Annotated in this window: 44 protein-coding genes and 1 tRNA gene (2 of these 45 cut by a window edge); 21 read left to right on the top strand and 24 right to left on the bottom strand. The window is 73.2% G+C overall.

The window, feature by feature from the left end; genetic code table 11:
* The 4 genes from FB457_RS13830 to FB457_RS13815 all read right to left on the bottom strand — a co-directional run.
* A protein-coding gene (locus FB457_RS13830; protein WP_047015921.1) for a GH1 family beta-glucosidase crosses the window boundary here: on the bottom strand, positions 1-711 show its 5' portion. The gene continues 708 nt to the left of window position 1, outside the view; 711 of the gene's 1,419 nt are visible here — the first part of the coding sequence; its start codon is at positions 709-711; its stop codon lies off the left edge, out of view.
* Positions 712-832: 121 nt separating this feature from the next.
* Positions 833-1,738, bottom strand: coding sequence for a carbohydrate ABC transporter permease (locus FB457_RS13825; protein ID WP_145782058.1), 906 nt, complete (start codon positions 1,736-1,738; stop codon positions 833-835).
* Between the two features lie 10 nt (positions 1,739-1,748).
* Entirely contained in the window at positions 1,749-2,744 is a 996-nt protein-coding gene (locus tag FB457_RS13820; protein WP_047015919.1) for a carbohydrate ABC transporter permease, read from the bottom strand.
* A gap of 11 nt (positions 2,745-2,755) precedes the next feature.
* Positions 2,756-3,928 (bottom strand): ABC transporter substrate-binding protein, encoded by a 1,173-nt coding sequence (locus FB457_RS13815; RefSeq protein ID WP_078898642.1) that lies wholly within the window; start codon positions 3,926-3,928, stop codon positions 2,756-2,758.
* 443 nt (positions 3,929-4,371) lie between these two features.
* On the opposite strand from FB457_RS13815, the gene FB457_RS13810 reads away from it, so the two are divergent.
* The 3 genes from FB457_RS13810 (at position 4,372) to FB457_RS13800 (ending at position 11,375) form a co-directional block, all read left to right on the top strand.
* Positions 4,372-5,427, top strand: coding sequence for a LacI family DNA-binding transcriptional regulator (locus FB457_RS13810; RefSeq protein ID WP_145782057.1), 1,056 nt, complete (start codon positions 4,372-4,374; stop codon positions 5,425-5,427).
* A gap of 372 nt (positions 5,428-5,799) precedes the next feature.
* Positions 5,800-8,628, top strand: a complete 2,829-nt coding sequence (locus FB457_RS13805; RefSeq protein WP_347612300.1) for a glycoside hydrolase family 48 protein — start codon at positions 5,800-5,802, stop codon at positions 8,626-8,628.
* A gap of 161 nt (positions 8,629-8,789) precedes the next feature.
* Positions 8,790-11,375, top strand: coding sequence for a glycoside hydrolase family 9 protein (locus FB457_RS13800; RefSeq protein WP_145782054.1), 2,586 nt, complete (start codon positions 8,790-8,792; stop codon positions 11,373-11,375).
* 357 nt (positions 11,376-11,732) lie between these two features.
* Here the strand turns inward: FB457_RS13800 and FB457_RS13795 are convergent, their stop codons facing one another.
* Complete coding sequence (locus tag FB457_RS13795; protein WP_145782052.1) at positions 11,733-13,373, bottom strand: beta-N-acetylhexosaminidase; 1,641 nt, start codon at positions 13,371-13,373, stop codon at positions 11,733-11,735.
* A gap of 173 nt (positions 13,374-13,546) precedes the next feature.
* Between FB457_RS13795 and FB457_RS13790 the strand changes: the two genes are divergently transcribed.
* Together FB457_RS13790 and glmS are read left to right on the top strand one after the other, a co-directional pair.
* Complete coding sequence (locus FB457_RS13790; RefSeq protein ID WP_047019935.1) at positions 13,547-13,804, top strand: hypothetical protein; 258 nt, start codon at positions 13,547-13,549, stop codon at positions 13,802-13,804.
* 38 nt (positions 13,805-13,842) lie between these two features.
* Positions 13,843-15,657: a glutamine--fructose-6-phosphate transaminase (isomerizing) gene (gene glmS, locus FB457_RS13785; RefSeq protein ID WP_047015915.1), complete on the top strand. Its 1,815-nt coding sequence runs from the start codon at positions 13,843-13,845 to the stop codon at positions 15,655-15,657.
* Between the two features lie 52 nt (positions 15,658-15,709).
* Here glmS and FB457_RS13780 read toward each other — a convergent pair whose 3' ends face one another.
* Positions 15,710-16,837 carry a ThiF family adenylyltransferase gene (locus FB457_RS13780; RefSeq protein ID WP_145782051.1) on the bottom strand — a complete coding sequence of 376 codons (1,128 nt, stop codon included), beginning with the start codon at positions 16,835-16,837 and terminating at the stop codon, positions 15,710-15,712.
* Positions 16,838-17,017: 180 nt separating this feature from the next.
* On the opposite strand from FB457_RS13780, the gene FB457_RS13775 reads away from it, so the two are divergent.
* Positions 17,018-18,364, top strand: a complete 1,347-nt coding sequence (locus tag FB457_RS13775) for a M14 family zinc carboxypeptidase (protein WP_047015913.1) — start codon at positions 17,018-17,020, stop codon at positions 18,362-18,364.
* A 494-nt stretch (positions 18,365-18,858) separates the two neighbouring features.
* Here the strand turns inward: FB457_RS13775 and FB457_RS13770 are convergent, their stop codons facing one another.
* Complete coding sequence (locus FB457_RS13770; RefSeq protein ID WP_047015912.1) at positions 18,859-19,380, bottom strand: universal stress protein; 522 nt, start codon at positions 19,378-19,380, stop codon at positions 18,859-18,861.
* Positions 19,381-20,336: 956 nt separating this feature from the next.
* Between FB457_RS13770 and FB457_RS13765 the strand changes: the two genes are divergently transcribed.
* The 3 genes from FB457_RS13765 (at position 20,337) to FB457_RS13755 (ending at position 22,348) form a co-directional block, all read left to right on the top strand.
* Positions 20,337-21,569 carry a helix-turn-helix domain-containing protein gene (locus FB457_RS13765; protein ID WP_486589031.1) on the top strand — a complete coding sequence of 411 codons (1,233 nt, stop codon included), beginning with the start codon at positions 20,337-20,339 and terminating at the stop codon, positions 21,567-21,569.
* A gap of 5 nt (positions 21,570-21,574) precedes the next feature.
* Positions 21,575-22,183, top strand: coding sequence for an oligoribonuclease (gene orn, locus FB457_RS13760; RefSeq protein WP_047015911.1), 609 nt, complete (start codon positions 21,575-21,577; stop codon positions 22,181-22,183).
* A gap of 92 nt (positions 22,184-22,275) precedes the next feature.
* Positions 22,276-22,348: transfer RNA gene (locus FB457_RS13755), tRNA-His, on the top strand.
* A 75-nt stretch (positions 22,349-22,423) separates the two neighbouring features.
* On the opposite strand, the gene FB457_RS13750 is transcribed toward FB457_RS13755, so the two are convergent.
* Complete coding sequence (locus FB457_RS13750; protein WP_047015910.1) at positions 22,424-22,963, bottom strand: CGNR zinc finger domain-containing protein; 540 nt, start codon at positions 22,961-22,963, stop codon at positions 22,424-22,426.
* 81 nt (positions 22,964-23,044) lie between these two features.
* On the opposite strand from FB457_RS13750, the gene FB457_RS13745 reads away from it, so the two are divergent.
* The 3 genes from FB457_RS13745 to FB457_RS13735 all read left to right on the top strand — a co-directional run bounded on the left by FB457_RS13745 (position 23,045) and on the right by FB457_RS13735 (position 26,020).
* Entirely contained in the window at positions 23,045-24,310 is a 1,266-nt protein-coding gene (locus FB457_RS13745) for an MFS transporter (protein ID WP_145782049.1), read from the top strand.
* Between the two features lie 106 nt (positions 24,311-24,416).
* Positions 24,417-24,824, top strand: a complete 408-nt coding sequence (locus FB457_RS13740; RefSeq protein WP_047019933.1) for a YciI family protein — start codon at positions 24,417-24,419, stop codon at positions 24,822-24,824.
* On the top strand, positions 24,821-26,020 hold the full coding sequence (locus FB457_RS13735; protein ID WP_047015908.1) for an RNA polymerase sigma factor: 1,200 nt from the start codon (positions 24,821-24,823) through the stop codon (positions 26,018-26,020). Before FB457_RS13740 ends, FB457_RS13735 begins: the two co-directional genes overlap by 4 nt.
* Before the next feature lie 80 nt (positions 26,021-26,100).
* Here FB457_RS13735 and FB457_RS13730 read toward each other — a convergent pair whose 3' ends face one another.
* From FB457_RS13730 to FB457_RS13715, 4 genes are all read right to left on the bottom strand, one after another.
* Positions 26,101-28,572 (bottom strand): GNAT family N-acetyltransferase, encoded by a 2,472-nt coding sequence (locus tag FB457_RS13730; RefSeq protein ID WP_486589028.1) that lies wholly within the window; start codon positions 28,570-28,572, stop codon positions 26,101-26,103.
* A complete protein-coding gene (locus FB457_RS13725) occupies positions 28,572-29,945 on the bottom strand; it encodes a lysine N(6)-hydroxylase/L-ornithine N(5)-oxygenase family protein (protein WP_047015906.1) in 1,374 nt (457 codons plus the stop codon). Before FB457_RS13725 ends, FB457_RS13730 begins: the two co-directional genes overlap by 1 nt.
* Positions 29,836-31,416 carry a pyridoxal phosphate-dependent decarboxylase family protein gene (locus FB457_RS13720; protein ID WP_047015905.1) on the bottom strand — a complete coding sequence of 527 codons (1,581 nt, stop codon included), beginning with the start codon at positions 31,414-31,416 and terminating at the stop codon, positions 29,836-29,838. The genes FB457_RS13725 and FB457_RS13720 overlap by 110 nt, the downstream gene beginning before the upstream one ends.
* Positions 31,417-31,518: 102 nt before the next feature.
* Entirely contained in the window at positions 31,519-32,409 is an 891-nt protein-coding gene (locus FB457_RS13715) for a siderophore-interacting protein (RefSeq protein WP_047015904.1), read from the bottom strand.
* A 290-nt stretch (positions 32,410-32,699) separates the two neighbouring features.
* Here FB457_RS13715 and FB457_RS36135 point away from each other — a divergent pair, with 290 nt between their 5' ends.
* Positions 32,700-33,383 carry a hypothetical protein gene (locus FB457_RS36135; protein ID WP_047015903.1) on the top strand — a complete coding sequence of 228 codons (684 nt, stop codon included), beginning with the start codon at positions 32,700-32,702 and terminating at the stop codon, positions 33,381-33,383.
* A 53-nt stretch (positions 33,384-33,436) separates the two neighbouring features.
* Here the strand turns inward: FB457_RS36135 and FB457_RS13700 are convergent, their stop codons facing one another.
* Genes FB457_RS13700 through FB457_RS13685 form a run of 4 tightly spaced genes read right to left on the bottom strand, consistent with a single transcriptional unit; the run spans position 33,437 to position 39,502 of the window.
* The gene (locus FB457_RS13700) at positions 33,437-34,615 is read right to left on the bottom strand and encodes an acyl-CoA dehydrogenase family protein (protein WP_047015902.1); all 1,179 of its coding nucleotides are present in this window, start codon (positions 34,613-34,615) and stop codon (positions 33,437-33,439) included.
* A 5-nt stretch (positions 34,616-34,620) separates the two neighbouring features.
* The gene (locus FB457_RS13695) at positions 34,621-35,571 is read right to left on the bottom strand and encodes a hydroxymethylglutaryl-CoA lyase (protein ID WP_047015901.1); all 951 of its coding nucleotides are present in this window, start codon (positions 35,569-35,571) and stop codon (positions 34,621-34,623) included.
* Complete coding sequence (locus tag FB457_RS13690; RefSeq protein ID WP_047015900.1) at positions 35,568-37,847, bottom strand: acetyl/propionyl/methylcrotonyl-CoA carboxylase subunit alpha; 2,280 nt, start codon at positions 37,845-37,847, stop codon at positions 35,568-35,570. Before FB457_RS13690 ends, FB457_RS13695 begins: the two co-directional genes overlap by 4 nt.
* Positions 37,848-37,861: 14 nt before the next feature.
* Positions 37,862-39,502: a carboxyl transferase domain-containing protein gene (locus FB457_RS13685; RefSeq protein WP_047015899.1), complete on the bottom strand. Its 1,641-nt coding sequence runs from the start codon at positions 39,500-39,502 to the stop codon at positions 37,862-37,864.
* A 122-nt stretch (positions 39,503-39,624) separates the two neighbouring features.
* On the opposite strand from FB457_RS13685, the gene FB457_RS13680 reads away from it, so the two are divergent.
* The 3 genes from FB457_RS13680 (at position 39,625) to FB457_RS13670 (ending at position 42,431) form a co-directional block, all read left to right on the top strand.
* Positions 39,625-40,218 carry an SACE_7040 family transcriptional regulator gene (locus FB457_RS13680; RefSeq protein ID WP_047019932.1) on the top strand — a complete coding sequence of 198 codons (594 nt, stop codon included), beginning with the start codon at positions 39,625-39,627 and terminating at the stop codon, positions 40,216-40,218.
* Between the two features lie 137 nt (positions 40,219-40,355).
* Entirely contained in the window at positions 40,356-41,513 is a 1,158-nt protein-coding gene (locus FB457_RS13675) for an acyl-CoA dehydrogenase family protein (protein WP_047019931.1), read from the top strand.
* A gap of 27 nt (positions 41,514-41,540) precedes the next feature.
* Positions 41,541-42,431 (top strand): acyl-CoA thioesterase, encoded by an 891-nt coding sequence (locus FB457_RS13670; RefSeq protein WP_047015898.1) that lies wholly within the window; start codon positions 41,541-41,543, stop codon positions 42,429-42,431.
* 85 nt (positions 42,432-42,516) lie between these two features.
* Here the strand turns inward: FB457_RS13670 and FB457_RS13665 are convergent, their stop codons facing one another.
* Positions 42,517-43,338, bottom strand: a complete 822-nt coding sequence (locus FB457_RS13665) for a phosphatase (RefSeq protein WP_047015897.1) — start codon at positions 43,336-43,338, stop codon at positions 42,517-42,519.
* A 91-nt stretch (positions 43,339-43,429) separates the two neighbouring features.
* Between FB457_RS13665 and speB the strand changes: the two genes are divergently transcribed.
* On the top strand, positions 43,430-44,401 hold the full coding sequence (gene speB / locus FB457_RS13660) for an agmatinase (RefSeq protein WP_047015896.1): 972 nt from the start codon (positions 43,430-43,432) through the stop codon (positions 44,399-44,401).
* 146 nt (positions 44,402-44,547) lie between these two features.
* Here the strand turns inward: speB and FB457_RS13655 are convergent, their stop codons facing one another.
* Together FB457_RS13655 and FB457_RS13650 are read right to left on the bottom strand one after the other, a co-directional pair.
* Positions 44,548-45,450 (bottom strand): helix-turn-helix domain-containing protein, encoded by a 903-nt coding sequence (locus FB457_RS13655; RefSeq protein WP_047015895.1) that lies wholly within the window; start codon positions 45,448-45,450, stop codon positions 44,548-44,550.
* 84 nt (positions 45,451-45,534) lie between these two features.
* The gene (locus tag FB457_RS13650) at positions 45,535-45,795 is read right to left on the bottom strand and encodes a DUF397 domain-containing protein (RefSeq protein ID WP_047015894.1); all 261 of its coding nucleotides are present in this window, start codon (positions 45,793-45,795) and stop codon (positions 45,535-45,537) included.
* Between the two features lie 150 nt (positions 45,796-45,945).
* Here FB457_RS13650 and FB457_RS13645 point away from each other — a divergent pair, with 150 nt between their 5' ends.
* The 3 genes from FB457_RS13645 (at position 45,946) to FB457_RS13635 (ending at position 52,150) form a co-directional block, all read left to right on the top strand.
* Complete coding sequence (locus FB457_RS13645; RefSeq protein WP_253911216.1) at positions 45,946-46,494, top strand: ATP-binding protein; 549 nt, start codon at positions 45,946-45,948, stop codon at positions 46,492-46,494.
* Between the two features lie 277 nt (positions 46,495-46,771).
* On the top strand, positions 46,772-50,533 hold the full coding sequence (locus FB457_RS13640) for an ABC transporter ATP-binding protein (protein ID WP_253911215.1): 3,762 nt from the start codon (positions 46,772-46,774) through the stop codon (positions 50,531-50,533).
* Positions 50,534-50,731: 198 nt separating this feature from the next.
* Positions 50,732-52,150 (top strand): S28 family serine protease, encoded by a 1,419-nt coding sequence (locus FB457_RS13635; protein WP_145782048.1) that lies wholly within the window; start codon positions 50,732-50,734, stop codon positions 52,148-52,150.
* A 98-nt stretch (positions 52,151-52,248) separates the two neighbouring features.
* Here FB457_RS13635 and FB457_RS13630 read toward each other — a convergent pair whose 3' ends face one another.
* The gene (locus FB457_RS13630; RefSeq protein ID WP_047015891.1) at positions 52,249-53,154 is read right to left on the bottom strand and encodes a LysR family transcriptional regulator; all 906 of its coding nucleotides are present in this window, start codon (positions 53,152-53,154) and stop codon (positions 52,249-52,251) included.
* A gap of 88 nt (positions 53,155-53,242) precedes the next feature.
* Between FB457_RS13630 and FB457_RS13625 the strand changes: the two genes are divergently transcribed.
* Entirely contained in the window at positions 53,243-54,199 is a 957-nt protein-coding gene (locus FB457_RS13625; protein WP_145782046.1) for an EamA family transporter, read from the top strand.
* Here the strand turns inward: FB457_RS13625 and FB457_RS13620 are convergent.
* The 4 genes from FB457_RS13620 to FB457_RS13605 all read right to left on the bottom strand — a co-directional run.
* Positions 54,171-55,151, bottom strand: a complete 981-nt coding sequence (locus FB457_RS13620) for a hypothetical protein (RefSeq protein WP_145782043.1) — start codon at positions 55,149-55,151, stop codon at positions 54,171-54,173. The two genes, FB457_RS13625 and FB457_RS13620, sit on opposite strands and share 29 nt — an antisense overlap.
* Positions 55,136-55,795 (bottom strand): hypothetical protein, encoded by a 660-nt coding sequence (locus FB457_RS13615; protein WP_145782042.1) that lies wholly within the window; start codon positions 55,793-55,795, stop codon positions 55,136-55,138. Before FB457_RS13615 ends, FB457_RS13620 begins: the two co-directional genes overlap by 16 nt.
* Before the next feature lie 226 nt (positions 55,796-56,021).
* Positions 56,022-56,819 carry a sugar phosphate isomerase/epimerase family protein gene (locus FB457_RS13610; RefSeq protein ID WP_047015888.1) on the bottom strand — a complete coding sequence of 266 codons (798 nt, stop codon included), beginning with the start codon at positions 56,817-56,819 and terminating at the stop codon, positions 56,022-56,024.
* Positions 56,820-57,100: 281 nt separating this feature from the next.
* Positions 57,101-57,671, bottom strand: partial view of a bifunctional helix-turn-helix transcriptional regulator/GNAT family N-acetyltransferase gene (locus tag FB457_RS13605; protein ID WP_047015887.1) — the 3' portion only. The gene runs 350 nt beyond the window's last position; 571 of the gene's 921 nt are visible here — the last part of the coding sequence; its start codon lies beyond the right edge, outside the window — the gene reads right to left on this strand; the stop codon is at positions 57,101-57,103.

Genomic DNA, 57,671 nt, shown 5'->3' with positions numbered 1-57,671 from the left:
CGCCTCGGAGTCCGTACGCGGCCGGACGACCGCCGGGTTGAGGCTGACGGAGACCTGGGCGCGGGCGGGAAGCACGGTGCGCAGCACGTCGGTGGCGAGGCCGTGCGCGAGGTTGAGGTGGTGCGCGGCGCGCAGGGCGGCGACCGGGTCGGTGCGGCCGGGGGCGTGCACCCCGGCGGCGTAGCCGAGGAACGCGCTGCACCAGGGCTCGTTGAGCGTGGTCCACAGCTCGACACGGTCGCCGAGGGCCTCGCCGACGAGGCGGGCGTAGTCGGCGAACCGGTGCGCCGTGTCGCGCTCCGGCCAGCCGCCCGCGGTCTCCAGCTCCTGCGGCAGGTCCCAGTGGTAGAGCGTGAGCACCGGCTTGATGCCGGCCGCCAGCAGCTCGTCGGCGAGCTGCCGGTAGAAGTCGAGCCCGCGCTGCACGGCGGGCCCGCGGCCGGTGGGCTGGACGCGCGGCCAGGAGACGGAGAAGCGGTACGCCCCGATGCCGAGCCCGGCCATCAGCTCGACGTCCTCGGTGCGCCGGTGATAGTGGTCGACGGCGACGTCCCCGGTGTCGCCGCCCGCGGTCTTCCCCGGGGTGTGCGAGAAGGTGTCCCAGATGGAGGGGGTGCGGCCGTGCTCCCGCGCGGCGCCTTCGATCTGGTACGCGGCGGTGGCCGTGCCCCACAGGAAGTCCTCGGGGAAGGTGGCGGTGGTGTCGGACATCTGGGAGCGCTCCCAATCTCGGCAGTGACGAACGTCGTGGACAACAAGGTGCGGTCGGTGCTCAACGGCCCCCGGGCGGTGCGCGGGTCGTACCGTCACAGGGCGAGCGGGGCACGGCCGGTCAGCCCTTGACCGCGCCGTGCATGATGCCGCCGACGATCTGCCTGCCGAAGAGCAGCAGGAGCAGCAGCAGCGGCAGCGTACCGAGCAGCGCGCCCGCCATGATCACCGACTGGTCGGGGATATAGCCGCGGCCCAGGCTGGTGAGCGCCACCTGCACCGTCGGGTTCTCCTGGGTGAGTGCGATGATCGGCCAGAAGAACTCGTTCCAGGCCATCACGAACGTCAGCATCCCCAGCACGGCCATCGCGGGCCGGGCCGCGGGGAAGACCACGTGCCAGATGACGCGCACGCTGCTCGCGCCGTCCACCCGCGCGGCCTCGATCAGCTCGCTGGGCAGCGCCTGGATCAGGTACTGCCGCATGAAGAACACGCCGAACGCGCTCACGATGAACGGCAGGATCACCGACTGCAGTTGGTCGATCCACTCCAGCTTCGCGATCGCCATGTACAGCGGCACGACGCTGAGCTGGGGCGGGACCATCATCGTGCCGATCACCAGCAGCATCAGCAGGTTCTTGAAGCGGAACCGCAGCTTGGCGAAGGCGAAGCCGGCCAGCGTGCCGAAGAGCACGGTTCCCGTGGCGATGGCCCCGGCCACGAGGGTGGTGTTGAAGAGCGCCAGCCCCATGTTCGCGTCGGACCAGGCGGTCTCCATGTTCGCGAACAGGTTGCCGCCGAACCACAGCGGCGGCGGCGTCTCCGCCAGCCGCTCGTTGGTGCGGGAAGCGGCGATCGCGGTCCAGATCAACGGGAAGAGCGAGATCGCGGTGAAGAGCAGCAGGACGGCGTACGTGAGCTTGCCCGCCCGGTGCTGGCCGCCGGCCTCCCCGGCCTTCGGTGCGCGCCGCCGCCGGCGGCGGCGCGGGGCCGTGGTCTCGGGGGCGGTCTCTGTCAGCGTTGCCATGAGCTTCCCTTCAGCTCTTCCGCAGCCGGCGCGAGATCAGGCCGAAGACGATGCCGATCACCACGAGGATGAGGAACATCACCCAGGCGATGGCCGCGGCGCGGCCGAGGTGCAGGTTGCGCCAGCCCTGCTCGTACAGGTAGAGGCCCAGGGTCTGGAACTGGTGGTCGGGGCCGCCGGACGCGCCCGCGCCCTCCTCGAAGAGCAGCGGCTCGCCGAAGAGCTGGACCGAACCGATCGTGGAGACGACGACGGTGAAGAGGATCGTGGGCCGCAGGGAGGGGATGGTGACGTACCGGAACTGCTTCCAGCGCGACGCACCGTCCAGCGCCGCGGACTCGTAGAGGTCGTGCGGCACGGCCTGCATGGCGGCCAGGTAGATCAGGGTGTTGTAGCCGGTCCAGCGCCAGATCACGATCGTGGAGATGGCGATCTTCGAGGTCCAGTCGCCGCTCTTCCAGTCGATCTCGTCCACGCCGAAGAGGCCGAGGAACCAGTTGATGAGTCCGTAGTCGCGGCCGTAGAGCATCGCGAACACCAGGGTCGCCGCCGCCACGCTGGTGGCGTACGGCGCGAGCATCGCCACCCGGAAGAAGGAGGAGCCGCGCATCTTGTAGTTGAGCAGGTGCGCGAGGCCCATCGCCATGAGCAGCTGCGGGACCGTGGAGAGCACCGCGAGGGTGAAGGTGACCCACAGCGAGTTCCAGAAGAAGTGGTCCTCGAAGAGCCGCGTGTAGTTGTGCAGCCCGGCCCACTCCATGTCGGTGGGCGCGGTCAGCTCCACCCGGTGCAGCGAGGCCCACGCGGTGTAGAGCAGCGGGAAGAGACCGAAAGCGGCGAAGAACAGGAAGAAGGGCGAGATGAAGGCGTACGGGCTGAACTTGGCGTCCCACCGGTAGCGGCGGCTGCGCCACTTCTGCCGCCGGTCCTCGGTCGCGGGCCGTTTCGGGGCCGCGCCCCCCTCGGCGGAGGGGGGCGCGTCCACGGCCGTACCAGTCTGCGTCATGGCCGGTGGCCTCACTGATCCAGCGCGTTGTCCACGGCCTTGACGGCTTCGTCCCAGGCGCCGTCGGGGTCCTGCTTGCCCTGCTCGATCAGCTGCAGGCCGTTGCCGATGTTGTCGTCGATGACCTGGTCCTTCGGGCCGATCGTCTGGACCGGGATCTCCTGGGCGGAGGCGGAGAACAGCTCACCGATCGGGGCGTCGCCGAAGTACGGGTTGGTCGCGGTCTTGACCGCCTCCATGTCGTACGCGGGCGGGGCGCTGGGGAAGTTGCCGCGCTCGGCGAAGAGCTTGGCCTGCTGCTCGGGCGCGGTCAGCCAGGCGACGAGCTTGGCGGCCTCGTCCTTGTTCGGGCCGGACTCGGGGACGCCGAGGAAGGCGCCGCCCCAGTTGCCGGGCTTCGGCGACTGGGCCACGTCCCACTTGCCCTCGGCCTTGGTGCCGCCCTTCTCCTGGATGTAGCCGAGCATCCACGCGGGGCAGGAGATGGTGGCGAAGTCACCGTTGCTCATCGCCTGGTCCCACTGCTTGGTGAACTGCTCCAGGTTGCCGGTGAGCTTCTCCTCGGCGGCGGTGGCGGCGATGCCCCAGGCGTCCTTGACGTCCTGGCTGTCCTTGTAGATGACCTCGCCGGACTCGTCGTAGTACTTGCCCTCGCTGGAGGCGATGGCGCCGTCGTACACGGCGTCGGCGGAGTCCACCCAGGCGACGCCCTCGGGGCCGTTCTCCTTGAAGTCGCGGCCTGCGTCGAGGAACTTCTCCCAGTCGCCCGCCCACAGCTTGGCGACCTCGTCGCGGTCGGTGGGCAGGCCGGCGGCCTTGAAGTGGTCCTTGCGGTAGCAGACGGCCATGGGGCCGACGTCGGTGCCGAGCCCGATGGTCTTGCCGTCGTCGGCGGTGGCCTGCTGCCACTTCCAGTCCAGGAAGGCGTCCTTGGAGGCGCCGTCGACCTTGCCGAGGTCCACGAACCGGTCGGACTGGGTGTCGACGACCTCGGCGATGTTGGCGACCTCGATGGCCTGGACGTCCGCCAGGCCGCTGTTGCTGGTGAGGTGGTTCAGCAACTGCGGGTAATAGTTCTCGTTCCGCTCGATCACCGTTTCCTTGATGGTGATGTCCGGATTGAGCTTCTCGTACTCGTCGTAGAGCCCGGCCTCCTTGAAGCCGAAGGTGCCGAAGAGTCCCATCGTGATGGTGGTCTTCCCGCCGCCTCCGTCCTCGGAGCCGGCCTTCGAGCCGCCGTCTTCGTCATCGCTCGCGCACGCGCTGAGCAACCCGGTGCCCAGAGCGGCTGCGGCCAAAAGGCCCACGGCCCGTCGGGTCGTGCGGTAACTGCGCACTGCATCCTCCTAGCGCCCTGACGCGTGCCGCTCCTGCCGGAGGTCTACGAGGGGGGATCGGGAGTGGCGGCTCGGGCGGGCTTTCGTGCGGGTTCTCTATGGGTCGAGTAGAGTGGGAGCGCTCCCAGAAGTGATTGGTTGAAGGGTGGCCTGTCGGCGAGGGGGTGTCAAGGGACCGGACATCTCGACTGGCTCCCGTTACGCGGCTGTTAGCTTCTGCGCGGTCCGTGGACATGGGCCGGGGGCGAGAATCGGACAGTCAGCAGACAGCCATAACGCGGGAGGGTGGAATGGCGGTCAGGGATCGGCGTACGCCGGTGGCGCGCGGCGGGCGCGGTGGCAGACCGACGCTTGAGCAGGTCGCCGCGCGAGCCGGGGTGGGCAGGGGGACGGTGTCCCGGGTGATCAACGGATCGGATCAGGTCAGCGAGCAGGCGCGGACCGCCGTCGAGCGGGCGGTCGCGGAGCTGGGCTACGTGCCCAACCGCGCGGCGCGGGCGCTCGCGGCCGGGAGCGCGGACGCGGTCGCGCTGGTGATCCCGGAGCCGGAGACCCGGCTCTTCTCCGAGCCGTACTTCTCGGACATCGTCCGCGGGGTGAGCGCGGAGCTCGCGGAGACGGACAAGCAGCTCCTGCTCACGCTCATCCGCTCGCCCCGGGAGAGGGAGCGGCTGGCGGCGTATCTCAGCGCCGACCGGGTCGACGGCGTGCTGCTGGTCTCCGTGCACGAGGGCGACCCGCTGCCGGAGATGCTGGCGGCGATGGGGCTCCCGGCGGTGCTCAACGGCCGGCGGGCGGCGGGCGAGGCCGTGCCGTACGTCGACTCGGACAACACCGGCGGCGCGCAGGCGGCCGTCGGGCATCTGATCGGCCGCGGGCGCTCGGCGATCGCGACGATCACCGGCCCCTCCGACATGTACGTCGCGAGCTGCCGGCTGGAGGGCTACCGTCAGGCCCTGAAGGGGGCGGGCCGGGAGGAGGACGCGGGTCTGATCGCGGTCGGGGACTTCACCGAGGAGGGCGGCCGGCGGGCGATGCAGGAGCTGCTGGAGCGGCGGCCCGCGCTGGACGCGGTCTTCGCCGCCTCCGACGTGATGGCGGCCGGCGCGCTCCAGGTGCTGCGGGCGGCGGGCCGTACGGTGCCGGACGAGGTGGCGGTCGTCGGCTTCGAGGACTCGCCGGTGGCCCGGCACACCGACCCGCCGCTCACCAGCGTGCGGCAGCCCACGGAGGAGATGGGGCGGGCGATGGTGCGGGTGCTGCTGGACGGGATCGACGCGAAGGAAGCCACGCAGGGGCGGCACGTGGTACTGCCGACCGAGCTGGTGGTACGCGCCTCGGGGTGACCCGGGCGGCCCCGCCGCCCGGCGCCGGAACGTGACGCGGGGCGGGCCCAGGACCGGGCCCGCCCCGTCCGCGTGGGTACGGGCCCTCCTTCCGGCGCGTAGCAGGCAACTGCCCCGGCTCCGGGGCGACTTCTGTCCGGAGGGGTTGACAGGTGCATAACCCTTCGGGAGATTGGGAGCGCTCCCACAGTTCAAGACTTGCACCTCCTTCCGCGAGGCGAGGACGGGGGCGTACCACACCAGGACCACCCCGTCCGGTCAGCTCAGCCGGGTCGGGCGCACACAGGCCCCGTGCGCCCGGCCCGGCTGTCCCCCCACGCCGTCCGCTCGCGCATCCGCACGCCCGAACACCTTCCAGTTCCAGGAGGATTCGTGCACGCACCCCGCACTCCCGACGAGTCCGTACGGCTGTCGCGAAGATCATTCACCACCGCCGCCGGCGGCGCGCTCGTCGCCCTCGGCGCCGGGCAGGCCCTGGCCGGCGCCACCGCCCACGCCGCCGAGGCGCCGGCGGACGACCGTACGAAGGCCGTCGCCGCCACCCCGTACACCGACGCCTTCCTCGCCCAGTACGAGAAGATCAAGGACCCCGGCAACGGGTACTTCAGCCCGGACGGCATCCCCTACCACTGCGTCGAGACCCTGATCGTCGAGGCGCCCGACCACGGCCACCAGACCACCTCGGAGGCGTTCAGCTTCTGGATCTGGCTGGAGGCCGCGTACGGCAGGGTCACCGGCGACTGGGGCCCGTTCAACGGCGCCTGGGAGACCGCCGAGCGCTCCATCATCCCGCCCCACGTCGACCAGCCCAGCAGCGGCTCGTACAACCCGGGCTCGCCCGCCACCTACGCGCCCGAGCACTCCGAGGTCTCGTCCTACCCCTCCCAGCTCGACCCCGACGTGCCCGTCGGCCAGGACCCCATCGCCGCCGAACTGGCGTCCGCGTACGGGACGATGGACGTCTACGGCATGCACTGGCTGATGGATCTCGACAACGTCTACGGCTACGGCAACACCCCCGGCACCGGCGGCCAGAACGGACCCGGGCCCGGCGCGTCGTTCATCAACAGCTACCAGCGCGGCTCCCAGGAGTCGGTCTGGGAGACGATCCCGCAGCCCACCACCGACCTCTTCGAGTTCGGCGGCCCCAACGGCTACCTCGACCTCTTCGTCGGCGACGCCTCCTACGCGCAGCAGTGGAAGTACACCAACGCGCCCGACGCCGACGCCCGCGCCGTACAGGCCGCGTACTGGGCGCTGACCTGGGCCAGGGCGCAGGGCAACGAGAGCCAGGTGGCGGAGTCCGTCGCGCGCGCCGCGAAGATGGGCGACTACCTGCGCTACGCCATGTTCGACAAGTACTTCAAGCAGATCGGCGACTGCGACAGCCCCACCGGCTGCCCCGCGGGCACCGGCCGCACCTCCCAGCACTACCTGCTGTCCTGGTACTACGCCTGGGGCGGCTCCACCGGCAGCGGCGGCGGCTGGGCCTGGCGCATCGGCGACGGCGCGTCCCACCAGGGCTACCAGAACCCCTTCGCCGCCTGGGCGCTGGCCACCGTGCCCGAGCTGACCCCCAAGTCCCCCACCGCGAAGAGCGACTGGGCCACGTCCCTCACCCGGCAACTGGAGTTCCTGCGCTGGCTGCAGTCCACCGAGGGCGCCCTCGCCGGCGGCTGCACCAACAGCTGGGAGGGGCAGTACGGCGCCCCGCCCGACGGCACGCCGACCTTCTACGGCATGCCCTACGACTGGCAGCCCGTCTACCACGACCCGCCCAGCAACAACTGGTTCGGCTTCCAGGTCTGGGGCATGGAGCGCGTCGCGCAGTACTACCACGCCACCGGCAACGCCGACGCCGGGGCCGTCCTCGCCAAGTGGGTCGCCTGGGCCTCCGCCGAGACCACCGTCGGCGCCGACGGCAGCTACCGCTTCCCGTCCACCCTGCGCTGGACCGGCGCTCCCGACACCTGGAACGCCGCGAACCCGGGCGCCAACGCCGGCCTGCACGTGGAGGTCGTGGACTACGCCGACGACGTCGGCGTCGGCGCGGCGCTGGTCATGACGCTGGTGTACTACGCCGCCAGGGCCGCGGACACCGACGCCGCGGCGCTGGCCAAGGCGCTGCTCGACGCGATGGCCGCGCACGCCGACGACAAGGGCATCGCCGTCCCCGAGACCCGCCGCGACTACGACCGCTTCGACGACGAGGTGTACGTGCCCGCCGGCTGGTCCGGCACCTCCCCGTACGGCGACGCCATCGAACCCGGCGTCACCTTCATCGGCCTGCGCCCCTGGTACCGCGAGGACCCGGACTGGGAGAAGGTGCAGACGTACCTCGACGGCGGCGCCGCGCCGGTGTTCACGTACCACCGCTTCTGGGCCCAGGCCGCCCTCGCCCTCGCCTTCGCCGCCTACGGCGAACTGCTCGGCGGCGAGACGCCCGGCGGCCCCGGCGACGACACCGAGCCGCCGACCGTGCCGGGCGGGCTGCGGATCACCGGCACCACGGCGAGCAGCGTCGCGCTGGCCTGGACCGCCTCGACGGACAACGTGCGGGTGACGGCGTACGACGTGTACCGCGACGGCACGCCGGTGGGCAGCGCGACCTCCACGTCCTTCACCGACACCGGGCTCTCCGCCGCCACCGCGTACTCCTACACGGTCACCGCCCGGGACGCGGCGGGCAACGCCTCGCAGCCGTCCGCGGCGGTGACGGCGACGACGGGGACGGGCACCGGCACCGGGGCGGTGAAGGTCGAGTACCGCAACAACGACCAGGCCCTCACCGACAACCAGATCAGGCCCGGCCTCCGGATCGTGAACACCGGCGGCGGCGCGCTGAGCCTGTCGACGCTGACCGTTCGCTACTGGTTCAGCGGCGAGTCCGGCGCGGCGACGTACAGCACCTGGTGCGACTACGCCCAGATCGGCGCCGCCAACGTCACGCACCGCGTGGTCGCGGCCGGCGGCGGCAAAGCCGGCGCCACGCACTACCTGGAGGTCGGCTTCACCGCGGGTGCCGGCAGCCTGGCCGCCGGCGCCTCCACCGGCGACATCCAGTTGCGGCTGAACAAGACCGACTGGTCCGCCTTCGACGAGTCGGACGACTACAGCCGCGCCACCACCGGCACGTACATCGACGCGCCCCGGATCGTCGCGTACGTCGCCGGCTCGCCGGTGTGGGGCACGGAGCCCTGACCCCGGCGCGCGGCCCGGTGCGTACGAGCGGGACGGCTCCGGCCCGTACGCACCCGCCGCTCCACGACGGCGGGCCGATGCCCGCCCCGAGGGCGCGGCCGTGACGACGAGGGGTGCGGCCGCGCCCCACCCCCACACCCCCTGCCGAAAGGACGTCTTCCGTGAGACGGCACCTACCCCGTGCCCTCGCCGCCGTGCTGGTCGCCGGAGCGCTCGCCGCGCCCGGCGCCGCCGCGGCCGACGAGGGCCCCGAGCTGATCCTCAACGGCGGCTTCGACGCCGGCACCGCGCCCTGGTGGTTCACGCCGGACAGCCCCGGCACCGTGGTCGACGGCCGGCTCTGCGCCGACGTGCCCGCCGGCACGGTCAACCCGTGGGACGCCATCATCGGCCAGGACGCCCTGCCGATCACCGCGGGCGAGACCTACGCCCTGCGCTACACCGCGACCGCCACCACACCCGTGACGATCCGCACCAACGTGCAGCAGGCCGTGGAGCCGTGGGGCCAGTTCTTCTCCTCCGCGGACCAGGTGACGGAGACCGCCACGACCTTCGAGCACGTCTTCACCGCCACCGCCGCGGACGACGCCGCCCAGCTCGCCTTCCAGATCGGCGGCAGCGACGCGGCGTTCACCTTCTGCCTGGACGACGTCTCGCTCCGCGGCGGGGCGGAGCAGCCGCCGTACGACCCGGACACCGGCTCGCCCGTGCGCGTCAACCAGGTCGGCTACCTCACCGAGGGGCCGAAGAACGGCACCTTCGTCACCGAGGCCGCCCAACCGCTCACCTGGACCCTGAACGCCGCCGACGGCACCGAGAAGGCGAGCGGCACCACCGTGCCCGCGGGCACCGACCCGACCTCGCTGGAGAACGTGCACACCTTCGCCTTCGGCGACTTCACCGAGGCCGGCGAGGGCTACACCGTCACGATCGACGGCGAGACCAGCGAGCCGTTCGCCATCGGCGACGACATCTACGGCACGCTGCGCACCGACGCGCTCGCGTACTTCTACCACAACCGCAGCGGCATCGAGATCGATGCCGACCTGGTCGGCGAGGAGTACGCCAGGCCCGCCGGACACGTCAACGTCGAGCCCAACCAGGGCGACAGCGACGTCCCCTGCCAGCCCGGGGTCTGCGACTACACCCTGGACGCCGCCGGCGGCTGGTACGACGCCGGTGACCACGGCAAGTACGTCGTCAACGGCGGCATCGCCGCCGCGCAGGTGATGAGCGTGTACGAGCGCACGCTGACCACCGACGGCGCCGACGGCGAGCCCATCGGGGACGGCAAGCTCGCCGTGCCCGAGCGCGGCAACGGCGTGCCCGACGTGCTCGACGAGGCGCGCTGGCAGATGGAGTTCCTGCTCTCCATGCAGGTCCCGGCCGGCGAGGAGCTGGCCGGCATGGCGCACCACAAGCTGCACGACGACCAGTGGACCGCCCTGCCCACGCTGCCGCACGAAGACGCGCAGGCCCGCGAGCTGCACCCGCCGTCCACCGCGGCGACGCTCAACCTGGCCGCCACCGGCGCGCAGTGCGCGCGGCTGTACGCGGACTTCGACGCGGACTTCGCCGACCGCTGCCTGGCCGCCGCCCGTACCGCGTACGCCGCGGCCGAGGCCAACCCGGACCGGCTCGCCGACCCGAACGACGGCACCGGCGGCGGCGCGTACAGCGACGGCGAGGTGAGCGACGAGTTCTACTGGGCCGCCGCCGAGCTGTACCTGTCCACTGGCGAGGACGCCTACCTCCAGGACGTGCTCGACTCGCCCCTGCACGGCGACGCCGAGGCGGTCTTCCCCGCCGACGGCATGTCGTGGGCCGCCACCGCCGGGCTCGGGGCGCTCGACCTGGCCACCGTCGACAGCGGGCTGACGGACGCGCAGCTCGCCGCCGTACGCGGCATGGTCACCGACGCCGCCGACGGCTACGCGGCCGACGCGGCGAACGCCGCCTACGGCGTCCCGTACGCCCCCGCGGGCGGGCGCTACGTCTGGGGCTCCAACAGCCAGGTGCTCAACAACATGGTCGTCCTGGCCACCGCCCACGGGCTCACCGGCGAGGCCGGCTACCGCGACGCCGTGCTCACGGGCCTCGACTACCTGCTGGGCCGCAACCCGCTGAACCAGTCGTACGTCACCGGACACGGCGAGCGCGACTCGAAGAACCAGCACCACAGGTTCTGGGCCAACCAGCTCGACCCGAGCCTGCCGAACCCGCCCGCGGGCGCGCTGGCCGGCGGCCCGGACTCGCAGTTGGAGGACCCGGTGGCGCAGCGGGAGCTGGCCGGCTGCCCGCCGGCGATGTGCTACATCGACCACATCGAGTCGTACTCGACCAACGAGGTCACGATCAACTGGAACGCCCCGCTCGCCTGGATCGCCGGCTACGCCGACGACCTCGGCAGCGGCGGCGGCGACCCGGGGCCGGGGCCCGGCGAGGAGTGCTCCGCGGCGTACTCGGTGCCCAACCAGTGGCCGGGCGGCTTCACCGGCACCGTCACCGTCTCCTGCGACGGCGCGGCCCTCGACGGCTGGACCGCGCAGTGGGACTTCCCGGACGGCCAGCGGCTCCAGAACGCCTGGAACGCGGTCTGCTCCCAGACCGGCACCACTGTGACCTGCCGTAACACGCCGTACAACGGCCGGGTGCCGGACGGCGGTTCGGTCTCCTTCGGCTTCAACGCCGGCTGGAGCGGCAGCAACGGCACGCCGCGGGAGGTGAAGCTCGGCGGCGGCACCTGAGCCGCCGTACCCGAGGTGCCGCACCTGAGCGGCATCCGCACCTGAACGACCGTCCGTGCGCCGCCGCGGCGGGGTGCTCCCGCCCCGGCGGCGCACGGATTAAGTGCTTCCGATGCGTTCCTCAAGAGAGTCTTAAGGCTCGTGCCCGGCGCCCGTGTTGCGATTTTTGCCCGAGTCGGGGCCACTAGCGTGCGTAGCGTTCCTCGGGACGGCGCGGAGGCGGTGGTCTCCAGCCGTGCCGAGCGGTGCGGGCCGTCCCCCCACCGCCTCCCCTCAGCGGGCTCCGCGGCCTCGCCGCGGACCGGCAGCCGCCGGGGGGAGGCGGGCCCGTGCCCCCCGGTCCCGGCGGCGCCGGGGTCACTCCCAGGGCACCTGCGCCGAGCGGTAGAAGTCGATGCCCATCGCCTCCCACCGCGGGCCCTGCGCCACCAGCCGGTCCCGGTAGCCGTCCCAGCCGAGCTTCGCGGCCGGGGACCAGCCCAGCTCGGCGGCGCCCGCGGCGCGCGGGAAGGCCATGAACTCGATCTGGTCGCTGGTCGACAGCGTCTCCGACCACAACGGCGCCTCGACGCCGAGGATCGCGCTCTCGGGCACGCCGCCGCGCATGTACGTGCCGGGGTCCCAGTCGTAGGACTGCCGCACCTCCACGTACCCGGCCCAGCTCAGCCCGAGGGGCGTCCGCGCGTGGTACTTCATGTCCAGATACGTCCTGTTGGCCGGCGACAGCACCAGCGGCGTCCCCGCCTTGGCCGCGTCGATGACCTCCTGCTCGCCGCCGGTGGTGCCCCAGTACTGCGCGACGGTGCCCTCGGCGGGGCTCGCGGTGATCTGGTGCCAGCCGACGACCGTCTTGCCGTACCCGGCGACGATCGCCTGCGCCCGCTCCATGAAGGCGACGTACTCGTCGTGCGGTGTGGAGTGGGCCTCGTCGCCGCCGATGTGGAGGTACCTGCCGGGCGTCAGCTCGGCCAGCTCGCGGATGACGTCGTCCACGAAGTCGTACGTGACCTCCTTCGGCACGCAGAGCGAGCTGAAGCCGACGCTCGTGCCGGTGTAGAGCGGCGGGGCGACGCCGTCGCAGTTCAGTTCGGCGTACGAGGCGAGGGCGGCGTTGGTGTGGCCCGGCATGTCGACCTCGGGCACGACGGTCATGTGCCGGCTGGCGGCGTACGCGACCAGCTCGCGGTACTGGTCCTTGGTGTAGTAGCCGCCGGGGCCGCCGCCGACCTGCGTACTGCCGCCGTACTCCGCCAGGTTCGGCCACGAGTCGATCGCCAGCCGCCAGCCCTGGTCGTCGGTGAGGTGCAGGTGCAGGGTGTTGTACTTGTAGAGCGCGAGCTGGTCGATGTAGCGCTTGACCTGCTCGACGGTGAAGAAGTGCCGCGCCACGTCGAGCATCGCGCTGCGGTACGCGAACCGCGGCTCGTCGGTGATCCGCCCGCCGGCCACCGGCCACGGCCCGTCCTGCCGGGTGTCCGCCTCCACGGCGGGCGGCAGCAACTGGCGCAGGGTCTGGACGCCGTGGAAGAGCCCGGCGGGGGCGGCGGCGGAGATCAGCACGCCGTCGGCGCCGGAGGTCAGCTCGTAGCCCTCGGTGCCGACGGCCGTCTTCAGCTTGGCGCTCAGCCGCAGCTCCACGTCGCCCGACTTGCTGCCGACGGGCAGCTCGAAGCCGGTCGAGGGGCGGAGCACGCCGGCCAGGTACTCGCCCGCGCCCCGGGCGGACGCGGCGGCGGCCGAGCTGCCGGCCGGCACCCGGATGGCGGTATCGGCGGTGATCTCGTACGGGCTGCCGCCGGGCGCGACGGCGGCGGGGGCGGGGATGACGGAGTCCAGGGCGGCCGGCGCGGCGGCCCGCCGCCCGCCGTCCGCCGTGCCGGGCGCCGCCGCGCCGCCGGCGCCGGCGCCGGCGGCGACGGTGAGCAGCAGCGCGACCCCCAGGCGCGCGAGGGAGCGCGGGGAGCGGTGCGGGGGAGTCCTCAGGCGGTGACCTCTCACAGTGGTCCCTTCGGGGCTGCGGATCGTGCGCATGACGTGGACATTCCCAGACGTACCGCCGGTGTCCGCACCGGTCAAGGGTGTAGACCATTCTGACGAGGGGAAGGAAGAATTCCTGCCCGATTCCGGGCAGATTTCTTGCGGAAGTGAAGATCATCAAGCAGTATCGACGGGTGCACGACGACCTCATCGACCACCTGACACGCAGCGCGCCGCTCAGCCGCGGCGAAGCCGCGCGGGTCGTGCAGGACGTCCTGGCCTACTTCGACGAGACGACGCCCGCGTTCGTCCGCCGCCGCCACCGCGAGCTGCAGGCGGCCGGCCTGGTGAACGACGAGATCTTCGACCGGATCGCCCGCGAGCTGGCGCACCGCGCGGTCGCCCCGCCCGAACTGACCCGGCGCCAGCTGCGCCGCCTCGTCTACGGCTAGCCCCCACCCTCACCCTCTCCCGACAGGAAGCGAACGATATGTGCGGAATCGTTGGTTACATCGGCAAGCGCGACGCCGCGCCGCTGCTGCTCGAAGGGCTCCAGCGGCTGGAGTACCGGGGCTACGACTCCGCCGGCGTGGCCATCGCCGCCCGCTCCGGCGCGCTGAAGACGGTCAAGGCCAAGGGCCGGGTACGTGACCTGGAGGCCCGGCTGCCCAAGCGCTTCGCCGGCGCCACGGGCATCGCGCACACCCGCTGGGCCACCCACGGCGCCCCCAGCGACGCCAACGCCCACCCGCACCTGGACGAGGCGGGCAAGGTCGCCGTCGTCCACAACGGGATCATCGACAACGCCGCCGACCTGCGCGCCAAGCTCGCCGCCGACGGCGTCGAGCTGACCTCCGAGACCGACACCGAGGTGCTGGCCCACCTCGTCGGCCGCTCCGTCGCCGCCACCCTGGAGGAGGCCGTACGCGAGACGATGCTGCTGGTGGAGGGCACGTACGGCATCGCCGTGCTGCACGCCGACCACCCCGACCGCATCGTCGTCGCCCGCAACGGCTCGCCCGTCGTGCTCGGCATCGGCGAGCGGGAGATGTTCGTCGCCTCCGACGTCGCCGCGCTGGTCTCGCACACCCGGCAGGTCGTCACCCTCGAAGACGGCGAGATGGCCACGATCAAGGCCGACGACTACCGCACGTACACCACCGAGGGCTCGCGCACCTCGTCCTCGCCGGAGACGGTGGAGTGGTCGCCCGAGTCGTACGACATGGCGGGTCACGACACGTACATGCACAAGGAGATCTGCGAACAGGCCGAAGCCGTCGACCGCGTGCTGCGCGGGCGCATCGAGGACCGGTTCTCCACCGTCCACCTCGGCGGCCTCAACCTGGACGCGCGCGAGGCGCGCGCGGTGCGGCGCGTGAAGATCCTGGGCTGCGGCACGTCGTACCACGCGGGCATGATCGGCGCGCAGTTGATCGAGGAGCTGGCGCGGGTGCCCGCGGACGCCGAGCCGGCCAGCGAGTTCCGCTACCGCAACCCCGTCGTCGACCCCGACACGCTCTACGTCGCCGTCTCCCAGTCCGGCGAGACGTACGACGTGCTGGCCGCCGTGCAGGAGCTGAAGCGCAAGGGCGCGCGGGTCCTCGGCGTCGTCAACGTCGTCGGCTCCGCCATCGCCCGGGAGACGGACGGCGGCATCTACGTGCACGCGGGCCCGGAGGTCTGCGTGGTGTCCACCAAGTGCTTCACCAACACCGTCGTCGCCTTCGCCCTGCTCGCGCTCCACCTCGGCCGCATCCGCGACCTGTCCGTCGCCGACGGCCGCCGCGTCCTCGAGGGGCTGCGGCGGCTGCCGGAGCAGATCGCCGAGATGCTGCGCGGCGAGGACGAGATCCGGGCGCTGGCGAAGGAGTACGCGCACGCCCGGTCGATGATGTTCATCGGCCGGGTCCGCGGGTACCCCGTGGCCAGGGAGGCGGCGCTGAAGCTCAAGGAGGTCAGCTACATCCACGCCGAGGCGTACCCGGCCTCCGAGCTGAAGCACGGCCCGCTGGCGCTCATCGAGCCCGAGGTGCCGACGGTGGCGATCGTGCCGGACGACGAGCTGCTGGAGAAGAACCGGGCGGCGCTGGAGGAGATCAAGGCGCGCGAGGGCCGCATCCTCGCGGTGGCGCACCGGCGGCAGGAGAAGGCGGACCACACGATCGTGGTACCGCGCAGCGAGCCGGAGCTCGACCCCCTCCTCATGGGCATCCCGCTCCAGCTCTTCGCGTACCACACGGCGCTGGAGCTGGGCCGCGACATCGACAAGCCGCGGAACCTGGCGAAGTCGGTGACGGTGGAGTAGGCGCGGGCGGTGGCGGCGGCCGGCCGTGAGGCCGGCCGGCCGCCGTCGTGTCTCACCCGCGGCCGCCGCAGGCCGGGCAGTCGGGGCGGCGGGGCAGCCGGACGGTCACCTCGTCGCCGGGCACCATCAGGTTGAACCCGAAGCGGACGCCGGGTTCGAGCGGCGGGATGCCGGTCAGCAGGGCCAGGGCGCCGTACGCGACGAGCGCGCCGGAGAGCCCGGCGGTGACCGCGTTGGCCGGGTTCCACGGCAGGTGCGCGGAGGTGCCGGGCTCGTCCGCCCCGGGGGCGAGGCCGAGGTCGGCCCGCTGCCTGGCCTGGTCGTGCAGGCACTCCCAGCACCCGCCGGTACCGGGCCGGTGGACGCCCGCGGTGACCAGCGGCCCGCTGTAGCCGCCGTCCACCCACGGCAGTCCCGCGGCCAGGCAGGCCCGGTTCGCCCAGCGCCGTATCTGCGGCGGCCCGTCGGCGCCCAGCACGAACACGTCGTACGGGGGCGAGGAGACGACGAGCGCGGCCAGCTCCGCGGCGGTGGCGATGCGGCGCACCTCGCCGGTGACGCGGATGTCGGGGTTGAGGGCGGCGAGCCTGGCCACCGCCGCCTCGGCCTTCCGCTGCCCCAGGTCCGCCTCCGCGTACAGCAACTGCCGGTTGAGGTTGGACAGTTCCACCCGGTCGTCGTCGACCACGTGCAGGTGGCCGACGCCGGAGGCGGCCAGGTGCCAGGCGGCCGCGCCTCCCGTACCCCCGACGCCCAGGACCAGTACCCGGGCCTCCTTCAGCCGCAGTTGCGCCTCCCACGCGCTGGCGCGGGCGCCCAGGTCCATCCAGCGGAGCAGCGGTACGCCCCGGCTGTAGCGCTCGGCCTCCCGCGGCGAGAACCGTGCGGGCAGCGGCGCGGCCGCGTCCTCCAGGAAGCCCGCCGCGGCCAGCCGCTCCAGCGCCGCGGTGACGTCGCCGGGTTCGATCTCCTCGTGCCGGGCGCGCACGGCGGTGACGATGTCGCGCGTGCTGCGGCTGCCGTCGGCCGCCTCGACCAGCGTCCAGACCCAGCCCCGCGGGTCCTCGATCTCCGCGCCGACGCCGTAGATCACGCTGCCGATACGGACGTTTCCCGCCACGGTGCGATAGCCGCGGTGCTCCGGTTTGACCCGGGGCCGTGCCCACTCTCCCACCGCCATACCCCACTCCAGGATGATGCGCCAGGAAGCCTTGCACCGACCCGGCCCAATGTGCACTACTGAGTGAGTCGTTTCAAGCACACAGAGTGGACAAGGGCGGGAGGGAGGCGCAATGCAGGAGATCAGGATCCGTCGTCTCGGCAAGAAGGAGACGGCAGGCGACAGCAACCCCAGCGGCGAGTGACGTCGGTCGGCGTCCCCGCGCTGGCGCGGTACCGCTACCCCACCGTGGACGACCTCACCCGGACCGCCCGCGACCTGGCGCGGCGCCATCCGTCCCGCTGCCGGCTGCGGCAGATCGGCGAATCCCGCGCGGGGGAGCCGCTCTGGCTGCTCTCCGTCGGCCACGGCTCCCGGAACGTCCTGGTGGTCAGCGGCGCGCATCCGAACGAGCCGGCCGGGGGCGCGGCCGTCGCCGACCTGGCCTACCGGGCCGTACGCGGCGGGCGCGGCGGGGCCGGCGCGCGCGACCGCCGCCACGACCGCGACGCCGCCTGGCACTTCCTGCTCTGCCTGGACCCGGACGGCGCCCGCCACACCGAGCCCTGGACCCGCCACCCCGGCACCCTGGAGCGCCAGCTCCGCCACTTCTACCGGCCCGCCGCCGACCAGCAGCCCGAGTGGCTGCCGTTGCCGGGCGGCCGGGCCGCGCCGCTGCCGGAGACCCGGGCGCTGCTGACCGTGCTGGACGAGCTGCGCCCGGCGGTGCAGTTCTCCCTGCACGCCAACGATGTCGGCGGCGCCTGGGTGCAGCTCACCCACGACCTGCCGGGCGCCCGCGCGGCGCTCGCGGACGCCGCCGCCGGCCTCGCCGTGCCGCTGGCCGCCGCGCCCGTGGACACGCTGCACATGCCCGGCGCCGGGCCGGGCGTCTTCCTCATGGCCGCGGGGGCGGGGCTCGACGCCAACGTCGTGCACCGCGACTGGCTGACCCGTTCGACGTGGTTCCACCCGCTGCGGTACGGCACGGTGACCGCCGTCGTCGAGACGCCCGTCTGGGCCGTCGAGGGCGTCGCCGACCTCCGGCCCACCGGGGCGCCGGGGCTGGTCGTGGGACAGGCCGTGGGGCGTCTGCGGGCGCAGGCCGACCGGTTGGCGGGGCTGCTGGACGAGGCCCGTACCGGACTCGGCGACGCCCCGGGGCCGTTGCTGGACGCCGCGGGCTGGCTCACCGAAGCCTGCTTCACCAACGCCGCGCAGTGGTCCGCGCCGCCCTCGCCGGGCAGCCCGCCGCCCGCGGCGACCGCGGGCGGCGCCCTCGCGCTGCGCATGGCCGCCCGGCGGCTGCCGCTGCGGGCGGCGGCGATGCTCGCCCGCGCGACGGACGGCCGTCCGCTCGGTCCCGCGGCGGAGACGCTGCTCACCCGCTGGCGCCGCAGCTACGCGGCCGACTTCGGGCCCCGCTGGATCCCCGTACGCGACCAGACCGCCCTGCAGACGGAGTTCATCGCCCGCCTCGCCCGCCTGGCCCTCGACTCCGCGCCCCGCAGGGACGGCTCTCCCGCGAACCGTCGCCGCGGGGGGTGACGGGGCCCCGTCCGGGCCGACGCTCCGGGGCGCGGCGGAGGGTGCCGTACGGAGCGTGGGCGTGACGCGGTCCCGGTGGACCGGTGGGTCCGCGGCGGAGCCGCAGCATCCCGGACGTGAGGCGAGAGCCGGGCCCGTGGGAACGAAGCAGCCGCCACGCGCGGCGAAGCCGCTCCAACCCCGGCGTGGAAGCGAGGACCCGGAGCCACCGGCCCCGTTCAACCCGCCGCCCCCAGGGGAGGCGAAAGAGCGGCCCTCTGCGCGTGCCACCACGTCGCGCAGAGGGCCGCCTCCCCTGTGCCGGCGTCGCCCAATACGCCGGCGGTGCCGCTGCCGTACCGGGGACCGTCACCTCCCGGTCGGCAGCGCGTCGTCGTGTCCCCTATATGCCCCTCACAAATTCACAACCCACATCTACCCGCGAGTAGATTTCTCCGGGGAGGCGCGACGGCGCGCACCATGGGCGCGACCGGCGCAAACGTGCGCGGGAGCGGCTACGGAACGACCACGACGGGCCGTTGCGCCCGCCGGGCGAGGCGGCCCGCGACCGAGCCGAAGATGCGGCCCACGATGCCCTGCGTGGAGCCGACCACGATGGCGTCGGCCTCGTACTCCCGGCCGACTTCCTCCAGTTCGTGGCAGATGTCGCCGCCGCGCTCGACGAGGATCCAGGGCACGTCCGACAGGTAGTCGGCGCAGGCGAGTTCCAGCCCGAGGACTTCGGTGCGGTGGTCGGGGACGTCCACGAAGACGGGCGGCTCGCAGCCGGCCCAGACGGTGGTGGGCAGCCGGTTGGCCACGTGCACGATGATCAGGCCGCAGCCCAGACGCCGCGCCATCCCGACCGCGTAGGCGAGGGCGCGTTCACTGGACATGGAGCCGTCGAAGCCGCAGACGACGCCGTGCTTGAAGGCGGGATCGCAGCCTTGGCGCGGCTCGGCCGCCGCCTCCAGGTCCGCCGTGGGATCGGCGACCGGCTTGCGGTCCGCGGGTTCGGGGAATTCGTGACCGGCCATCGGTGTCTCGGCGAAGGGAATCCTCGTGGCTGGAGGGACACGGCTTGCTGTGTCCGCGCTTCCTGTGTCCGGGAATCATCTTCCCAATCCCGTACAACAAGGGTACGGCGACACTACCTCCCTTGCCCAGGGGCGGGCGGCGGTATGCCAGGTGGCCCGGCGAACGGTTCACAGGAGCATGCCCCAGTGCGGCGTCCCGCGCAACGCCGACCGGTCGGCGCGGTGGCCCGGTGATCGGTCTCGGGCACCGCCGGGGGCGCACGGCGGCGGCGCTCGGGGATCACGCCGCCGCCCTTCGTGCCGCCCCCCACGCTTCCGTGCGCTGTCGCCGCGCCCCCGGGGGCCGTGGTCGCCGCCGCGAAGGCAAACGTGGCACGTGCGCCGGGGTCGCGCCGCAGGACACGGCGCGGGCGCGACGGGCACCGGCGTTTTCGCGGCTGGGCGCGGGCGTACGCCCTTGGTTGAGGGGACAACCTCCTCTGACCCGATCTTTTCGGCCAACTTCCCTTCTGCACATCGGAGTTGCAAGACTTGAAGCTGGAACGTTCCGGGCTCGGGGGGCTGGGGGCGCAGTCGGGGCGCACGAGCCCTGCACGTCGGAGAACCGGAGGGGGTGGCCTTCCCTGACGCGTGAACGAGTGGAACCGTTCGCGATCGAAAGCTTCACGCCAGGTTTCCTTGTCGACATAGAGGCAGGGCCGAACCCGGCACGCGTGTCACACAAGAGCCGCTCTACCTGTCGTTATAGATGCGGGGCTGAAGCTGTCCGGTCCGCCGGACGACACACAGTAGATTTGATCTTGGCCGAGAGACCGAGATCGTCCCGGGGGTGTAGGTGCAGGACGCGGAGGAAGAGAGAAGCGAGGGGGCTTAGCGTCATGAGCCAGGACTCCACCGGAGCGGGCGCAACGATCCGGTCCGGCGGGCCACGCACACCCGAGGCGGCGGCAGCCGCGGTGCGGACCGAGGCGGTGCGGGGCGAAGCACCGCGCCCGCCCCGGCGGCGCCGTGAGGTCGTCGCCGTGCTGCTGTTCAGCGGTGGCCCCGTCTTCGAGAACTCCATCCCCCTCTCCGTCTTCGGAGTCGACCGCCAGGACGCCGGCACCCCCCGGTACCGGCTGCTGGTCTGCGCCGGTGAGGACGGCCCGCTGCGTACCACCGGCGGCCTGGAGCTCTCCGCTCCGTACGGGCTGGAAGCGCTGGCCAGGGCCGGCACCGTCGTCGTGCCCGCGTGGCGCTCCATCACCCAGCCGCCGCCCGCCGCGGCGCTGGACGCGCTGCGCAGGGCGCACGAGGACGGCGCCCGCATCGTCGGGCTGTGCACGGGCGCGTTCGCGCTGGCCGCGGCCGGACTGCTCGACGGCCGCCCGGCGACCACGCACTGGATGTACGCGCCGACGCTCGCCAAGCGCTACCCGTCGGTCCACATGGACCCGCGCGAGCTGTTCGTCGACGACGGCGACATCCTCACCTCGGCGAGCACGGCCGCCGGCATCGACCTGTGCCTGCACCTGGTGCGCCAGGACCACGGCGCCGAGGCCGCCGCCGCGCTCTCCCGGAGGCTGGTGGTGCCCGCGCGGCGCGGCAGCGGCCAGGAGCGCTACCTCGACAGGTCTTTACCCGAGGAGATCGGCGGAGACCCGCTGGCGGAGGTCGTCGCCTGGGCGCTGGAGAACCTGCACGAGCAGTTCGACGTGGAGACTCTGGCGGCCCGCGCGTACATGAGCCGACGCACGTTCGACCGGCGGTTCCGCTCGCTCACCGGCAGCGCTCCGCTGCAGTGGCTGATCACCCAGCGGGTGCTTCAGGCGCAGCGGCTGCTGGAGACGTCGGACTTCTCCGTGGACGAAGTGGCGGGTCGCTGCGGCTTCCGGTCGCCGGTCGCGCTGCGCGGGCACTTCCGCCGCCAGCTCGGCTCCTCCCCGGCCGCGTACCGGGCCGCCTACCGGGCCCGCAACCCCCAGTCCGTACCGCCGCCGGAACCCCCCACGGTCCCGGCGCCGCGGCGCCCGCAGCCGCCCGGCGCGGCCGGGCCCGCGGGGGTCGCGGGCGGGGGCGCGGACGGTGCGGAGAAGCCGCAGTCCGACGCGTTCGCGCCCGGCCACACCGAGCCGCACCCGCCGCGGCACCGGGGAGCGCTCGTCAGGCGCGCGACCGTACCGGGACAGCGGGACCGGCACGTAGGGTGAGGGCCATGAACGATCGGATGGTCTGGATCGACTGCGAGATGACGGGCCTCTCGCTGATCGACGACGCGCTCGTCGAGGTGGCCGCGCTCGTCACCGACTCGGAGCTCAACGTGCTCGGTGACGGCGTCGACATCGTCATCCGGCCCCCGGCCGCGGCCCTCGCCTCCATGCCCGACGTCGTCCGCGCCATGCACACCGCCTCCGGCCTGCTCGACGAGCTGGCCGGCGGCACGACGCTGGCGGACGCGGAGCGGCAGGTGCTCGCCTACGTACGCGAGTTCGTCCCCGAACCCGGCCGCGCCCCGCTCTGCGGCAACTCCGTCGGCACCGACCGCGGCTTCCTCAGCCGGGACATGCCGAACCTGGAGGGCCACCTGCACTACCGCATCGTGGACGTCTCGTCCGTCAAGGAGCTGGCCCGCCGCTGGTACCCGCGGGCCTACTTCAACAGCCCCGAGAAGGCGGGCAACCACCGCGCGCTGGCCGACATCCGGGAGAGCATCGCCGAACTCCGCTACTACCGGGAGGCGGTCTTCGTCCCCCCGCCGGGCCCGGATTCGGAGACCGCCAAGGCCATCGCGTCCCGCCACACGCTGGCGGCGGACGGCTCGTAACGAAGCCCCCGCGGCCCGGGGAAAGCCGGAGGCGAGCACCGCCGGCGACCCTGTACACTTCTATACGGCCGGTGCGGAAGCATCAGCTCACGGTGGGTGTAGCTCAGATGGTAGAGCACCTGGTTGTGGTCCAGGTGGCCGCGGGTTCAAGTCCCGTCACTCACCCTCTTCGGTCAGGGCCCGTATCGCTTCGGCGGTGCGGGTCCTGACGCGTGTCCGGGCGCTACGGTGCGTGGTCGCTCAGTCGGAGGCGGCGGCGCGGCGGGCGGCGTAGGTGCGGGCCTTGGCGCGGTTGCCGCAGCCCTGCATCGAGCACCAGCGTTTGCTGCGGTTCTTCGACGTGTCCCAGAACGCCTCGTGGCAGGTGTGCTCCGCGCAGCGCTTGAGGCGGGCCGCGTCGCCGGTGATCGTCAGCGTGCTCCAGGCGAGGGCCAGCTCCGCGACCGCCCGCTCCGCGGGCGTGAGGCCGGGAGCGGGGACCGGAGGGCCTGCGGCGGTGGGGTGGAGGGGGAAGCGGGTCAGGGCCGCGTCGGCCGCCGCCGTGACGGCGGGGTCGGGGGTGTCGCCCACGTGGGCGCCCAGGTGTTCGCGGATGCCCGCGCGCAGGGCGACGGCCGCCGCGTGCAGGCCCGGGTCGGGGGTGCCGGTGACCGGCAGAACGTGCGTCGTCAGCCAGGCGGCCAGCTCGTCCGGGGTGCTCAGGGTGTCCGTGCCGGCGTAGATGTCCAGGGTGTTGGCGAAGTCGGCCACCAGCTCGGCAGCCCGAGGAGGTGTGCGCATACGGACCACTTTACCGGCTATCGCGTTTGGTGGTAACTTCCCTCTCACCGGTAAACGGCTTTGGTGGTTAGAGGGGGCGTCATGGGTGCAGCCGGGGTGCTGGAGAGTGATCGGCTACGGACCGGGCGGGACACCGGGCGCCGCAACACCGCCGTCCTCGTCGCGTTCACCGCCGTGACGAACCTCGCCGACGGCGTGGTGAAGATGGCCCTGCCGCTGCTCGCCGTCCGTGCCGGCGGCTCTCCCGCGCAGGTCACCGGGGTGGCGCTGGCCATCTCGCTGCCGTGGCTGCTCGTCGCCCTGCACGCGGGCGTGCTCGTCGACCGCGTCGACCGGCGCCGGCTGCTGTGGATCGTCAACGTGCTGCGGCTGCTCGCCATGGTGCCGCTGCTCGCCGCCGCCGCGAGCGGCGACCTCTCCGTGGCGCTGCTGGCCGCCGCCGGTGCGGCCATCGGGGTCGCCGACGTCGTCGCCTCCACCGCGGCCACCGCGCTGGTCCCCGCCGCCGTCCCGCCCGCCGGGCGGGACAAGGCGAACGCATGGGTGGCCGGGGCGGAGACGGTGTTCAGCGAGTTCGCCGGGCCGTTCGTCGGCGGGCTGCTCATCGCGGTGGGCGCCGGCTGGGCGCTGGGTGCGACCTGGGCCGCGTACGCCGCGGCGGCGCTCGTGCTGCTGCTGCTCGCCGGGCGGTTCCGGGCGGGGGCCGTGGCGTACGAGAACGGGGACGAGGCGCCCGCGACCACCGTCAACGGGCAGATCGCCGAAGGGCTCCGCTACCTCTGGCGGCACCGCCTGCTGCGCTCCCTCTCCCTCATCCTCACCGTCCTCTCCGGCACCTGGGGCGCCTGGCTCGCGCTCATCCCGCTGTACGCGACCCGCGACATGGGCCTCACCCCCGGCCAGTACGGCGTGCTGCTCAGCGCGCTGGGCATCGGCGGGCTCCTCGGCGCCACCACCGTGACCTGGCTCAACCGGCTGCTGGGCCGCCGCCGCGTGATGCTCGCCGACCTCTTCGGCACCGCCGCGATGGCCGCCGTCCCGGCGCTCACCGCCGACGCGCGCGCCGTCGCCGCGGCCGCGTTCCTCGGCGGGCTCGGCGGCACGCTGTGGACGGTCAACAGCCGCACGGTCGTCCAGCGGGCGGTGCCGGACGCGATGCTCGGCCGGTTCAGCTCCGCGAGCCGGATGTTCGCCTGGGGCGCGATGCCGCTGGGCGCCGGGCTGGTCGGGCTGCTCGCGGAGTTCGCCGGGCCGCGGGCGGCGTTCGGCTTCTTCGCGGTGGCCTCGCTGCTGACGGTCCCGTTCTTCCTGCGGGCGGCCGCGCGGGGCGCGGACACCCTGCGCTGAGTCTTCGGCCAAGATTTTTCCCGGCGGATGTCGAGAACCGGCGCGCGGCTCCGTCCCCGGGGTGAACGCGGCCCACAATGGGCCGTACCTCGGCAAGGAGAAGATCATGGCCAAGTACCTGCTGCTCAAGCACTACCGCGGCGCGCCGGCGGCGGTCAACGACGTCCCGATGGACCAGTGGGAGCCGGAGGAGGTCACGGCCCACATCCAGTACATGCGTGACTTCGCCGCCCGGCTGGAGGCCACCGGCGAGTTCGTCGGCGAGCAGGCGCTCGCCCCGGAGGGCACCTTCGTCCGCTACGACGGCGAGGGCCGGCCCCCGGTCACCGACGGGCCGTTCGCGGAGACCAAGGATCTGATCGCCGGCTGGATGGTGATCGACGTGGAGACCTACGACCGCGCGCTGGAGCTGGCCGCCGAGCTGTCCGCCGCCCCGGGTGCGGGCGGCAAGCCGATCCACGAGTGGCTGGAGATCCGCCCGGCCTACGGCGTGCAGGCCCCGGCCGCCGAGTGAACGAGTCGCTGCTGCGGGAGCTGGTGCCGGAGGTCATCGGGGTCCTCGTCCGCCGCGGAGCAGACTTCGCGGCGGCCGAGGACGCCGTACAGGACGCCCTGGTCGAGGCCGTGCGCGGCTGGCCGGAGGGCGACGCGCCGCGGGACCCCAAGGGGTGGCTGATCACGGTGGCGTGGCGCAAGTTCCTCGACACCGTACGGGCCGAGAGCTCTCGGCGGCGGCGCGAGGAACGGGTCGAGGCCGAGCCCGCGCCGGACGGGGGCGGGGCGGTGGACGACACGCTCCAGCTCTACTTCCTCTGCGCGCACCCGTCCCTGACGCCGGCCTCGGCCGTCGCGCTGACGCTGCGCGCGGTCGGCGGGCTGACGACGCGGCAGATCGCGCGGGCGTATCTGGTGCCCGAGGCGACCATGGCACAGCGGATCAGCAGGGCGAAGCGGACGGTCTCCGGGGTGCGGTTCGACCAGCCCGGGGACCTGGCGACCGTGCTGCGGGTGCTGTACCTGGTGTTCAACGAGGGCTACTCCGGGGACGTCGACCTGTCGGCGGAGGCGATCCGGCTGACGCGGCAGTTGGCGGCGAGGACGGGTGCGGCGGTGGCGAGAAGGGCCGCGGCCGGGGGCGAGGGCGCCGGGGCCGGCGGCGAGGAAGTCGCGGGGCTGCTGGCGCTCATGCTGCTCCACCACGCGCGGCGGCCGGCGCGTACCGGCGCGGACGGCAGGCTCGTACCGCTCGCCGAGCAGGACCGCGGGCTGTGGGACACCGGGCTGATCGCCGAGGGCGTCGGGATCCTCCAGGCGGCGCTGGCCCGGGACCGGCTGGGGGAGTTCCAGGCGCAGGCGGCGATCGCCGCGCTGCACGCGGACGCCCCGACGGCGGCGGAGACGGACTGGGTGCAGATCGTGGAGTGGTACGACGAGCTGGTACGCCTCACCGGCAGTCCGGTGGCCGGACTCAACCGGGCGGTGGCGGTGGGCGAGGCGGACGGTGCGCGGGCGGGGCTGGCGGCGCTGGCGGAGCTCGATCCGTCGCTGCCGCGGTATACGGCGGTGGCGGCGTACCTGCACGAGCGGGACGGCGACACGGAGACGGCGGCCGGGCTGTACGCGCAGGCGGCCCGCTCGGCGCCGAACATACCGGAGCGGGACCACCTGACGCGGCAGGCCGCGCGGCTCAACGCGCGGCTGCGGGGGTGAAGGGGGCGGTGGCGCGCGGGCGGGTTGGGGGGCGTGCCGGTGACACCGGCCGGGTCACGGGCTGCTGTCGGTGGGGCGGCCTACCCTGGGGTGGGTGTGCGGGGTTCGGGGGGCGGGTTTCGGCGTCCGGCGTCGGCGTTCGGGTCCGGTGACGCGTGTGCCTGCCGGGCCACCGGCGTCGCGTCCTCGGTGGCCCGGGCTGCTGTCGGTGGGGCGGCCTGCCCTGGGGTGGGTGTGCGGGGACGGTAGGGGGCCAGGGGGTTGCGGAGGGTTCCCACCAACTGGAGGGCCGCCGACGGGTCCGTCAGGTCGACCATCTGCCGGTTGTTCCGCAACTGCAGCCTGTTGAGGCACGACAGCGCGAACTCCGGCGCGAACAGGTCGTGCCGCTCGAACCGGTCCGCCAGGTCCGGCACCGCCGCCCGGTAGTCCCGCGCGCACTCCGCGACCGTCCGCCAGAAGTCCTCCTCTCCCAGCACCCCCGCCTCGTCCAGCAGCGGCGCCAGGAAGCGGAAGAAGCAGTCGAAGACGTCCGTGAAGACCGACAGCAGCTGCATGTCGTCCGGGACCTCGGCGCGGATCCGCTCCGCCGCCGGCGGCAGCGGCAGGTCCGGGTCCATGACCACGACCTCCTCCGCGATGTCCTTGAAGAGCGCGCGCACCACCGCCCCCGCCTCGTCCAGGACCAGGATGACGTTCTCGCCGTGCGGCATGAACGCCAGCCCGTACGCGTAGAAGGCGTGCAGCAGCGGCGTCAGATACGCGTCGAGGTACCGCCGCAGCCACACCTCGGGCGCCAGCCCCGAGCCCTCGACCAGCGCCGCCGCCAGCGGCCGGCCCGCGCGGTCGGTGTGCAGCAGCGCCGCCATCGTCGCGAGCCGCTCGCCCTCGGCGAGCCGCGGCACCGGGCTCTCCCGCCACAGCGCGGCGAGCATCTTGCGGTACGGCGAGCCGGGGGCGGTGGCGGCCTCGTACGCCTCGTGGCGGTAGCCGGCGGCGGCCAGTTCGCGGAGGACCACCAGGCCCGTGCCGCGCAGCACCTCGTCCTGGTCGACCAGCCCCGCGACCCAGTCGTTGATCGCCGGCGTGGCCTCCATGTACGCGGCGGAAAGCCCGCGCATGAAGCCCATGTTGAGCACGGACAGCGCCGTCTTGACGTAGTGCTTCCGGGGTGCGGACGTGTTGAAGAAGGTGCGTATCGACTGCTGCGGCTGGTACGTGTCCTCGCTCTCGCCGAGGTACACCAGCCGGCGCGCGGCGACCTCGCCCGCGAAGGTGACCGAGAGCTTGTGCTCCCACTGCCAGGGGTGCGCGGGCATCAGCAGGTAGTCGTCCGGGGCCAGGCCCAGAGCCCGGAGGCGGGCCGCGAAGCGGTCCAGCACGGCGGGCCCCAGCTCCGCGCGGAGCAGCGTGTCGTAGTCGAGGTCGGCGGCGCAGGTGAAGGCCGCCCGGTCGCGGTGGGCGGCGAGCCAGACGAGGCGGGTGCGGGCGCCGGTCTCGGGGGCGTACGCGCGGTAGTCCGCCGCGCCCAGCCCCAGGCGGCCGTTGTTGGCGACGAAGCAGGGGTGGCCCTCCGTCATCCCCGCCTCGATCCGCTGGAAGTCCGCGGTCGCCAGGTCCGGGTCCTCGGGCCCGGCGAGCTTGTACGCGCTGCTCGCCAGCGTGGACGTGATCTCCTCCAGGTACACCGGCAGCACCTCGGGGCTCAGCCCCAGCGGCTCCCGGAGTCCGGCGAAGAACCGCAGTGCGTCGGGCGCCGAGCCCTCCGGCGGGTCGCCGGGGGCGTGGCGGGTGACGGTGCGCGGGTCGACGCGCCAGTGGTCCAGCGCGTAGCGCCGGGCCTCGAAGCGGTATTCGGCGTCCCCCGCCCGTAGCGCGTACGAGCCGACCCCCCGCGGCTCCGGCGTCAGCAGCCGCTCGTGGGTGAACTCCCCGATGGCCTTGGCCAGCAGCCGGCGGGTCGCCTCCGCCCAGTGGCCGGGGGTGAGGTGCCCGGTGGGGTCGGGAGGGGCCGGCGCCTGCGAGGCGGCGAACTGCTCGCGGGTACAGAAGCTCAGCAGCGCCTCCTTGCCCGGCTTCCCCGGGGCGCCCGGTATCCGCACGCGGCGCGCGACGCGGAAGCCCACGGCCTCGTTGAGCGCGTGCACCGCGGTGTTGCGCGCGTCGGGCTCGACCACGACCCGGCGCACCGCCGGGTCGGCGAAGAGCCACTCCATCACCGCCGTGATCACCGCGCGGGTGAAGCCGTGCACGGGGGTGCCGGCCGGCGCGGTGAGGAAGTGCATGCCGACGTCGCCGTCCTCGGCGGCGTAGACGCCGGTCAGCTCGCGGTGCGCCGGGTCGTAGCGCTCGGCGAGGAACGCGGGGGTGCCGTCGGCGAGGCCGAGCCAGGCGTCGTGGTGCGGATCGGCGGCGATCCGCGCGTACTCCTTCTCGACCTCCTCCGGCGTGCAGCCCTGCATGAGCCAGAACGCGGCCTTCGGATCGGTGACCCAGGTGTGCAGCAGCGGCGCGTCCAGGACCGGGTCCAGGGGGCGCAGGGTGAGTTCCATCAGGCCGGCGCTCCGAACTCCTGGAAGGCGATGGACTTCTCGACCGGGTAGACCTCGCGGCCCGTCATCTCCCGGATGATGCAGGAGTTGCGGTACGCGGCCATGCCCAGGTCGGGCGCGGCGAAGCCGTGGGTGTGCAGCTCGGCGTTCTGGACGAAGACCTCGCGGCCCGCGTGGTCGACGGTGTAGTTGCGGGCGACGGCGAAGCGTCCCTGCTCGTCGCGCGCGAGGCGGTCGGCGATGCCGGCGAGGAAGGGCGGCTCGGCGTAGCGGTAGCCGGTGGCCAGCACCAGCCCCTGGGTGGCTAGCTCGAAGTCCCGGCCCTGCTCCTCGTGGCGCAGCCCCAGGGTGTACGTGCCGTCCGCGTACCCGGCGGAGACGAGGGCGGTGTTGGTGAGCAGCCGGGTGGGCACCGGGCCGCGGCGGGACTTGACGTAGAGGAGGTCGAAGATGGCGTCGATCAGCTCGGTGTTGATGCCCTTGTAGAGGCTCTTCTGCGCGGGGCCCAGCCGGTCGCGGACGGGCGCCGGCAGCGCGTGGAAGTAGTCGACGTACTCGGGGGAGGTCATCTCCAGCGTCAGCTTGGTGTATTCCAGCGGGAAGAACCGCGGCGAGCGGGTCACCCAGGTGAGGTGGTAGCCGTCGGGGCGCAGGTCCTGGAGGAGGTCGTAGTAGATCTCGGCGGCGCTCTGCCCGCTGCCGACGATCGTGACCGACTCCTTGTCCCGCAGCCGCTCGCGGTGCTCCAGATAGCGGCTGTTGTGGAGGAGGTCGCCGCCGAGGCCGCGGCACGGCTCGGGTACGTACGGCGGCGTGCCGGTGCCGAGGACGAGGCGGCGCCCGCGGTACGTGCCGCGCGGGGTGCGGACGACGTACGTGCCGTCGGCCGCGTCCCGTACGACGGCGGTGACCTCCTCGCCGAAGCGGACGCCGGGGAGTTGGGCGGCGGCCCAGCGGCAGTAGTCGTTGAACTCCTCGCGCAGCGGATAGAAGTTCTCGCGGATGTAGAAGGAGTACAGCCGCCCGGTCTCCTTCAGGTAGTTCAGGAAGGAGTACGGGGACGTGGGGTCGGCGAGCGTGACCAGGTCCGACATGAACGGCGTCTGGAGCGTGCTGCCTTCGATGAACATCCCGGAGTGCCAGTCGAAGTCGGGCTTGCGCTCCAGGAAGACGCCGTCGAGGCCGTCGACCGGCGCGGACAGGCAGGCCAGGCCCAGGTTGAACGGGCCGAGGCCGACGGCGACGAAGTCGTGGACGCGGGTCTCAGCGCGCGGGGACTGGCGGGGCTGCCGGGCCTGCGGGGACTGCGGGGACTGCCGGGCCTGCGGGGACTGCGGGGGCTGCTGGGTCGGCGGCGGGGGCTTCGGGGACAAGGGACTCTCCGGTGTGGTCGGCGGCGTGCGCGGCTATGAGGTCGAGGACGGCGGCCAGGTCCTCGGTGGTGGTCTCGGGGTTGAGCAGCGTGAACTTCAGGTGGTGCCGGCCGTCGACCTTGGTGCCCGCGACCATCGCGGCGCCGGAGGCGGCCAGCCGTTCACGGGCGCGCAGGTTGGCGGCGTCGACGCGGGCGGGGTCGGTGCCGGCGGGGCCGTCCGGGACGTAGCGGAAGACCAGCGTCGACAACTGCGGCCGTACGACGACCTCGAAGCGGGGGTCCGCGTCGAGGAGCCGCCACCCGGCCCCGGCGAGGTCGCAGACCTCGTCGAAGAGCGCGCCGACGCCGTCGGCGCCCATGACGCGCAGCGTCAGCCAGAGTTTGAGCGCGTCGAACCTGCGGGTGGTCTGGAGTGACTTGTCGACCTGGTTGGGGATCTGCTCGGCGGCCATGCGCTCGGGGTTGAGGTAGTCGGCGTGGTACGTCGCGTGCCGCAGGGCCGCCCGGTCCCGTACCAGCACGGCGGAGGAACTGACCGGCTGGAAGAAGGACTTGTGGAAGTCGACGGTCACCGAGTCGGCGCGCTCGATGCCGGCGAGCAGGTGCCGGCGGCGGCCCGAGACCAGCAGCCCGCAGCCGTACGCCGCATCCACGTGCAGCCACACGCCGTACCCGGCGCACACCCCGGCGAGCTGTGCCAGCGGATCGACGCTGCCGAAGTCGGTGGTGCCCGCGGTGGCGACGACGGCCATGGGGACGAGGTCGTCGCGCTGGAGCCGCGCGAGGGCGGCCGCCAGCGCGGCGGGCCGCATGCGGCGCTCCGCGTCGCACGGCACCTCGACGACGGCCTCCTCGCCGAGGCCGAGGAGCGCGGCGGCCTTGCGGACGCTGAAGTGGCCGTGCGCGGAGGCGAGGATGCGCAGCCGGGGCAGGATCTCGGCGGTGCGCAGCCCGGTGCCCCGCTGCTTGCGCACGCCGTCGCACGCCTCCTCGCGGGCGAGCAGGAGCGCATGCAGGTTGGACTGGGTGCCGCCGGAGGTGAACACGCCGTCCGCGGCCGGGCCGAGGCCGATGCGGGCGGCGGTCCAGTCGATCAGGCGGCGTTCGATGAGGGTGGCGCCGGCGGACTGGTCCCAGGTGTCCAGGGAGGAGTTGACGGCGGAGAGCACCGCCTCGCCGAGGACGGCGGGGATGACGACGGGGCAGTTGAGGTGGGCGAGGTAGCGCGGGTGGTGGAAGTAGACGGCGTCGCGCAGGTAGAGCCGGTCCAGCTCGGCCAGCGCGGCGCCGGCGTCACCGAGGGGGAGGTCGAGGTCGACGGCGTCGACGACCGGGGCGAGGGCGGGGGGTGTGATGCCCGTGAACGGGCGGTCTGCATGGGCCAGTCGGGCCGCGATGTGCTCGACGCCTGCGGTGACCGTACGACGGTAGGCACCGGCGGTGCGGTCGTTGAGCAGGTGGGACCTCATGGATGGTGTCCTCACGACGGGGGCCAAAAACTTAGGGAAGCCTAACCTAAGTAATTGGTTACAGGGTCCCCGCCCCCGTCGTTTCGGCCACGTGCCGCCGGCTCATCCGTCCGCGGCCGCGTCGTCGTCGCGTCCGGTCTCGGCCTCGTGGCGGAACTGGTCCTCGGAGGCGCCGCGGCGCCAGTAGCCGGTGAAGGCGACCGACCGGCGGTCGAACTTCCGCTCCCGTACGAGCTGGCGGCGCAGCTCCCGCACCATCCCCGCCTCGCCGGCGAGCCAGGCGTACGGAGTGCCCGCGGGCAGGTCCGCGGCGCGCAGCGCGTCGACCACGCCGGCCGCGGGGCCGGTCAGCCAGGTGACCTCGGCGTCCGCGGCGGTGTGCAGCGTGAGCGCGTCGTCGGGGTGCGGCACCCGTATCCACGCCTTCACCGGCAGCCCCGCGGGCAGCGACTCCAGGATCGCCGCGGCGGCCGGCAATGCGGTCTCGTCGGCGGCGACGATGACGTGATCCGCGCCCTCGGGCAGCCGGAAGCGCACGCCGGTGTTGTCCGGCACGGCGGGGCCGAGCGCGATGATCCAGTCGCCCGGCTCGGCCTCGCCCGCCCACTGCGCGGCGGGGCCCGCGGGTTCGGTGTGCAGCACGAAGTCGATGTCGACCTCGCCGGGGCGCTGCGCGCGCACGGTGTACGAGCGCAGCACGGCCCGTACGCCGGGGTCGAGCGCGCGGTACTCGTCGAACCAGTCCGGCCCTGTGGGCATCACCGGTTCCGTCTGGCCGGGCTGGGGCAGGAACAGCGACAGGCTCTGGTCCCGGCCGCCGGAGGCGAAGCCTTCGAGGCCACCGGGGCCGCCGGTGCCGTCGTCGCCGAAGGTGACGCGCAGGAGGGTGGGGCTGAGCCGCCGGGTGCGGGTGACGTCGAGGCGGAAGAAGCGGAACGGCTCGGCGGCGTCGGGCGCCGGCTCCGCCGTCTGCGTGGTCGGTTCCGTGGTCACGTCGGGCTCACCTTCCGGGCGGGTGCGGGGGTCGCGGCCGCGTCCCGCGTACGGAAGGGCCGGCAACGTAGATTAGGCTAACCTAACCTAACTCCCGTGCACAGGTACCGGAATCAGGCCATGAACCCCGCCTCCCGGTGGGCCCGCGCGGCGCCCGGGTGCAGCGGCAGCCGGGACAGTCCTGTGAGGCGGTTCACGAACCGGATCCGTCCGGCAGGAAGCCGTCGGAAGAAGGTACGTTCCCATAATCGGGTGCCCCGTCGACGTGGACGGGAACGAGGAGCTGCCGCATGGGCCAGGGGTGGGAGGGGCGCTCCCGGCGCGACCGGGTCGTGACGGAGTACGCGGGCGCCGCGCTGCGGCGGCGCTTCCGGCCCGCGTTCCTGCGGCTGACGTACCCCACGCCCGTCGACGAGCAGCAGCCGGTGACCCTCGTGCTCGGGCCGCGCGGCAGGGGCAAGAGCACCCTCCTGCGGCACTTACGGACCGCGTGGGACGACGTACCCGCGTCCCTCCAGGACATCGCCGTGCACCGGCAGCGCGGCGCCACCTGCGCCCAGGGGCTGCGCATCCGGTACCCGGCCTACGCGCACCCGGAGGCGGGCGACCCCGCCGCGCTCGCGGACTCCGCCGACCGCTACTGCGCCGACTTCCGCCCCGGTGCCCGCCGCGGCGCCTGCGCGGCGGGCGACGGGCCGCTGCAGAGCGGGCAGGCGATCATGGGGCACGACGCGATGCTGGCGCTGGTCAAGGCCGTGGAGTTCGCCACCGGGCCGGACGGCGGCGACCCCGTGGACGCGGGCGCGGTACGGCAGATGCCGCTGCAACTCGGCACCACGAAGGAGGTACGGGGCCTCAGCGGGCCCCTCGGCTTCGACGCGTACGGGAACCCGAAGGGCCGGCCGATGGCGTACGTCGAGCTGCGGTGGCGGTCCGGCTTCCGGTACGTGCACAAGGCGCGGCTCTGGCCGTGAGCGCCGGGGCTCCGGCCGGCCGACCCGGTGACCGGCGACCGGCCGGCCCGCCGTCAGGCCGTGGGCGGCAGGCCCAGTTCGCGGGCGATCAGCATCCGCTGCACCTCGCTCGTGCCCTCGCCGATCTCCAGGATCTTGGAGTCCCGCCACATCCGCGCCACCGGGTACTCGTTCATGAACCCGTACCCGCCGTGGATCTGCGTCGCCTCGCGCGCGTTGTCCACCGCCACCGTCGAGGTGTGCAGCTTCGCCAGCGCCGCCGCCTTCTTGAACGGCTCGCCGTGCACCAGCCGCGACGCCGCGTCCCGCCAGGAGAGGCGGGCGGTGTGGGCGCGCAGCTCCATGTCGGCCAGCTTGAACTGGATGGCCTGGTTGGCGCCGATGGGCCGGCCGAAGGCGTGGCGCTGCTCCGCGTACGCCAGCGACTCGTCCACGCAGCCCTGCGCGAGACCGGTGGCGAGCGCGGCGATGGCGATGCGGCCCTCGTCCAGGATCCGCAGGAACTGGGCGTAGCCGCGGCCGCGTTCGCCCAGCAGGTGCGCGGCCGGGACGCGGACGTCGGAGAAGGACAGCTCACGGGTGTCGGAGGCGTTCCAGCCGACCTTGGAGTACGGGGCGGCGACCGTGAATCCCGGCGTGCCGGACGGCACGATGATCGACGAGATCTCCGGCTTGCCCGACTCGCTCCTGCCGGTGACGGCGGTGACGGTGACCAGTCCCGTGATGTCCGTGCCGGAGTTGGTGATGAAGCACTTCGTCCCGTTGATCACCCACTCGCCGGCGGCCTCGTCGAGGCGGGCCGTGGTGCGCGTACCGCCCGCGTCCGAGCCGCACTCCGGCTCCGTCAGCCCGAACGCGCCCAGCATCTCGCCGGTGCACAGCTTCGGCAGCCAGGTGCGCTTCTGCTCCTCCGTACCGAAGTGGTAGACGGGCATCGCGCCCAGCGAGCAGGCGGCCTCCAGCGTGATCGCCACCGAGGAGTCGACGCGGGCCAGCTCCTCCAGCACGACGCCGAGCGCCAGGTAGTCGCCGCCCATGCCGCCGTACTCCTCCGGGAACGGCAGCCCGAACAGGCCCATGCGGCCCATCTCGCGCACGATGTCGTACGGGAACTCGTGCCGCTCGTAGTAGTCGCCGATCTTCGGCGCCACGACGTCGTGCGCGAACTCCTCGACGGTGCGGCGGAGCTGCTCCAGCTCCGGGGAGAGGCGGTGGTCGAGGCTGGGCGTCATCGGGGTCACTCCTTGTGGGAGAGGGCGGTCACGGTGCGGGACGGGCTCGGGCGGCCGAGGCGGTCGGCCATCCAGACGCTGGTGGCGACGAGCGCGTCGAGGTCGACGCCGGTCTCGACGCCGAGTCCCTGCAGCATCCACACGAGGTCTTCGGTGGCGAGGTTGCCGGTCGCGCTCCTGGCGAACGGGCAGCCGCCGAGCCCGCCCGCGGAGGCGTCGACGGTGGTGACGCCGTGCTGCAGCGCGGCGAGGGTGTTGGCCAGGGCCTGGCCGTACGTGTCGTGGAAGTGGACCCCGAGGCGCTCGACGGGGATGCCGTCCTGGGCGAGGGCGCCGAGCAGCGCGGCGACGTGGCCGGGGGTGGCGACGCCGACGGTGTCGCCGAGGCTCAGCTCGTCGCAGCCCATGTCGGCGAGCGCGCGGGCGGTCCGTACGACCTGGGGGAGGGGGACGGGGCCCTCCCAGGGGTCGCCGAAGCACATCGAGAGGTAGCCGCGGACGTGCAGACCGTCGTTCTTGGCCTCCGCGACGACGGGGGCGAACATCGCGAGCGACTCGTCGACGGTGCGGTTGAGGTTGCGGCGGGCGAAGGTCTCGGTGGCGCTGGCGAAGACGGCGACGCGGCGGGCGCCGAGGGCGGTGGCGCGCTCCAGACCGCGGATGTTGGGGACGAGGACGGGGAGGTCGACGGCTCCCGTGGCGGTCAGGTCGGCGAGGCGGGGGTACAGGTCCTCGGCGTCGGCGAGCTGGGGGACCCACTTGGGGTGCACGAAGCTGGTCGCCTCGACGGTGGTGAGACCGGCGGCGGCGAGGCGGTGTACGAACGCGGCCTTGACGTCGGTGGGGACGGTGGCCTTCTCGTTCTGCAGGCCGTCGCGGGGGCCGACTTCGTGGATGCGGACCCGGGCGGGCAGGCCGGCGGCGGGCACGCGCATGGGGAGGGGCTGGGGGGTCATCGCGGGTCCTCCGGTTCGTCGCGCCGTCCGTCGCCCTGGGTGTCGCCCTGTCCGTCGTCCTGGCCGTCGTCGGGTACGACCAGGGCGAGGACCTGGTCCATGGCCACGGTCCCGCCGACGACGACGTCCAGCTCGGCGACGGTGCCGGCGTGCGGGGCGGCGATGACGTGCTCCATCTTCATCGCCTCCACGACGAGCAGACTCTGCCCGGCGGCGACCCGGTCGCCCACGGCGGCCTTGACGACGGTCACGGTCCCGGGCATCGGTGCGGTGAGCGCGTCGGCCCCGGCGACGAGGGCACCGCCGCGGAGGGCGGCGTCGACGGGGTCGTGGTCGAGGAGATGCCAGACGTCGCCGTCGCGGCCGAGCCAGATCCCGCCGGGGGAGGCGGCGAGGCTGAACCGGTGGGTGACACCGTCGAGTTCGAAGGTGACGGAGGAGTCGTCGGCGTGGGCGAGGCGGGCGCGGAGGGGGTGTTCCCCGACCCCGCTTCTTCCCGAAACCCGGGGGCTCCGCCCCCGGGACCCCCCGGAGGGCTCCGCCCCCGCACCCCCGCGGGGCTGCGCTCCTTCGCCCGCGGCGGCGGCTTCGCCGCCCGCCGGGGCGGACACCGGCGCTCCGCGCGGTGCCGTGTCCACCGGGCCACCAGGCGTTCCCGGGGTCTGGGGCGTCGCCCCGGTGCAGACCTCCGCCGCCGGGGTCAGGCCCCGGATCCGCACCTCCACCGGATCCTGGCCCGCCGCGCGGAACCACCGTGTCGTCCAGGCCGGGGGGCCGCCCGGGCGCCAGCCCGACGGCTCCGCGAAGGGGTCCGTCCAGCCGTCCGGGCCCGTCGGGCGGCGGGAGGCCGACTCCAGGGCCGACTGCGCCAGCAGGGCCGCCGCCGCGTACGCCTCCGGGGGCACCGGGGCCGCCGCCAGGCTCGCGCCCGTGCGGTCCACCAGGCCCGTGTCCAGGTCGCCCGACGCCACCGCCGGGTGTGCCAGCAGACGCCGCAGGAAGCCCGTGTTGGTGTCCAGGCCCAGCACCACGGTCTCCGCCAGCGCCGCCCGCAGCCGCCGCAGCGCCGCGGCCCGGTCCGGGCCCCACGCGACGACCTTCGCCAGCATCGGGTCGTACGCCGTGCCGACCTCCGTGCCCTCCAGCAGCCCCGAGTCGACCCGCACCCCCGGCCCCGACGGCTCGCGCAGCAGCCGGACGCGGCCCGCCGAGGGCAGGAAGTCGACCCGCTCACCGCCCTCCGCCACCCGCGCCGTCTCGGCGTAGATACGCGCCTCGACCGCGTGCCCCTTCAGCGGCACATCCGCGGACGTGAACGTCAGTCTCTCCCCGGCGGCCACCCGGAGCTGCCACTCCACCAGGTCGAGCCCCGTCACCAGCTCCGTGACCGGATGCTCGACCTGCAGCCGCGTGTTCATCTCCATGAAGTAGTACGCGACCGGGCCCCCGCCGCCGCCCGGCACGATGAACTCCACCGTCCCCGCGCCCGCGTACCCGCACGACCGCGCCGCCTCCACCGCCGCCGCGCCCATCGCCGCCCGCGTCGCCTCGTCGAGCAGCGGCGACGGCGCCTCCTCGACGATCTTCTGGTGCCGGCGCTGGAGCGAGCACTCCCGCTCCGCGAGGTGCACCACGTTCCCGTGGCCGTCCGCCAGCACCTGGATCTCGATGTGCCGCGGCCGGTCGATCCACCGCTCCACCAGCAGCGTGTCGTCGCCGAACGAGCCCCGCGCCTCGCGCCGCGCCCCCGCGATCCCGTCGGCCAGCGCGTCCTCGTCCCGTACGAGCCGCATGCCCTTGCCCCCGCCGCCCGCCGAGGGCTTCAGCAGCACCGGCATGCCGATCTTCCGTGCCGCCGCCGCCAGTTCCGCGTCCGACAGGCCGCTGCCCGTCGAGCCCGGCACCACCGGCACGCCCGCCGCCCGTACCGTCTCCTTCGCGCGGATCTTGTCGCCCATCAGCTCGATCGCGTCCGCCGGCGGGCCGACGAAGACCAGCCCCGCCGCCGCGCACGCCCGCGCGAACTCCGCGTTCTCGGCGAGGAACCCGTACCCCGGGTGCACCGCCTCCGCGCCCGTCTCGCGCGCCGCGCGCAGCAGTTCGGCGGCCGACAGATAGCTCTCGATCCGCACGGCCGTGTCCGCCTCGCGGACGTGCCGCGCGTCCGCGTCCGCGTCGGTGAAGACCGCCGCGGAGCGGATGCCGAGCGCCCGCAGCGTACGGATGACCCGTACCGCGATCTCACCCCGGTTGGCCAGCAGTACCGTCTCGAACATCGCCACCCTCCCCCTCACATCCGGAAGACGCCGAAGCCCTGCGCCGCGCCGTCCCTGGCGGGCAGCGGCGCGTGGGCGCAGGCGGTCAGCGCGAGCCCGAGCACCCGGCGGGTGTCGAGCGGGTCGATGACGCCGTCGTCCCAGAGGCGGGCGGTCGCGTAGTAGGCGTTGCCCTGCGTCTCGTACTGCTCGCGGATGGGCGCCTTGAACTCCGTCTCCGCCGCCGCCGACCACTCCTCGCCGCGCGCCTCCAACTGGTCGCGCTTGACGGTCGCGAGGACGGACGCGGCCTGCTCGCCGCCCATGACGGAGATCTTCGCGTTGGGCCACATCCACAGGAAGCGGGGGGAGTAGGCCCGGCCGCACATCGAGTAGTTCCCGGCGCCGTACGAGCCGCCGATGACGACGGTCAGCTTCGGCACCCGCGTGCAGGCCACGGCGGTCACCATCTTGGCACCGTGCTTGGCGATGCCGCCGGCCTCGTAGCTGCGGCCGACCATGAAGCCCGAGATGTTCTGGAGGAAGAGCAGCGGGATGCCGCGCTGGTCGCACAGCTCGATGAAGTGGGCGCCCTTCTGGGCGGATTCGGAGAACAGGATGCCGTTGTTGGCGACGATGCCGACGGCGTGGCCGTGGATGCGGGCGAAGCCGGTGACGAGCGTCGTGCCGTACTCGGCCTTGAATTCCTGGAAGCGCGAGCCGTCGACCACCCGCGCGATGACCTCGCGCACGTCGTACGGCGTCCGCGAGTCGACCGGCACGACGCCGTAGAGGCCGGCGGGGTCGTGCTTGGGTTCCTCCGGGGCGCGTACGGACCAGGGGGGCGGGCCGGGTTCCGGGAGGGTGTCGACGATGCCGCGGACGATGCGCAGCGCGTGCGGGTCGTCCTCGGCGAGGTGGTCGGTGACGCCGGAGGTGCGCGCGTGCACCTCGCCCCCGCCCAGCTCCTCTGCGGTGACGACCTCGCCGGTGGCGGCCTTCACCAGCGGCGGGCCGCCGAGGAAGATCGTGCCCTGGCCGCGGACGATGACCGCCTCGTCGCTCATCGCCGGGACGTACGCGCCGCCCGCGGTGCAGGAGCCGAGGACGGCGGCGATCTGCGGGATGCCGGCGCCGGACATGCGGGCCTGGTTGTAGAAGATCCGGCCGAAGTGCTCGCGGTCGGGGAAGACCTCGTCCTGCATGGGCAGGAAGGCGCCGCCGGAGTCGACGAGGTAGACGCACGGCAGCCGGTTCTCCAGCGCGATCTCCTGGGCGCGCAGGTGCTTCTTCACCGTCATCGGGTAGTACGTGCCGCCTTTGACGGTGGCGTCGTTGGCGATGACGACGCAGGCCCGGCCGCTCACCCGGCCGATGCCGGCGATGACGCCGGCGGCGGGCGCGCCGCCGCCGTACATCCCGTCGGCGGCGAGCGGCGCCAGCTCCAGGAACGGCGAACCGGGGTCGAGCAGGCCGTCGACGCGGTCGCGGGGGAGCAGCTTGCCGCGGGCGGTGTGCCGGGCGCGGGCCTTCTCGCCGCCGCCGGCGCGGGCGGCGGCGAGCTTGTCGTACAGCTCGCCGGCGAGCGCGCGGTGCGCCGCCTCGTTGGTCCGCCAGGCGGCGCCGGCCGGGCCCGAGGGGTCGGCGGCGGTCGTCAGCGCGGGTGCGTGGTCCACGGGGGCGCGCCCTTCCCTAGATGAGCCCGTACGGCCGTACGGGCCGACAAGCAGGTTAGCTGTCGTTAACCCCGTGCGGCCAAGGTTAACGCTCACTAACCGGGCTGTCTACAATGGACCGCATGAGCACCGAGGCCCCCGCCCCCACCCGTCGTGAGCAGATCCTGAAAGAGGCCGCGCGCCTCTTCGCGGCCCGCGGCTTCCACGGGGTGGGCGTGGACGAGATAGGCGCGGCGGTCGGCATCAGCGGCCCCGGTCTCTACCGGCACTTCGCCGGCAAGGACGCCATGCTCGCGGAGCTGCTGGTCGGCATCAGCGAGCGGCTGCTGGAGGCCGGCCGCGCGCGGGCGTCGGTGCGCGGGCCTCGCCCGGACGCGCCGCTGGACGCGCTGATCGGCGGGCACATCGACTTCGCGCTGGACGACCGCCCGCTGATCACCCTGCACGACCGCGAGCTGGACCGGCTGCGGGACGAGGACCGCAAGCTGGTGCGCCAGTTGCAGCGGCAGTACGTCGAGCTGTGGGTCGACGTCGTACGGGAGGTCTACCCGGCGCTGACCGAGGGCGCGGCCCGTACCGCGGTGCACGCGGTCTTCGGCCTCCTCAACTCCACCCCGCACCTCGGCGCCCGCGGCACCCTCCCCGACCGGGCCGCCACCGCCGCCCTCCTCCACCGCCTGGCCCGCGGCGCCTTCGCGGCGGCGCCGCAGTCGTAGGCGTAGCCGGTGCCGTGGCCGGTGCTGTGACGGCTGCCGCAGGAGCACGGCCTGGACAGCCGTGGTGACCCGCAGGTAACTTCGACTGCGAGGCGCTGAGCAAGCGCTTAGTCGGAGCTGGCCGGGAGGCGATGACCATGCGGCGGACGGTGTTCAACGAGGACCACGAGGCGTTCCGCGAGACCATCCGCGACTTCATCGCCGCCGAGGTCGTGCCGTACTACCACGACTGGATGGAGGCCGGCGCCGTCCCCCGCGAGCTGTACAAGAAGCTCGGCGAGCTGGGGGTCTTCGGCATCGAGGTGCCCGAGGAGTACGGCGGGGCCGGGGAGCACAGCTTCAAGTTCAACGCCGTGATCAGCGAGGAGTGCGCCCGCGCCGGCGTCTCCTTCGGCGGCTCCTCCGTCCACACCGCGCTCTGCCTGCCGTACCTGCTCAAGTACGGCAGCGAGGAGCAGAAGCGCCGCTGGCTGCCCCCCTTCGTCTCCGGCGACATGATGACCGCCATCGCCATGACCGAGCCCGGCACCGGCTCCGACCTCGCCGGGATGAAGACCACCGCGAAGCTCTCCGACGACGGCACGCACTACGTGCTCAACGGCGCCAAGACCTTCATCACCGGCGGCGTGCAGGCCGACCGCGTCCTGGTCTGCGCCCGCACCGCGCCGCCGACCCCCGAGGACCGCCGCGGCGGCATCTCCATCCTCGTCGTCGACGCCTCCTCCGCCGGCTACGCGGTCGGGCGCAAGCTCGACAAGCTGGGGCTGAAGTCCTCGGACACCGCAGAACTGAGCTTCACCGACGTCAAGGTGCCCGTCGGCGACCTGCTGGGCGAGGAGGGCAAGGCGTTCACGTACCTGACCCACAACCTCCCGCAGGAGCGCCTCGGCATCGCCGTCGGCGCGTACGCCCAGGCCGCCGCGGCCGTGCGGTTCGCGGTGGCGTACGTCAAGGAGCGCACCGTCTTCGGCCGGGCGGTGGCGGAGTTCCAGAACACCAAGTTCGTCCTCGCCGACTGCAAGGCCGAGGTCGACGCCATGGAGGCGTACGTCGACCGCGCGCTGGAGGTGCACGACGCGGGCGACCTCGGCGTCGCCGACGCCGCCGCCGTCAAGCTCTTCTGCACCGAGCGCGCCGCCGTCGTCATCGACAAGTGCCTGCAACTGCACGGCGGCTACGGCTACATGAACGAGTACCCCATCTCCCGCCTCTACGCCGACACCCGCGTCACCCGCATCTACGGCGGCACCAGCGAGGTCATGCGCTCCATCGTCGCCAAGTCGATGGGCCTGTAGGGCCGCGGGCTCTGCGAGACTCGCACCATGGACGACGCCGCGCTCACCGCACTGGTCGACCTGCTGGACCTGGAGCAGATCGAGCGGGACATCTACCGCGGCCACTCCCGCGCCGCCGTCGTTCCGCGGGTCTTCGGCGGGCAGGTCGCCGCGCAGGCGCTGGTCGCCGCGGGACGCACCGTGCCCGCCGACCGGCCGCCGCACTCGCTGCACGCCTACTTCCTCCGCCCCGGCGACCCCGGCGCGCCCCTCGTCTACACCGTCGACCGCATCCGCGACGGCCGCTCCTTCACCACCCGCCGCGTCGTCGCCGTCCAGCACGGCCAGCCGATCTTCAACCTGTCGGCGTCGTTCCAGCTCCACGAGGAGGGCCTGGAGCACCAGGTGCCCATGCCGCCGGCGCCCGACCCCGAGACGCTGCCCACCGCCGAGGAGGCGATGCCGCGCTACGCCGTCAACTTCCTCGACCCGGCCCTCGCGCGCCGGCTGCTGGAGGCGCGCGCCGCGGTCGACCTGCGGTACGCGGAGCCGCCGCCCTGGGGCGGCGAGGCCGGGGTGCCGCGGGAGCCGCGCTCGCAGGTGTGGTTCCGTACGAACGGCAAGCTCGCCGGCGCCATCGACACCCCCCTGCTGCACGTCTGCCTGATGACGTACGTCTCGGACATGACCCTGCTCGACTCCGTGCTGCTCGCGCACGGCCGCGGCGGCTGGGCCGTCGGCGACGTCGTGGGCGCGAGCCTGGACCACGCGATGTGGTTCCACCGGCCGTTCCGGGCGGACGAGTGGCTGCTGTACGACCAGGAGTCGCCGACGTCGCAGGGCGGACGCGGGCTGAGCACGGGGCGGATCTTCACCCGTGACGGGCGGCTGGCGGCGTCGGTGATCCAGGAGGGCGTGATCCGGGTCCCGCGGACCTGACGGGCGCGGGGACCTGGCCCGTACGGACCCGTACGGACGCGTACGGACCGGGCGCCGCGGCGCCACGCGGCCGGGACCCGCCCCGCTACGGCAGCTCCAGCCCCGCCGCCGCCAGCAGGTACGCCGTCATCGGCGCGTACGCCGCCGGATCCGCGACGTGGTCGTCCAGCGGCACCGCCACCGCGAGCGTGCCCTCCGCCTCGCCGAGGAACAGCGCCGGGTCGTTGCAGTCCGCGTACCCCACCGCGTGCACGCCGCGCTGCGCCGCGCCGCCCGCCCAGCCGTGGTCGGCGACCACCAGGTCGGGCAGCGGCTCGCCGGCCCGCTCCAGCGCGTCGAGGATCTGCCGCACCGGCTGCGGCGCGTGCGTGTGCCACAGCGTCGCGCCCCGCTCCAGCACGGCCACGTCGCAGAACTGCTGGACGTTGCCGTACGTCCCGTCGTCGCCCTCGCCCGTCCGCAGCCCCGGCGGCACCGTGACGATGTCGCAGCCCGCCGCGCGCAGCGCCGCCGCGGTCCTGCTGTGCACCTCCAGCAGCCCGCCGGGGTGGCCCGTCGCCAGCAGCACCCGCTGCCGGCCCGCGGCGGCCTTGCGCAGCTCGGCCGCCATCCGGTCCAGGCCGTCCACGGTCAGCTCGGGGTCGATCCGGTCCTGGCCCTGGGTGTGCGCGGGGTCGGCGACGACGCCGACGCGCTCGGCCATGACGGCGAGCACGTCGCGCTCGTCGGTCCAGCGGTCGCCGAGGTCGAGGCCGAGCCAGAAGCGCAGGTTGCCCTGGCTCAGCTCGCGGTAGTGGCGCAGGTTTCCCTCGCGGGGCGTGGCGACGTCGCCCGCGATCCGGGTGCGTACGAGGTGGTCGACGAGGGCGGGGCGGCTGGGTGCGTCAGGCAGGGACATGAGGGCCATGGTGTCATTGTCACCCGGACACATGTGCGGGGGCGCAGGTGTCCACTCTGTACAGCGGCCGCCGTGCTGCCCTGCGCTTATCGTCGAAGGCATGAGCAGCACCGGCACCCCTCGCGGCCCCGTCGACTCCTCCCGCGTCCCGCGCTACGCGGGCCCCGCCACCTTCGCCCGGCTGCCCCGCCTGGACGAGGTGGGGCGCACGGACGTCGCCGTCGTCGGCGTCCCCTTCGACAGCGGCGTCTCCTACCGCCCCGGCGCCCGCTTCGGCGGCAACGCGATCCGCGAGGCGTCCCGGCTCCTGCGCCCGTACAACCCGGCGCAGGACGCCGCGCCCTTCGCGCTGGCGCAGGTCGCGGACGCGGGGGACATCGCCGTCAACCCGTTCGACATCGGCGAGGCGGTGGCCACCGTCGAGGGCGCGGCCGACGAGCTGCTGGCCACCGGCGCCCGGCTGATGACCCTCGGCGGCGACCACACCATCGCGCTGCCGCTGCTGCGGGCCGTCGCCCGCCGGCACGGGCCGGTCGCGCTGCTGCACTTCGACGCGCACCTGGACACCTGGGACACCTACTTCGGCGCCGCGTACACCCACGGCACGCCGTTCCGGCGCGCGGTGGAGGAGGGCGTGGTCGACACCGCGGCGCTCTCGCACGTCGGGATCCGCGGGCCGCTCTACGGGCGCAAGGACCTGGACGACGACGAGAAGATGGGCTTCGGCATCGTCACCTCGGCGGACGTGATGCGCCGCGGCGTGGACGAGGTCACCGACCAGTTGCGGCAGCGGATCGGGGACCGGCCGCTGTACGTGTCCATCGACATCGACGTCCTGGACCCGGCGCACGCCCCGGGCACGGGCACCCCGGAGGCCGGTGGGCTCACCTCGCGCGAGCTGCTGGAGATCCTGCGCGGGCTGGCGGGCTGCCGGCTGGTCTCGGCGGACCTGGTGGAGGTGGCGCCCGCGTACGACCACGCCGAGATCACGTCGGTGGCGGCGTCGCACACGGCGTACGAGCTGACGACGCTGATGGCGCGGCAGATCGCCGGTGAGCGGGACGCGGGTTAGCGGAGGACGCGGGCCGGAGGAGGACGCGGGCCGGAGGAGGACGCGGGCCGGATCACCACGGACCGGGCGCCGTCGCGCCTGATCTCCTGATGCTCTGTGCGCAACCCTGCCGGGCGGGCCGTGGGTGCCTGAGGTGCCGGAGTCCGTCAGAACTCGTCGGCCAGGCGCTCCAGTATCCGCATGCTGCCCGCGTGCGTCTCGGCAGTGGCGCAGAGCCGGTCCATGACCAGCTTGTAGTTCTCCACCTCGTCCGGCTTGTCCAGGTAGAGCGCGCTGGTGAGCTGCTCCAGATAGACGACGTCGGGCAGGTCGGGCTCGGTGAAGCGCATGATGTGTATCGGCCCGCCGGCCGCCGCGAGGCCGCCGATGTCGAAGGGCGCGATCTGGATGGTGATGTTCTTCCGGGTGCCCATCTCCAGCAGGTGCCTGACCTGGCCCCGCATGACGTCCGCTCCGCCGAGCGGACGGCGCAGCGCGGCCTCGTCGACGACGACCCACAGCTTCGGCGCGTCCGGCCGGTCCAGCACCTGCTGGCGGCGCAGCCGCACGTCGACCTTGCGCTGGATCTCCTGCTCGGGCGCGCCCGCGTTGGCCAGCAGCGTGACGGCGCGGGCGTAGTCCGCGGTCTGGAGCAGCCCGGGGACGAACTGGACCTGGTAGTTACGGATCAGCCCCGCGGCCTCTTCGAGGCCGAGCAGCGTCTCGAACCAGCCCGGCAGCACGTCGCCGTACTTCTGCCACCAGCCGGGGGAACTGGCGCGGCGGGCGAGGGCCAGGAACTCGGAGCGCTCCTGCTCGTCCGTGACGCCGTAGAGGCTGAGGAGGTCGGAGACGTCGCGCTCCTTGTACCCCACGCGGCCGAGCTCCAGGCGGCTGATCTTGGCGTGCGACGCCCGGATCGCATCACCGGCCGCCTCACGGGAGACGCCGGCGGCCTCCCGGAGCCGACGCAGGTGTGTGCCCAGCAGGATACGGAGAACGGTGGGCCCTCCGTGCTGCTGAGAGAGTGCCCTGCGTACCGATGACGTCTGCTCCGGTGACGCTGACATCTGGCCTGCCCCTGTCCCGCGGTGTGGTGAATCGACCGCTCAGTCTCTCACTGTGGAGGGTGCGGTGTACAGCTACTACGGAGTTCAACCGGGGCCTTTGGCCGCGCTGTTGACGATCAGATCGTCGAACTGGCCGTCCTTCGCGCCGAGCAGGAAGGCGGTGATCTCCGCCTGTGTGTAGATGAGGGCCGGTCCGCCCGGATCGCGCGAGTTGCGCATTGCAATGTCCCCGCCGGGGAGTCCGGCGACCTCCACGCACTCGCCGTTCGGATTGCTGAAGCGACTCTTCCGCCAGGTGATTCCCGCCAGTTGATCCGCCGGTACACCGTTTATGACCTGCTGCATCCTGTCTCCTTCTATGATCGCGACTCCAATGTACGTGCACCTGTTCTTGCGAATGAAATTGCATCCGTACTTGCAGCGGCAAGTGCACATCGATCACTATGGCATCGCAACCTGTTTCATCAACGTGCACGTGAGACCGGGGAGTTGGAGATGACCGCACCGGCTGAAGGGTGGGTGACCGCCTCCGAGTTCGCAGCGTGCACGCTCGAGGACGACCCCCGGTCGATATCCATCGCCCGCAACGTCGCCAGGGCGACGCTCCGCGGGTGGCAGTTGGAGGACCTGGTCGACGACGTCGCCTCGGTCGCCTCCGAGCTGGTGGCCAACGCACTGCGGCACGGTCTCTGCGAACCGTCCTGGAGCCAGGCCCCCCACCCGGTCGTCCTCAGCCTGCTGCGCCGCGGCTCGGAGGTCGTGTGCGCCGTCTTCGACCCCGGGACCGGCGTCCCGCGGGTGTGCGTCGCCGACCCCTTCGCGGAGTCCGGCCGCGGGATGCAGATCGTGGAGTGCCTCAGCGACAGCTGGGGCTGGAGCGAGCCGGGCCCCTACGGCAAGGCGGTCTGGGCCCGCTTCTCCGAGGGCGGCAGGGCCGCGGCCCCGGCGGAGGAAAACGGCGTCGAGCAGCCCCTGACCCGGTTACTGGTACTCGTCGAGGTGCTCACGGGCAGCAGCCCGCCCCAGTTGCAGGCAGTGGCCTGACCTGCGCCCGAGCGCCCGCGGCCGCAGGCGGGCAACATTCCGTACGCACCCGAGAAACAAAAACCGGCGCCCGTAGGTTGTGGATCCTGGACCAGGACCATCGACACTGAGGCGGAGGCGGCCGGTGGCGGAACCATCGGGGAAGATCCCTGCGGCACGGACCCCATCGGACGAGACCCCCGCGAACGGGAACACAGCCGGGCGGAAGCCTTCGCGGAAGGCACCCGAGGGCTGGGCCCGGCGGCTCCTCCGGCACTGTCTGCGCTATCGCCGCAACGTGCTGCTCTCCCTCGGCGCCTCCCTCGCCGGGATGGGCATCATGGCCCTCGTCCCGCTCATCCCCAAGCTGATCATCGACGATGTGATCGTCTCCGGCGACCGGGCGCTCGCGCCCCTGGCCGCCCTCATGGTCCTCGCCGCACTCGCCGTCTACGGCCTCACCTATGTCCGGCGCTATTACGGCGGCCGACTCGCCCTCGACGTGCAGCACGACCTGCGCACCGAGATGTACGACGCGATCGTCCGGCTCGACGGGCGCCGCCAGGACGAGCTCTCCACCGGCCAGGTCGTCGGCCGCGGCACCACCGACCTGCAGCTCGTCCAGGGCCTGCTCTTCATGATCCCGATGATGATCGGCAACGTGCTGCTCTTCGCGGTCTCCCTGGTCGTCATGATCGTGCTGTCCCCGACGCTCACCCTCGTCGCCCTCGGCGTCGCCCCCGCCCTGTGGTGGATAGCCAACCGCAGCCGCACCCGCCTCTTCCCCGCCACCTGGTACGCCCAGCAGCAGGCCGGCACCGTCGCCTCCGTCGTGGACGGCGCCGTCGGCGGCGTCCGCGTCGTCAAGGGCTTCGGCCAGGAGCGGCAGGAGACCGGCAAGCTCCGCGCCATCAGCCGCAAGCTCTACGCCGCCCGGCTGCGCACCGTCCGCATGAACGCCCGCTACACCCCCGCCCTCCAGGCCGTGCCCTCCCTCGGCCAGGTCGGGATGCTCGCGCTCGGCGGCTGGATGGCCACCCGCGGGCAGATCACCCTCGGCACCTTCGTCGCCTTCTCCACCTATCTCGCGCAGCTCGTCGGCCCGGTCCGGATGCTCGCGATGATGCTCACCGTCGGGCAGCAGGCCCGCGCGGGCGTGGAGCGGGTCTACGAGCTGATCGACACCGAGCCGGAGCTGTCCGACGGGCCCGGCGCCCACGAGCTGCCGGCCGACGCCCCCGCCGACGTCGAGTTCGACGCCGTGACCTTCGGCTACGACCCCGGCCACCCGGTCCTCGACGGGCTGACCCTGCGCGTCGAGCCCGGCGAGACCATGGCCGTCGTCGGCGCCTCCGGCAGCGGCAAGTCGACGCTGTCGATGCTGATACCCCGCTACTACGACGTCGCGCCCGACGGCGGCGCCGTCCGCATCGGCGGCCACGACGTACGCGACCTCACGCTGCCCTCCCTCCGGGCGGCCATCGGGCTCGTCCCCGAGAACAGCTTCCTCTTCTCCGAGTCCATCCGGGACAACATCGCCTACGGCAAGCCCGACGCCACCGACGAGGAGATCCGCGCCGCCGCCCGCGCCGCGCAGGCGGACGGCTTCATCACCGCACTGGGCAACGGCGACGCCGCGGCCTCCGCCGACGACGCCGGAGCGGCGCACGGCACCCCCGGCACCGGCCTCCCCGAGGGCTACGACACCGTCGTCGGCGAGCAGGGCATGACCCTCTCCGGCGGTCAGCGCCAGCGCATCGCGCTGGCCCGCGCGATCCTCACCGACCCCCGGCTGCTGCTCCTGGACGACGCCACCTCCGCGGTCGACGCCCGCGTCGAGCACGAGATCCACGAGGCGCTCCGCAGCGTCATGGCCGGCCGCACCACCCTGCTCATCGCCCACCGCCAGTCCACCCTGGCGCTCGCCGACCGCATCGCCGTCCTCGACGGCGGCCGGCTGGTCGACGTCGGCACCCACGAGGAGCTGCAGGCCCGCTGCCCGCTCTACCGGCGGCTGCTCACCGACCCGGACGAGCTGGCGGACCGCGAGCGCGACCCCGCGGGACAGGTCGCCGCCGACACGCACGCCAGCGTCGACGGGGTCACCCCCGACCTGTGGGTGCGCAAGGAGAGCGGCGAGAAGAGCGCCGAGGGGGGCGGCAACTCCACGGCCTCCGCAGGCGATCCCTCCGGTTTCGCCGGCATGCTCGCCGGCTCGCCCGGCAGCCCCGAGCTGCTGGCCAAGGTCGCCGCCCTGCCGCCCGCGACCGACACCCCGGACGTGGACGAGGACCAGGCCGAGGCGCCCGAGGTCTCGTACGGCCTGCGCCGGCTGCTGCGCGGCTTCGGCGGGCCGCTCGCCATCGCTCTGCTCTTCGTCGCCGGCGACGCGGTCGCCGGACTGCTGCTGCCCGTGCTCATCCGGCACGGCATCGACGACGGCGTCCAGCGGCTCTCCCTCGGCGCCGTGTGGACGGCCGCAGGCCTGGCGCTTGCGGTCGTGCTGGGCCAGTGGGCCGCCCAGGTCGGCGCCACCCGGCTCACCGGCCGCACCGGCGAGCGCGTGCTCTACGCCCTGCGCGTCAAGATATTCGCCCAGCTCCAGCGGCTCGGACTCGACTATTACGAGCGCCATCTGACCGGCAAGATCATGACCCGGATGACCACGGACGTGGACGCCCTGTCCACGTTCCTGCAGACCGGCCTGGTCACCGCCGTCGTCTCGCTGCTCACCTTCTTCGGCATCCTGGTCGCGCTGCTGGTCATCGACCTCCAGCTCGCCCTGATCGTCTTCGCCACCCTGCCGCCGCTGATCGTCGGCACGTTCTTCTTCCGGCGGCAGAGCGTCAAGGCGTACGAACTGGCGCGCGAGCGCGTCAGCGTCGTCAACGGTGACCTCCAGGAGTCGGTCGCCGGACTGCGCATCGTGCAGGCGTTCCGCCGCGAGGACGGCGGCGCCGCCCGGTTCGCCGAGCGCAGCGACGGCTACCGCCGGGCCCGCGTACGCGGCCAGTGGCTCATCTCCGTCTACTTCCCGTTCGTGCAGCTCCTCGCCTCCTTCGCCACCGTCGGCGTGCTGTGGGCCGGTTCCGACCGGGTGGCCGCGGGGACGCTCACCGCGGGCGCGCTCGTCGCGTACCTGCTGTACATCGATCTGTTCTTCGCCCCCGTGCAGCAGCTCTCCCAGGTCTTCGACGGCTACCAGCAGGCGGCCGTCGCGCTCGGCCGCATCCAGGAACTGCTGCACGAGAAGCCGTCCACGCCGCCGCCCGCGAAGCCGCGGCCGGTCGGGCAACTGAGCGGGGAGATCGCCTTCGACGATGTGCACTTCGCGTACGACGGGCAGGCGGAGGGTGCCGCCGAGGCGGCGCTGACCGGGCTCGACCTGACGATCCCGGCGGGGCAGACCGTCGCGTTCGTCGGCGAGACCGGCGCCGGCAAGTCGACGCTGGTCAAGCTCGCCGCCCGGTTCTACGATCCGACCCGCGGCGCCGTCCGCGTCGACGGCACCGACCTGCGCGAACTCGACCTCACCGGCTACCGCCACCGCCTCGGCGTCGTCCCCCAGGAGTCCTACCTCTTCGCCGGCACCGTGCGCGACGCCATCGCCTACGGCCGCCCCGACGCCTCCGACGCCGAGGTCGAGGCCGCCGCGCGGGCCGTCGGCGCGCACGACATGATCGCCTCGCTGCCCGGCGGCTACCTCCACGACGTCGCCGAGCGGGGCCGCAATCTCTCCGCGGGCCAGCGCCAGCTCATCGCCCTGGCCCGCGCCGAGCTGGTCGACCCCGACATCCTGCTCCTCGACGAGGCCACCGCCGCGCTCGACCTCGCCACCGAAGCCGCGGTCAACAGCGCCACGGACCGCCTCGCCGGCCGCCGCACGACCCTCGTCGTCGCCCACCGCCTGACGACGGCGGCCCGCGCCGACCGCGTCGTGGTCCTCGACCACGGGCGCGTCGCCGAGGACGGAACGCACGAGGAACTGCTCGCCCGCGGCGGCCGGTACGCGGAACTGTGGCGGACCTACGCGGGCTCGGTGGAACCCGCGGCGGCGTAGCCGTCCGCACCATCGCCCCGGGCGGTTCCGCACCATGGCTCGGCCCTGCCTTCCCTGTCCTCGACCCCTCATTCCGCTACTCAGAGTAATCGAAGCGGCGCAATGCGTGGAAAGTTATCCACAGGGGGCTCGGCGTCCTTCTCCGGCGTGGCCAACGCGGCTAGGTTCCGAGGGTCATTGTGAACCCGGGGAGGGAAGATGCGCAGGAAGCTCGGATGGCTGCTGAGTCTGGCCGTGCTCACCGGCACGGCGGGGCTGGGCAGTTCGCCGGTCGGTGCCGCCACCGCGGACGAGGCCGACATCAAGGACCGGCTCCTCTCGATCAAGGGCATGAGCCTGATCGAGGAGAAGCCGGTCGACGGCTACCGCTACTTCGTTCTGAACTACACACAGCCCGTGGACCACCGGAAGCCGGACGGCCAGACCTTCCAGCAGCGGATCACCGTGCTGCACAAGGACACCGACCGGCCCACGGTCTTCTCCACCGGCGGCTACAACGTGTCCACGACGCCGTCGCGCAGCGAGCCCACGCAGATCATCGACGGCAACCAGGTCTCGATGGAGTACCGGTTCTTCACCCCGTCCCGGCCCGACCCCGCGGACTGGAAGAAGCTCGACATCTGGCAGGCCGCCAGCGACCAGCACCGCATCTTCCGGGCGCTGAACGACATCTACGACGAGAACTGGCTGGCCACCGGCGGCAGCAAGGGCGGCATGACCGCCACGTACTACGAGCGCTTCTACCCGCGCGACATGGACGGCGTCGTCGCCTACGTCGCGCCGAACGACGTGGTGAACCGGGAGGACTCGGCCTACGACCGCTTCTTCGAGCGGGTCGGGACGGAGGAGTGCCGCGACGCGCTCAACGCAGTGCAGCGCGAGGCGCTGGTGCGGCGGGACGCGCTGTCCGAGAAGTACGCGGCGTGGGCCGCGGAGTCGGGCGCGACGTTCACCACAATCGGCAGCCTGGACAAGGCGTTCGAGGCGACCGTCCTCGACCTCGTGTGGGGCTTCTGGCAGTACAGCTCGGCCGCCGACTGCGCCGAGGTGCCGGACGCCGCCACCGTCTCCGACCAGGAGCTGTACGACTACGTCGACGCCATCGCCGGCTGGTCCTTCTACACCGACCAGGGGCTCGCGCCGTACACGCCGTACTACTACCAGGCGGGCACCGAGCTGGGCGCGCCCACCATCCGGTTGCCGCACCTGAAGGACCTGAGCCGCTACGGCTACCAGCCGCCGCGGAACTTCGTCCCGCGCGACATCGACATGCGCTTCAAGCCGTCGGTGATGAACGACGTCGACAAGTGGGTGCGCAAGAACGCCGACCGGATGCTCTTCGTCTACGGCGAGAACGACCCGTGGGGCGCCGAGCCGTTCCGCCTCGGGAAGGGCGCGCACGACTCGTACGTCTACACCGCGCCCGGCGCCAACCACGGCGCCCGGGTCAGCCAGCTCCCGGAGGGGCAGCGCGCCAGGGCCACCGAGCGGATCCTCGACTGGGCCGGTGTCGAGGCCGAGGCCGGCACCACGAAGGCGAAGCCGCTGGCCGCGTACGACAGCGGGCTGGACAAGGTGACGAAGAAGGAGCTGCGGGAGCGGTCGCTCCGGCCGTGATCCCGGGCCGCTGAGCCGCACGAAGCCGCGCCCGCGGGCGTCATCGCCCGCGGGCGCGGCCGCGCGGCCCGGGCGTACGGGACCGGTGGCCCCTGCCGTCAGCCGACCCGTTCCTTCCACTCCCGCTGCAGCAGCCGCACCGCCTCCCGGATCGCCGGCCGGCGTGCGGCGCCCGTACGCCACAGCGCGTACACCCGCCGCACCGGCACCGGCTCCAGCGGCACCGCGACCACCCCGGCCGGCAGCGGACCGCGGCCCAGCCGCGGCACCAGCGCGATGCCCAGGCCGGCCGCGACCAGCGCGAGCTGCGAGGCGTACTCGGCGACCTGGTAGGCGAGATCCGGCTCGTGGCCGGAGGTGCGCAGGGTGCGTACGAGCCAGTCGTGGCACGTCGAGCCGGGCGGCTGGCAGATCCAGCGCTCGCCCACGAGGTCAGCCCGGACGAGCCTGTCGCGCCCGGCGAAGGGGTGGCCGGCCGGGACGCAGATGTCGCACAGGTCGTCGCCGATGGACGCCAGCTCCATCCCCTCGGGTGTGGGCAGCGGGGCGATGTCCCAGTCGTGGGCGACGGCGAGGTCGGCCACCCCGCGAGTGACCATGCCGGGGGAGAGGTGCGGGTCGGCCTCCAGCATGCGGGTGTCGAGGGCCGGGTGCTCCGCGGCGAGCGCGGCGAGCGCCGCGGGCAGCAGCCCGCGGGCGGCCGTCGCGAAGCAGGCCACCGTCAGCCGGCCCATGGGCCGGCCGCGGCGCTCCTCCAGCGACGTCTCGGCCTCCTCGACGATGGCGAGCAACTGCTCCGCCGTGGCGGCGAGGTGCTGGGCGGCGTCGGTGAGCGTCACCCCCCGGCCGCGGCGCTCCAGCAGCGGCGTGCGGGTCTCGCGCTCCAGCTTGGCGATCTGCTGGGAGACGGCGGACGGCGTGTAGCCGAGGGCGGCCGCGGCGGAGCCGACGGAGCCGTGGACGGCGACGGCGTGCAGTGCGCGGAGCCGGGACAGATCGAGCATGGCCACTCCCAGATTTCAGCGTTCCTACATCCAATCATGAAGTAATACGTGCTGGTGCTTCACGGTCGTCCGGCCCGATCCTGGGTGCATGCGCCCGCTGCACATCGCACTCGCCGTCCTCGTCGCCTTCTTCTGGGGCCTGAACTTCGTCGTCATCGAGGTGGGGCTCGACCACTTCCCGCCGCTGCTCTTCACCGCCCTGCGCTTCCTGGTGGCGGCGCTGCCCGCGGTGTTCCTCGTCGGCCGGCCGCAGGTCGCGTTCAAGTGGATCCTGGCGGTCGGGCTGGTGCTGGGGGTGGCGAAGTTCGGGCTGCTGTTCGTCGGCATGGAACAGGGGATGCCGCCGGGGCTGTCGTCGCTTGTACTCCAGATCCAGGCGGTCTTCACGGCGTGCATCGCGGCGGCGGTGCTGGGGGAGCGGCCGGGGCGGGTGCGGCTGGCCGGCATGGGCGTCGCGCTGTGCGGGGTGGCGCTGGCCGCGGTGGACGAGGGCGGCTCCGGGCCGCTGGGGGCGTTCGCGATCGTGCTGGCGGCGGCGTTCTGCTGGGGCATCTCGAACGTCATCATGCGCAGGGCCGCGCCGCCGGACGGGCTGCGCTTCATGGTGTGGGTGTCCTGCGTGCCCGTGCTGCCGCTGCTCGCGCTGTCGCTGGTGTTCGAGGGGCCGGAGCGGGACTGGGAGGCGCTGCGTTCGCTGGACTGGGCGGGCGCCGGCGCGGTCGTCTACATCGCGTGGATCGTCACGATATTCGGCTTCGGCGTGTGGGGGTACCTGCTGCGTACGTACGACGCCTCGACGGTGGCGCCGTTCTCGCTGCTGGTGCCGGTCGCGGGGATGTCCTCGGCGGCGCTCTTCCTGGGCGAGGAGATCACGGGGCTGCGCTGGGTGGCGGCGCTGCTGCTGGTCGGCGGGGTGGCCGTGACGTCGCTGTCCGGCCGGCGGGACGGCCGGACAGCCGGCCCGCGGGACGGCGCCGTGCCGCACCGCCCCGCCGTACCGGCGCCGTCGGGCGGCGCTAGCGCACCACCGTCTGGATCTCCTTGACGGTCACCGGAATCGCCGTGGCGGACTGGCCGTCGGGGAAGTCCTCGTGCACGGGTGTCCCGTCCGGGCTCCCGGTCGGGTTCCAGTTGACGTTCCAGGTGAGCGAGGCTTCCAGCTCGTACGTCCCCTCGCCGGAGGACTTGCGGTACGTGATGTTGCAGCCGGCGTCCTCGGTGTCCACGGCGAAGCCGCCGCCCTTGCGCACGAGGTCGTACTCGCAGACGTTCGGATCCGCGTACTCCGTGCCGGCCTCCAGCCGCAGCCGCTGCGGGGTGGCGACGGTGGTGGCGGCGATCCGCTCCATGCCCGGCGGGTCGATGAAGGCGGTGACCCAGACGCGCTGCAACTCGGCCGGGTCGAGCACGGCGAGGGTCTCCAGGTTCACCACCTGGCGGTCGGCGTTGGGCTTCAGGTCCACCGGCGGGGCGGGCAGCTCGGTCTCGTTGTACGCGAGCGCCGCCAGGGTCTCCGGGTCGATCACGTCGGTGTTCGGCTCCGCGGGCTCCTCGGGCCCGATGAACATGAAGGACTTCGTCGCCGGGCACTCCTCGGCCGTCACCCCGTCGTCCTGGTAGACGAGCTCCCACCAGAGCCCTTCCTCGTCCTTGCGGAGGTCGAAGGTGCTGTCGTCGGTGACGAGTTCGGAGATGGCCGAGGTGGCGTTGTGCTCGGCGTTGTAGTTCTCGTGGACGTAGTCGTCCATCTGGTCCGGCGTGTAGCGCGGCTCGTACCAGCACACCGGCGGTGACCAACTGCCGCCGATCGGCGTCATGGGCGAGGTCTCGCCGGAGCCCGGGCTGCTGTGGCTGAAATCCACCCGGGAGCCGATCTGGTCGGAGCCGCCCTGGCCTGTCCCGTCGCCCGCCGTCGCGGGCCCGGCCGCCGCGAGGGCGAGGGCCGCGCCGGCCATGGACACCGCCGCCGTACGCCGGATGCTCAGGAGGTTCCGCACTGCGCTGCTCCCTGTTCGTCGGACTCGTGGACCATCTGCCAGCGGCCGTCCGCCGTCTTGCGCATCGTCGAGACGTGCCGGATGAAGTCGTCGGCGCTCGGCTCGGTCTTCAGCACCTTGCCGGAGTCGGCGATCTTCGCGTACGAGTTCGCCTGGTCCTCGCAGTACACGACGGACGCCGCGTCGCCCTTCCGCGAGGTGACTTCGCGGTCGTAGTAGCGCACGGTGCCGGAGACCGTCTTGCCGTCCTGGACGAACTCGTCGATGCCCGCGCGCCAGCCCAGCAGGGCGTCGCCGCCGAGGTACCGTTCCAGGACGTCCAGGCGCGGGTCCTGCTTCGCGTAGCCGAGGCGTATCGACTGCACGGCGTAGCCGTGGTCGCGCAGGATCGCGTCCTCGGCGGCGTCGCCCGTCGGCTCGCTCTCCACCTCGACCTTGACGTCGTCGGGGAAGTCGAACTCCGGTGCGTCGGCGCCGTCGTCCGCGGCCGGGGACGGCGAGGCGGACGGGGATTCCTCCGACTCCGCGGCGGTTTCCTTCGCGCCCGTGATCCGGTCCGGTTTGTCGTCCGACGACCCGCACGCCGTCAGCAGCGTGACCGCCGCGGTCAGTGCCACGGCGCTGGCCGGTGCGCAGAGCTTCATGACGGGTCGAACCCCCGTTTCCCCGTGTGCAGGTGCAAGTCGCGCCTCAGCGTAGGCAGCGGCGCAAGGATGAGGCCAGTCGGCCCCTTGGTTTCACGACCGTCCTGTGACACAAGGCCGTCGGGGACCCGGCTCCGGCATCCGTGCCGAGGTGCGGAGTTGCGCGGTCACCCGCGGTCGCCGGCCGCCCGCCGGTGCCGGGCGCGCGCCGGGGAGGGCCGCCTGTTCAGGCCACATCGGCCAGTAGCTGGAGCAGATGCTCGCGGCCTCCGGCCAGCAGCGGCGCGAGTTCCCGGGCCTCGGGGAACCAGCGCTTCTCGTACTCCCAGCACAGCCAGCCGTCCCAGCCCGCCTCCGTGAGCACCGCCAGGCACTCCGCCAGCGGGACCGTCCCCTCGCCCAGCGCCAGCGGCGCCAGCTCCTCCCGCGACGCCGTGTCCTTGACCTGCACGTAGCCGAGGTACGGGGAGAGCGCCGCGAAGGACTCCTGCGGCTCCTCGCCGCCGAGCCAGGTCTGCATCACGTCCCACAGCGCGCCGGTGGACTTGTGCCCGACGCCGTCCAGGATGCGGGCCACGTCCGCGCCGGTGCGGTGCGAGTCGTGCGTCTCCAGGAGCACGCGCACGCCGAGGTCCGCGGCGTACGGGGCCACGGCGGCGAGCCGCCGCGCGGCGGTGGGGTCCGCCTCCACGGCCGGCTGCTCCCCGCCGCGCGGGAAGACCCGGACGTGCGCGGCGCCCAAGTCCCGGGCGAGCGCCAGCAACTCGCGCATCTCGGTGACCACCGGCTCGTCGTCCCCGGCCGCGGCGACGCCCGCGTAGCCCGCCACCGTCAGGATCTCCACCCCGGCCGCGGCGAACTCCTCGACCACGTCCGCCCGCTCCCCGATCCCCAGACCGGTGTGCACGGGCTCCTCGGGGTGGCACCGCAGCTCCACGCCCTGGTAGCCGCCGTCGCGGGCGCACCGGGCGACCTCGGCGACGGGGAGCTGAGGCATGCCGAGGGTGGAGAAGGCGAGTCGCATGCCGTGAGTCGATCAGACCCCACAGCACCTGGCAACCCCGCAGCCACCTCCCCCGGAGCCCCGTCCGCTCCCGGGCCGTACGTCTGCCCACGCCCGGCCGCACCCGGCCGCCGCGCGCCCCGGACCACGGACGTTCGGCCGCCCGGCGGATGCACCCGCGGTACGTCCTCACCGCCCCCCATAGCCGGACGCCCGCGCTCACCCCGCCCCGATCCGATCCGCCCTGCCCGGCCACCGCCACCGCCGCGGTCGCGCCCGCGGCGGCCATCCGGCTGAATCCGTCAGAGCGTCAGCCGCCAGTCCTGGCCCACCAGGTCCGCCCCGTAGCTGTGGTGCGGCTTCTCGGCCACCAGCTCGAACCCCGCCCGCTCGTAGAGGCGGCGGGCGGACTCCAGCACCGAGTTCGTCCACAGCACCAGCTCGCGGTATCCCGCCTCACGGGCGAAGCGGACGCACTCGTCGACCAGCCGCGCCCCCAGCCGGTGCCCCCGCACCTCCGGGTCCACCAGCAGCAGCCGCAGCCGCGCCGTCTCCGGAGCGTCGTCCCGCACGCACATGACCGTGCCGACCGGGCGGCCGCCCAGGTCCGCTATCCAGGTGCGCTCGCACGACGGGTCCCGCTGCGCGGCGTGGTCCGCGACGATCCGGGCCACCAGTGCCTCGAAGTCCGTGTCCCACCCGTACTCCTGCGCGTACAGCTCGCCGTGGCGCTTGACGATCCAGCCCAGCTCGCCGGGGCCCGGCTCGCGCAGCTCGGCCTCCTCGACCGGGCTCGGCACGGCCGACTCCGACAGCAGCTCCCGCACCGTGCTCATCGCGGCCGCCAGCCGGGCGCGCTGTTCCAGCGGGACC

Source organism: Streptomyces sp. CNZ287, assembly GCF_007827615.1.
The sequence above is the reverse complement of the archived record's forward strand: the minus strand, read 5'-3'. Positions and strand labels throughout refer to the sequence as shown.

Bases quoted from the DNA above. Each gene is read 5' to 3' on its own strand.
- FB457_RS13825 (WP_145782058.1), bottom strand. From the start codon at position 1,738: ATGGCAACGCTGACAGAGACCGCCCCCGAGACCACGGCCCCGCGCCGC.
- FB457_RS13820 (WP_047015919.1), bottom strand. From the start codon at position 2,744: ATGACGCAGACTGGTACGGCCGTGGACGCGCCCCCCTCCGCCGAGGGG.
- FB457_RS13815 (WP_078898642.1), bottom strand. From the start codon at position 3,928: ATGGGACTCTTCGGCACCTTCGGCTTCAAGGAGGCCGGGCTCTACGAC.
- FB457_RS13810 (WP_145782057.1), top strand. From the start codon at position 4,372: ATGGCGGTCAGGGATCGGCGTACGCCGGTGGCGCGCGGCGGGCGCGGT.
- glmS (WP_047015915.1), top strand. From the start codon at position 13,843: ATGTGCGGAATCGTTGGTTACATCGGCAAGCGCGACGCCGCGCCGCTG.
- FB457_RS13780 (WP_145782051.1), bottom strand. From the start codon at position 16,837: ATGGCGGTGGGAGAGTGGGCACGGCCCCGGGTCAAACCGGAGCACCGC.
- FB457_RS13770 (WP_047015912.1), bottom strand. From the start codon at position 19,380: ATGGCCGGTCACGAATTCCCCGAACCCGCGGACCGCAAGCCGGTCGCC.
- orn (WP_047015911.1), top strand. From the start codon at position 21,575: ATGAACGATCGGATGGTCTGGATCGACTGCGAGATGACGGGCCTCTCG.
- FB457_RS13750 (WP_047015910.1), bottom strand. From the start codon at position 22,963: ATGCGCACACCTCCTCGGGCTGCCGAGCTGGTGGCCGACTTCGCCAAC.
- FB457_RS13745 (WP_145782049.1), top strand. From the start codon at position 23,045: ATGGGTGCAGCCGGGGTGCTGGAGAGTGATCGGCTACGGACCGGGCGG.
- FB457_RS13740 (WP_047019933.1), top strand. From the start codon at position 24,417: ATGGCCAAGTACCTGCTGCTCAAGCACTACCGCGGCGCGCCGGCGGCG.
- FB457_RS13730 (WP_486589028.1), bottom strand. From the start codon at position 28,572: ATGGAACTCACCCTGCGCCCCCTGGACCCGGTCCTGGACGCGCCGCTG.
- FB457_RS13720 (WP_047015905.1), bottom strand. From the start codon at position 31,416: ATGAGGTCCCACCTGCTCAACGACCGCACCGCCGGTGCCTACCGTCGT.
- FB457_RS36135 (WP_047015903.1), top strand. From the start codon at position 32,700: ATGGGCCAGGGGTGGGAGGGGCGCTCCCGGCGCGACCGGGTCGTGACG.
- FB457_RS13700 (WP_047015902.1), bottom strand. From the start codon at position 34,615: ATGACGCCCAGCCTCGACCACCGCCTCTCCCCGGAGCTGGAGCAGCTC.
- FB457_RS13695 (WP_047015901.1), bottom strand. From the start codon at position 35,571: ATGACCCCCCAGCCCCTCCCCATGCGCGTGCCCGCCGCCGGCCTGCCC.
- FB457_RS13690 (WP_047015900.1), bottom strand. From the start codon at position 37,847: ATGTTCGAGACGGTACTGCTGGCCAACCGGGGTGAGATCGCGGTACGG.
- FB457_RS13680 (WP_047019932.1), top strand. From the start codon at position 39,625: ATGAGCACCGAGGCCCCCGCCCCCACCCGTCGTGAGCAGATCCTGAAA.
- FB457_RS13675 (WP_047019931.1), top strand. From the start codon at position 40,356: ATGCGGCGGACGGTGTTCAACGAGGACCACGAGGCGTTCCGCGAGACC.
- FB457_RS13670 (WP_047015898.1), top strand. From the start codon at position 41,541: ATGGACGACGCCGCGCTCACCGCACTGGTCGACCTGCTGGACCTGGAG.
- FB457_RS13665 (WP_047015897.1), bottom strand. From the start codon at position 43,338: ATGGCCCTCATGTCCCTGCCTGACGCACCCAGCCGCCCCGCCCTCGTC.
- speB (WP_047015896.1), top strand. From the start codon at position 43,430: ATGAGCAGCACCGGCACCCCTCGCGGCCCCGTCGACTCCTCCCGCGTC.
- FB457_RS13655 (WP_047015895.1), bottom strand. From the start codon at position 45,450: ATGTCAGCGTCACCGGAGCAGACGTCATCGGTACGCAGGGCACTCTCT.
- FB457_RS13650 (WP_047015894.1), bottom strand. From the start codon at position 45,795: ATGCAGCAGGTCATAAACGGTGTACCGGCGGATCAACTGGCGGGAATC.
- FB457_RS13645 (WP_253911216.1), top strand. From the start codon at position 45,946: ATGACCGCACCGGCTGAAGGGTGGGTGACCGCCTCCGAGTTCGCAGCG.
- FB457_RS13635 (WP_145782048.1), top strand. From the start codon at position 50,732: ATGCGCAGGAAGCTCGGATGGCTGCTGAGTCTGGCCGTGCTCACCGGC.
- FB457_RS13630 (WP_047015891.1), bottom strand. From the start codon at position 53,154: ATGCTCGATCTGTCCCGGCTCCGCGCACTGCACGCCGTCGCCGTCCAC.
- FB457_RS13625 (WP_145782046.1), top strand. From the start codon at position 53,243: ATGCGCCCGCTGCACATCGCACTCGCCGTCCTCGTCGCCTTCTTCTGG.
- FB457_RS13615 (WP_145782042.1), bottom strand. From the start codon at position 55,795: ATGAAGCTCTGCGCACCGGCCAGCGCCGTGGCACTGACCGCGGCGGTC.
- FB457_RS13610 (WP_047015888.1), bottom strand. From the start codon at position 56,819: ATGCGACTCGCCTTCTCCACCCTCGGCATGCCTCAGCTCCCCGTCGCC.